Below are 48,012 nucleotides of genomic sequence, written 5' to 3'. Positions count from 1 at the left end.
AATTTTATGAAGGGTATTATCCTTGCCGGCGGGTCCGGAACGCGACTTCATCCGGCAACGCTTGCCGTCAACAAGCAGTTGATCCCGATCTACGACAAACCGATGATATACTACCCGCTGTCGGTGCTGATGCTGGCGAATATCCGCGATATCCTGATCATTTCCTCGCCGGAATATATTGAAAGCTACCGGCGCCTTTTCGAGGACGGCTCACGTTGGGGATTGAATATTTCCTATGCGGAGCAGCCAAGCCCCGATGGCCTGGCGCAAGCCTTCACGATCGGAGCAGATTTCATCGGCAGTGATCATGTCGCGCTGGTTCTTGGTGACAACATTTTCTTCGGCGCTGGCATCAGCGAGCTTTTGGCGAATGCGCGCGAGCGCAAGATCGGTGCAACCGTGTTTGCCTATGAGGTTACCGATCCGGAGCGTTACGGCGTTGTCGAACTCGACGCGACGGGAAAAGCGCTTTCGCTCGAGGAAAAGCCTGCAAAGCCGAAATCCAGCATGGCGGTGACCGGTCTCTATTTCTACGACAACAAGGTCGTAGACTATGCCCGCAACCTGAAGCCCTCAGCGCGCGGCGAATATGAGATCACCGATATCAATCGCCTCTATATGGAATCGGGAAGCCTCTTCGTCGAACGCATGTCGCGCGGCTATGCCTGGCTCGACACCGGAACACATGACAGCCTGCTCGAGGCAGCAGAATTTGTCCGCACGATCCAGCACCGCCAGGGCACCAGCGTGGCCTGTATCGAGGAAATCGCCTATCTCAACGACTGGATCTCCCGCGACAAGCTGATCGAGTATGGAAACCTGTATTCCAAGACCGCCTACGGCAAATACCTGCTGAGGCTGGCCGAGGAATGAGATAGCGTGTCATCCCTATTTCTGGCGGAACGCCGGCCCGTAATGAAGCTTTGTCGTGGAGGTAAACTAAGTGTCTTCAACATTTCGCACCGTAGCTGAGCTATGGCATCCTGCAATGTTCTGGATACCGGAGACAACGGTATTCTCGGCTTGGCCAGAGCATATCCCTTTTGCTTTCTGGCTAACGGCGGTTCACCGACCGAACAAATTTGTCGAATTGGGCACCCATGCAGGGGGCTCTTACTTTGCCTTCTGTCAAGCAATAGATCGACTTGGATTATCAACCGCCGCTTATGCTATAGATACATGGAACGGCGACGCGCATGCCGGATTCTACGACGAAACGATCTTCCAAAGTGTTAACGAAATCAGCAGCCGAAAGTATGCGTCTTTCTCAACACTAGTCAGATCAACGTTTGACGACGCCATTCAGTATTTTGAAGACGGTGGAATTGATCTTCTTCATATCGACGGCTTGCATACCTATGACGCCGTCCAACACGACTTCGAGACCTGGCTTCCACTTTTATCTGATCGCGCGATAGTGCTTTTCCACGATATCAACGTAAGGCGGGACCACTTCGGAGTATTTAGGTTCTTTGAAGAGATGGCGGAAAAACACCGGACGTTCAAGTTCAATCACGGTCACGGACTCGGTGTGCTGGCAGTGGGAGATAAGCATAACGAAAATATCGAGGCCTTTTTTGAGTTAGGAAAGAACGATGACGCGGCTCGCGATATAAGGCTAACCTTCGCTCGATTAGGATCCACCTGTTCTCAGGGGCTACACATAAAGCAGCTTGAGGAATTTCAATCACATACGCGCGCTGAGATTGTAAGCAAGGACGCAGTAAGAGGCGCACTAGACGCGCACGCAGCGGATTTGGAGGCTGAGGTCTTGTCACTGAAAGACAAGTTGAGGTCTCTTGAAATTTATAAGGTGCAACTAGTTTCTCTATTTAACGAGCGAAATTATGAGATCTCCTCATTAAGATCGCATGTAAATCAAAAGGAAATTTTGATAAAGCAGCAGCTTATTGAATTTGACGCTGCAAACAATAGCATCGCAGAGCTCGAAAATGAACTGAAAGCGAAGATTGAAATACTTAGTGATACAGAATTAAAACTCGAGATGAGGGAAAATGATCTGGTTAGACTCCGTGAAACCTCAGGCAAATTGTCTAAGGAGTTGGAGGTCTTGTCCCAGCAATCCATCTCCGATTTTAAAGTGAAACTCATCTCGAGGGTGATATCTCGTGTCCGTTATGGTAAGCAAAGTTCGATTTTCGACCGGAATTGGTATCTTTCTCATAATCAAGACGTTCGCGCGAGAAAAATGGATCCGTGGGCGCATTTTATGAAATATGGTTTAAAAGAAGGCCGACGCCCCCACCCGCTTTTCAGCGACGAGTGGTACAATGAAGCCTATCCCGACGTTGCAAACAGCGGTTTACTTCCCTTCGAACACTTTCACCGGTTTGGCGAGAGAGAAGGGCGTGCACCGTATTTCGATGGTGAGTGGTACGCTTTAGCATACCCAGATGTCGCTGATAGCGGTCTTGAACCTGCCGATCATTTCCAATACTACGGTCGTGAGGAGGGTCGAAAACCGTTTGAGAGGTTTGGTGCGTTATAAGATAGAATTTAAACTGTTAGCATGTCGTAATCATGACCAAACTCGATGATGGAAACATTAAGGCAGGCCTTTTTCTCAGAATTTGGTCCAGGATTCGTCATGGGAGAAAAAATCCGATTTTTGACGAAGACTGGTATCTCTCTACATACGAAGATGTTCGTGCCAAAAAAACTGATCCCTGGGACCATTTCATACGAGTTGGCCTCAAAGAGGGCAGGCGTCCGCATCCGCTGTTTAGTGATAGCTGGTATAAGGAATCCTATCCTGACATAGTCGCAACCGGTCTTTCGCCCTTTGAACATTACCACCGCATCGGTCAGTGGGATAAAAGGGCGCCGTATATTGACTGCGATTGGTATCTTGACGCATATCCGGACGTGAAGGATAGCGGACTTTCCCCTGCCGAGCACTATCATCTCTATGGTCGCGCTCAAGGTCGTAAGCCTTTTAACGAATATTTTCCAACATCTGATAGGCCGAGATTGGCTAGTCTCTTTTGCCAATTGGCCGCGCGGCCTCGGCTGCGTAGTAAATATAAAGTTGAATACGATACGAGAGCCTATGCAGCTCGAGATGGGAGATTTCATCAGGAATATGCCGGAATAGCTGAGGATCCAATCGGGGATGTCGATTTTAACGTCAAAACCATTGCATTCTATCTGCCGCAGATGCACCCGATTCCAGAAAATGACCGCTGGTGGGGAAAAGGCTTCACTGAATGGGTGAATGTCTCTAAGGCAATTCCGCGTTTCGCTAGCCACTACCAACCGAGACTTCCTGGAGAGCTAGGATTTTATGATCTTCGCTCTTTCGAAATTATGGAGCGACAATACGAGTTGGCTAAATTGTATGGGCTCCACGCTTTTTGCTTCTATTATTACTGGTTCAATGGAAAAAGGCTTTTGGAACGTCCTTTAGATATGTTCGCAAAGAACAAGTCTCTGGATATCGGATTCTGTATCTGCTGGGCGAACGAGAATTGGACACGTCGTTGGGACGGACTTGCGGCTGATATCCTAATTGAGCAGAATCACTCCATTGAGGATTGCAAGGCTGTCTTTAATGACTGGTTGCCGTATATTTCCGATAGACGGTATGTGCGAGTCGGCGGCAAGCCGGTTCTGCTGATCTATCGACCAGATCTCATTCCTGATTTTGAACGGATGAGCAATATATGGCGCGAGCAGGCTAATCAGTCGGGGTTTGCAGGCTTATACGTTCTTGGAGTTTCGATATTCGGTAATACCGCATCCCAAGTAGCTGGGCTTGATGGCACTTACGATTTCCCTCCACACGGAGTCCACTCACCGCAAGTTGACCCAGGCGATTGGCTAGATAAGAACGCGACCACCAAAGTCCACTCCTATAAGGCTGTAGTAGAACATATCGAGAGGCTGTATGCCGCTCCTATTAAAAACGAGCGGGTCGCTCATCCCGGCGCCCTCGTTGGTTGGGATACCGAACCGAGAAAACCGGGCCGTGGCGATGTATTCGTCGGGGCATCACCGGCTCTCTTTCGCCGTTGGCTCCGTGCTGCTTTTGAGCGGGCAGCACGGACAAAGAATGCGGATGCCCGCTTTGTTTTCATCAATGCCTGGAACGAATGGGCAGAAGGCGCTTACTTAGAACCGGACCGGCGTCATGGCTACGCATACTTGACCGCTCTGCGGAGTGTCGTACGAGAGTTCGGGATCAACGCTTCTAAAACGAGAGCTATGTGTGACGCTCACAATTCGAAAGCCCCCGCTGCCCGCGACAGAGCTATTATGCTGCACCTCTTCTACTACGATCTTGTTGATGAATTTTGCCTTCTCCTGAAGGAAGTTAAACAATATCAAGAGTTAGACCTGATCGTGAGCTTCCCTGATCTCTGGTCCGAGGCAGAGGTCACTTCTGCCTTGCGTAGGTTAAGCCCACGCAAGGCTTTCATCACAGAAAACTACGGGCGCGACGTGTTTCCTTTTTTGAGTGTTGGCCGACAAATTGAGAATGATGGTTACAAACATGCCTGCAAAATTCACTCCAAGAAATCCACTCACCGGATCGACGGCGCAGATTGGCGGAAAAGCCTTCTTGACGGGTTGCTGTCTAAGGCAGCCTTAAATCAATTGGATCAGTGCTTTTTTAACCGAAAGGGAATGGGTATTGCAGCATCTAAAGATGCATACTTAAGGCTAACGATTGATAAGTACGTAGACGGCAATATCCGCCATTTAGAGTGGCTGGCTAACAAATTCGACGTTTCTGGGGGTTACCGAAACGGTGAATTTATCGCCGGAACAATGTTCTGGTTCGATTTCGACACGTTCAAGCCTTTTTTCGGGGCTAACATAGGTGTAAATGACTTTGACGTTGATTTGGGTCAACTGGATGGATCTCTGGCGCATGCATTTGAGCGTTTTTTTGCGGTGTTTGTCCGCGCAAATGGTCAAGGCCTCTTTAGAATTGATCGAAACAATTCCAAGTTTGAGATTAACCGGGTCGAAATGGCGGAATAAATGAAATGCTAGTGCACGTGGTTAACGACAAATCACATAAATGATTCAGACTAAATTAAATATCATAGGTGCACTCATGCTCCGAGATATGAGAACTCGTTTTGGAAGTTCTCATTTAGGATATCTCATGGCTATTTTGTGGCCGTTTAGCCATTTGGTTATTATGGCTTCTTCTTTAGCCTACGGTCGCCGTTTCATAACAACTGGCGGAGACCCGGTAGTTTACGCCGTCACTGGGATACTGCCCTACATATTGTGCCTCTATCCCGCGCGGATGATGGGGCAAGCAATCGAGACCAATCGCTCCCTCCTCCTATTTCCAGTAGTACGTGCGATAGACATCATGATTTCGCGGGCCTTGATAGAGTTGTTCACCGCATCTATTGTGGTTGTACTATTGTTTTCCCTTGCGTTTATGTTGAGCATCGATTTAATGCCGACGAATAAATACGCCCTTGTCTCTGGCGTACTTGCCACCGTTCTTCTGGCGATATCGTTCGGTTTTTTTAACAATATAGCTTCATCGGTTTTCAAGATGTGGCATATAGTTTTCATTTTTTCCATCATAATCATGTATTTTTCGTCGGGTGTGATCATAAATATCTCTGTATTTCCGCATGAGATTCAAGAAATTATTTCATACAACCCTCTTTTTCAGAGCGTCGAGTGGCTACGCTCTGCTTATTATGAGGACTCGTACTCTGAATTTTTGTCGAAGGCGTACCTTGTAAAGCTATCGATGGTCCTTTTGTTCTTTGGACTAATGGGAGAGCGCTTTCTTCGAGGAAAGCTGCTGTCCTCATGATAGAGCTTTCCGAAGTTTTTAAGTACTTCAGAACAAAAGCTGGAACGAAAATAATTCTCGATCACGTCACGATGAATTTCCGGGCCGGCACATCCTATGGAATTTTAGGAATAAATGGAGCTGGCAAGTCGACTACCATGCGCATGCTCGCTGGGACCGAACTTCCCAATGCGGGCAAGATCACGCGCTCTGGCCGGGTTTCATGGCCTTTAGGATTTGCGGGTGGACTTCATCCCCTGATGACGGGGCGAGAGAACGTGCAGTTCGTAGCTCGCATTTATGGTCAAAACCCTCGAAAAACTGTGTCCTTCGTTGAGGATTTTGCTGAGATAGGCGCCTATATGGATGAGCCTTATAAAAACTACTCCTCGGGTATGGCGCAAAGAATCGCCTTCGGTCTTTCCATGGCCATCGACTTCGAATGTTATTTGATCGACGAGGTTACTGCTGTTGGTGACGCTCGATTCCAAGCGCGTTGTAATGAGGAGTTTGCAAAACGGCGCGCTCGTTCAGATATAATCATGATTTCACATTCCATGGACACAATACGGAACTATTGTAGCAGAGTGGTTGTTCTGGCTCACGGCATTCTCTACGAGTTTTCGAACGTGGATGACGCAATCGAGCTCTACAATAAACTAAATGAATAACGCGAACAAACAAGAAGACTTTTAGAGCATGGACAGTGTAACGCCATCTAAAGGCGCACCTCTCAAAAAAGTTGATGAATTGTCACGCTCGAAAGCTATTTCGATTGAGTTGCGGCGCGTGGCGCGGACTGCTCGCATACCCCGTCCTGTTCGGACTGGTGGAGGTGGATTTCGCGCACGGCGTACGGATCGAATTTATCGACGTTTTTTTGTGGGTAGCTTCATCGGTATTTTCGTCCTCCCTGTTTTGATCGGCGCTTTGTATCTCGTATTTGTGGCAACGGATCAGTATGTTTCGGAAGCCCGCTTTTCCCCTAACTCTGGCCAACAGAACGGTATGGAAGCACTCGCGGGGATTGCTTCAATGTTCAATGCGAGCCAATCGAGCGATGGGCAAATCATTGCGCAATACGTCAAAAGTAGGAGTATAGTGGAGGAGCTCGGGAAGATCTTTGACTTACGACGTGTATTCGCTCCAGGGACTTCAGATTTTATTGCTGAGGCGTCCAGCGACATGACGATCGAAGAGTTCGTCGACTACTGGAGCGATCACGTAAAGCTAAACGTTGACAGGAGCAGCGGCCTTGTGACACTGCAAGTCCGCACGTTTTCTCCTAGTGACAGTTTGGCACTTGCTAAGGCGATCGTGCAGATCTCCGAAGGAATGGTGAACAAGCTTACTCGCCGCAATGAAGAAAACGCCTTACAGGAAACATTACAGGAATTGAGTTTATCGAAGAAACGACTGGAGAGTGCCGTGACCGCTATGCGAGATGCCCGTATCGCGGCAGGGATATTGGATGTTGAACTTACCGCCGGTAGCTATTCTGAATTGCTAACCCAGCTAAACATAGAACTCTCTAAAACCGAAACGCAGATTGATACCTTTAAAAACAATGATTCATTGGGCACTCCCAAAATAGTTTCCCTTAGAGCACGCGCTGACGCTTTACGTGGTCAGATTAAAAATTATGAGAACCGAGTTGCAGGGCGTCCGACTAGAGATCAAGAGGGGGGGACTTTAGCTGACCAGGCGAGCGTGTTGGCCGATAAACAAGTTGAACTTAACATTGCAAGAAACGAGTATGCACTTGCGGTTTCCTCTTATGAGGCTGCACGGCTGACTGCCGAAAGACAACGGTCCTATCTAATGGTCTATGTACAACCTAGCTTGCCGGAGGAATCGATATACCCAAGACGTGGCCTGGCATGGTCGGCCTTGATTTTGTTATCATTTCTAGGTTGGACGCTCGTTGCCGGTACTGCAGTTCTCGTGCGCGACAATACGGCGGCGTGAGGGAAATATGCATTTTTTTGTAGACCAAGACAGCGGCGCGTCGATATCGGGCTGGGTGGTTCCTGACAATCCCAGTGATATCCCTGAATTTGTCGTCCGAGTTCCTGGGATGCAAGATATTAATTTAACTGCAAATGTTCTAAGGACGGACCTTCGTGACCTTGGATTACATGCAACTGGCATGGCCGGTTTTCATATCGATGAACAGCATGTTCGCGATCTATCGACGATAGTCGATATCACGATCTTCGAAGCGCGCAGTGGCGTGCCCATTTATCGGCGGTTCGACGCGGGTCGACATTTGGAAAAAAAGCTCTTTATCATGGATGTTTGCATCTTACCACAGATTCGCATCCTTCGCCGCCTCATGCCATTTTTCGCTCTTTCCTATCCAGTCATTGATCGCCTTCCGATTGAGACAATTGGTTCACTCATTGCGAACAAAGCGGCTTCCTCGATTTTCGTTAGTGGCCAACCTAACTGGATGAGGCATGGAAGTGTGGTGCTTGAAAAGGAATATGTAACAGCTGCATTATTGCGCGATCCGTTCGAAGATCTCGCGGAAAAACTTCTTTTCATAGCGCATCTTGCCAGACGACCGGAGCGGAAAACACTGAATCTTTCACTAGACAAGTACGAGACGGTGATCGACCCCGTCGCAGAAATGGACTTTGCCGATCGGAAGTCGGTACTCACAGGGTTCCGAAAAATGTCCCCTGAGTGTCGGCGGCTGTTCCGGTCTCCGATGACTTCAGTTTTCGGCGGCTCGGCGGAGTCTGAACTGCAGCGGCGTAACGTAAGTGTGGCGCTTGACAATCTTGCACAATTCAACGTTGTTGGCGTTCGGCCGTTATACGCTGATTTCGCCTCGATGCTCGATGCCCAAATAGAAGCGAATATATTGCGTGACAGCAATTTAGAGACATTGCCTGGCACGGCCGAGCTAACCATTGTTTTAAAAGAACTGGGTCTTGTTGCGGATCTGCTCGATGAAGATATAGCGCTTTTCTCTTTCTCATATGAGGCGGTGGAAGCCGGCTTGAGTAAAACTTCCGAACGGGAGGGCATCAGTCGTCCCGGACGCGCGGCGGACAATGGATAGATGGACACGCAGCAGGAAGACCACCGAACGCGCCTTACAAATACCACAGCTGAACGTAACGAGCGCGGCGCCTCCCCCGCGTCAGACGTGGGATTGCGTCCGATCGACAAGGGAAACAAGTCATCGTTGAGAACTTTCACGCGCCGATTGGCCGGCCTTCGCTTCAAAAAATCCAGTGGAGAATACACCTTGGGAGGTATGCCTCCCCGTAAGAATGAGTCAGGAAATGATGCCGGCGGTGGAAAATTGCTACTGCGAAGCTTTCTTCTTGTGGTCGCTTTACCACCGTTAGTCGCGTTGTTTTATTACTCTCTTGTCGCATCTGATGTTTACGTGGCTGAAACAAAACTGACTGTCCGCGCCGCCTTGGACAGCACAGCGAAGTCTTCCAGTCTTTCAGGCGGAGCAAGTTCTATCATAGGTAAGCTCGGTTTGGGATCGAGTGGCTCTCCCACGCAGGATTCACGCATTATTCTAGATTATTTGAAAAGCCGTGCGGCCATCGAGGACGTTGGCGGGAGAACAGCATTGGCCAGATATTACGAACAACCCTCTATCGATTGGATATCTCGCCTGGATTCAAAAGGCTATGCCGAGGAACTCACAGACTATTGGCAGAGCAAGGTCACTGCTTCTGTGGACAACGCTTCCAATATTCTTACTCTCCGTGTCAAGGGCTACACGCCAGACGACGCGCAGTCTTTGGCGCAAAAACTGGTCTCATCAAGCGAAGCGTTGATTAATGACATTTCCCGCCGTAGTCGCGGAGATGCTCTGCGTCGTGCTGAAGAAGAGGTGGAACGAAGCATGGCCGAATTAGCGGATACTCGGCTGAAACTCCTTACCCTGCAGCAAACCACCAGAGCTATTGACCCCGTGCAGAGCGCAAAGCAGATTGCGACAATACTCTCGACATTGACGCTTCAAAAGGTGCAATTGGAGAGTCAGTTAGCAGTATCGGACTCGACTGGCACCAAAGGTCGTCCGGGGGAAAGCTATATGCAATCCAGGCTGGATGTAATAGACAAACAAATACGAGAGTTGGAGGACATGTTAACTGGTGATAAAAGTTCTTCGATTTCGATGCAACTAAAAGACTTTGAGATATTGAAGCTTCGACAAGAATTTGCTGAGCAAGTTTACACGTTAGCGAGAGCTAGTTTCGAAGAGTCTAGGCGAAACCTCGACAAGCAGCAAATATATTTAGTAGTGGTTGTTCCACCATTTAAGCCTGAGCATGCACTTTACCCGCGTGTATTCGTCGACACGTTACTGGTTTTCTTGGGATGCCTCATTGTTTGGTCAATTTGTGCACTAATGGTAGCAAGTGTTAGGGATAGCACCGAATTGTAGCGTCGTCAGTTCCCTTCCGTTTTGGAACGGGGCTCGATTGTAGAAGTAAAAAGGCAAGGTAGACCAAAGATCGAAGTGTTCCGCCAGGGCAAAGGCCCACTGACCCGTATCCCAATTAACGGAGACCTGGCGACATCCTTCCGATACGGTTTGAGCAGATGGTCCTCTTGATCTTTTTAAAGCCCGCTTGATTGATGGATTGGCGAAAAATTTGCGGGACCATGATGACAATCGAACTTTTGCAATGTGCCCGTAGCTTATTCTATGTGTGCAAGAAATGCGCCAGCACATTGGTGTCAGTAAAATCCAAATGCTTGTTGGCGGCGATGAAGTCCTTTATCGAAAACAACGTCGTCGTTTCTCGCAACTCTCGAAATCCAAAGGATAGATAATGAGAGAGAGGCTCGACTCCGGCAAGCGCGACATCGGCGTTCGCTGAGACATAGAAGTTGACGTCAAAAAAAGGGTTAGGGTTGCGCGCCTCCCTCCACCCATTCTGAATATAGTGGGCAAGGGGATTGTGGCCGCTTTCTAGGACGTCTCTATTGTTTTTTAGGTAGTAGCGCGTGTCAAAAAGCGCATTTGGCCACCTCCCTTCGCCAAACCCATATCGAACATAGTGCGAAACGGGATCGATTCCATTTCCCGCAACATCTCGGTAATTTGCATTATACCAAGCAGCATCAAATAAATTTGAACCTCGAAGTATATTTTCGGACGTTTCGTCTGACCAAAAAACGCGCGCGCGCCCGTGAAAAAATCCGCGTAAGGAACCGACCAGGCCATTCTCTCTGCGCTTACCAGACAAAGCAGCTGATATTCTCGATTTTCTCGCAGCAATATCGACCAATTCATTAACACCGGGTTCATCGAGTGGTGTTGTGCAATTAACTAAGCTTTGCCGAGAACTAAGTTTGGTCTCGAGCTCGGCTTTTTCTCTTCTAACTTGCTGCAACGCTCGTTTCGACGCATTTGCATGTTTGCACAGGTCCTCGATGAGTTCGGCGCTGCTTTTCGACGCTTGTAAAACCATGTCATTCAGTACCATAAATCGCTCAGTCTATATTTCTGTTTCGCACTGGCTTAACTAGCTTTTGTTTTATCAATATGAAGAGATTGCCGAGGCCACTTTTTCGATTTCGTGCGCGGTTAGGTATTCGCCAATCGGAAGACTAACTGACTTCGCTGCAAGGCCTTCTGAAACAGGAAGATTTATCTTACCAAATTCAGCACTATAGCATTGCTGCTGCGAAGGAATAATCGGGTAGTGCAGCGCTGTCCCCACCCCATTCTCGTGCATGTAATCCGAAAAGTTCTTGCGATCATCAACGAGAACAACAAAATTATGCCACACACAATCGACGTCTTTCTTCAAAAGACGACTTATCCGCTCAGAATCTCCGCCGTTCAGCGCGTTCGTATAAGTTGAAGCAATCGTTTTTCTACGAGCTATAATGTCATTAAGCGACGCCAGTTTTAGAGATAAAAAGGCGGCCTGGATAGGATCCATCCTGGAATTTGTGCCCGCTTCAAGGTGCACGTATTTCTCGATAGAGCCATAGTTCGCAAGCAAACGCGCCTTTTGCGCCAAGTTAGGATCGCTGGTGACCAAAGCGCCCGCATCTCCAAGAGCACCAAGATTTTTGCTTGGATAGAAACTAAAGCAACCAAAGTGGCCGTAAGAACCCGCCCGCTTTCCGTTGTGTAAAGCTCCATGGGCTTGAGCTGCATCCTCTATAACGAATAGAGAATATTCTTCGGCAATTTCAAGGATGCTCCCCATATCTGCTATAGCCCCATACAGATGTACTGGGATGATTGCCCTAGTTCTCGAGGTCAACGCAGCTTTGATCAGTTGAGTGTCCAAATTGGCCGTGAGCCGATCAACGTCTACAGGGACAATTTTAGCTCCAACGGCAGTTACCGCCAGCCAGGTAGCGATGAATGTCTGCCCTGGTACTATAACTTCGTCACCCTTCCCAACACCCAACGCCCTTAATGCTATAACAAGCGCCTCCAAACCATTTCCGACCGACACGCAATGGTCGACCCCACAATAGGCTGCGAAACTTTTCTCGAAGTATGCGACGCTTTCGCCGCCTATATAGATCCCTGAGCGGAATGATTGCTCCGCGATTGGTGCAAAGTTCGCCAAATACGGCTCATTCAGACGGCCTAACTCTAAGAATTTCACGTCAGTCATTTAAGGTCCCCTACGTATTTCGTAAATTCAGCATACTCTCTGATGTAGTCATCTTCGCTATAAAGCTCACTAGCTAACACAGCGCAGACGGCGCCTGAAGTAAACTGGTCTACAACTCGCCAAATATTAGGTAAAACCATAAATGGTCTATTTGGCTGATCAATTCTCACCGTGCGCTTTTCATAGCCGTCATCAAGGTGAATATCGTACGCCCCGCTAAATGCAAAAAATAATTGTCGAAGTTCCCGGTGTGCATGCCCAGCTCTTTGGCCCCCGAAAGGAACGTCGAATAGAAAATACAAGCGCGCAAAATCGAAATCGACTATGCTTCTGTCATTCTGGATAAAAGAAAGCTTACCTCGATGGTCTGGGAAAACCGGTAGCTCAATGAACTTACAATCATTTACGCTGTTATGCATTTAACACCTTCTCGACGGCCGACAACTTTTCAAATATCTCTCGCACTCCACTCTGTTTGAGAAAGGAGGCAGATCTTTGACCCGTATTTACGATGTAACAGGGAATCTGCGCCGCCAGAGACGCTGAAAAATCCGATTCCGTATCTCCAATATAGCAATTGATGCCCAAATCAGAGAATTCTTTCGCTTTGGCCTGAACAGCATCCTGCGGCGACACCACCTTCACATTTGCAAAAAGCTCCGACACACCCAGACGGCCAAGCTGACGGTACAATCCTTCGGGATGTTTTCGGGCCGAGATGAGATAAAGCTGGTGGCGAGCCCGAAGAGCTTGGAGGGTCCTTAAAACACCTGGGAAAAGCTTGTCATAACCCTGGTAGTGTTCGGCCTCTATATTAGAATCCCAGAAGGTTTTGAGCTGAAGCTTAGTACCCTCATCCAACTTGTACGGCGCTAGTGCGCGATCGTTGTTATGCCCATTGCGTTTCCGGCGCCAGACCAGTGGCCAATTTACTTTCGCGTGCATATGGGGCAGGCCATCCCTTAGGCAAGCGATTTGCTTATCCCTGCAAGTGACAAGCGTTCCGTCGAAGTCAATGCCGATTTTCATCAACCACCTACAAATACTTGCTCTTGGTAGTATCGAATGACAAAGCATTCTGGCATGTTAACCGACTTACTTAGTAGCTTCAAAAAGCGAGTGTCATCTTTATTTCCGGCTGCGCGCAAAAAGTATTCCTCGTAAAGGTTTATTCCTGCAGCAGTTGTCATGGCAGTCGCTCCGCCGGTGCGCGGATTTATGTCTGTTACCGACCATTCTCCTGATTGCTTCATGGCCTGAAAACAAAACAATCCATCAAGTTCGAATGCGTCGGCAATCTTGTTAGCTATTTCAGCCAATTCCTGTGAAAACCAGACGCGGCACTTCGTAGAAACCCCAGCTTTGACCTCTAACCGCTCTCGTGCTATCGCGATAAGCCCGATCGATGTCTTTAACACGTCAACCGTAACTTCCGGGCCTTCGCAAAGATCCTGAAACACCAGATCTGCCTCTGCATCATTTTCAGTAAGATCCGAAGGGTTACCAAGCAACCTTGCGCCCCGACTGCCAACTCCCCGCCTAGGTTTAACGAAGATGGGATATACTGGATCAGCGCGGAATGACTTCCAGTCAGCCGTATTCGGCGACCTAATGCCATTTTTTGCACAGATCTTACCCAGACTCAACTTATCAGTGCATAAATCGAGCTTCTCGATAGCAAACTCGGGGCAGGCAACTCCGAGCGCGCCCCTTCTTTGCGCGGCCGCAACGACGCGAATTTCCTCATCGTGAACTGGGTAGACGAAGTCAATTTGATTGGCTTCGATAACTCTCATCATTGCGCCAAGGTAGCGCTCCTTGTCCGTAGCGAACGGCACAACTGTGTGCGCGCTTACCGGAAAAGCCGCCAAGGGTAACAGATATGTTGGATTTATGTCAGTCGTGAAAATTTCGAATTCGTGCCTGTGTGAAAGTGCCTTTATTAGTCCGATGGCCGTCGATGTACCCGCTGACGTCACTAGTATCCGAAAAACAGTCATATCCTTCATGAATCACCTAATATTCCTTGCGTCTTCGACCCAGCTCAGCATTTTGTCGAATTCACGATAACCTATGCTATTTTTGGCATTCGGTATTAAACACTGGGGCCCAAAAGACACGGCAATTTGGTTTGCTGCGAGGAAAACCCGTTTACGTTTAGCCGCAGATCGGAACGGGTCGAATCTGCACAAAGCCTTGTAATCGTCTTGGAGAGCTAAATAGAAGACGTCCCCTTGATTGAGAGAAGCGCCGTTTAGTACTCGCCCATCGCGAAACCAACCGCTTTCAATCAAAAACTGGAATAATCCTTCGTTTGCCCGGCGATTTGCCGGTAGCAATATAGGTACGCCTTGTTTCAAACAAGGTCCTAATGAGACATCAGTTTTAGAGACTAGAAGACCCTTACGCAGTGCTCCCATCGAGCAAAGAAGATTTATGCGCAAATTGGAAATTATTGCGGCATTAGGAAATTTTTCTTGGGTCTTCTCAAGGAATACGAGGCAATTTAGTTGCAGAGGTGGATAATAGCCAGAGATTATGTTGATGCTTTCAACGAGTGCCACCATGAAGTTTTCAAATACTACAAAATCGTTGTATATCTCGTCCAGGAAATCGAACATTCGGCTCGATGATAATATTTTTTGCTGCACTTCAAATAATTCTAGCTGGCTTTGCACTTGCAATGTTTTTCCCGAACTCAGATTATTATCGTGGAGCCGATAGTGCATTGTAGTTTTTTTGACGCGGACGAAATCGCCCTCCAATAAGAGGTTTAGCCAAAGCTGATAATCCTGAAGACGTTCATTGTGTAGTCCCCAAAACTCTTTTCGGTATAGGTCGCGGCGGAACATGGAGGCCGGCGCACAAATGAAATTCCCCGAAAGCATCTTGGCAAAAAGCTGGGGTCTAGTGAGGGTGCCCAAAGAGTCATGGTCAAATATATGTGAAGTTATAACATTCCCGTTGCCATCGATGTATCCAACGTCACTAAAGGCTGCGGCACTCCCTTGGCATTCGAGAATAGCAACCAATTCCAAGAGATGGTTTGGCATCCATACATCGTCATGTCCGATTTGTGCGATATATTCGCCAGTTGCAAGGGTGCACGCTTCCCGCAGCGCGTTACAAACTCCCATGTTTGTGAAATTATCGACGAAGGTTATCTCGATCTCGGTTGCATGCTGTTCAATCCATTCCAAACAAATGCGTCTGCTCTCATCGGAAGATCCATCGTTAACAATGACGACTTGCAGCGTGCGATATGTTTGGGAGGAAATGCTTGAGAGCGTTTGCTGGAGGTAACGTTCACCGTTAAAGACGGGTAGTACGACTGATACGGTTTTGAGCTGACCCATTAGATGCTCCCTGCCATGGAGATTTCGTAGAACGGAGAAGGCGATATGGCAGAATTGCATCTTCGCTTTGATTTCAAGGCTAGATAACGTCCATCACTTAGACGGTCCGCTTCTTTTAAATACGGCACATCATGAACGTGTCCGCTGTCGCGATCCAACAATCCAGCAAATGGTACGTAGATAAGACGCTCGGCGGCAATCACTGACACGTATCGCAATGGCATTTTTTTTAACAGTGCCGACAACTCCGGAGGTGTAGCTCCCATCCGGTCTAGTTGTCGTATTTCCCCTCCGGAGACGTCTACGTATTCAACGTCAAAATATTCCCCGGCATAGTCCACGCCATCCGAAAAGTTCATCCCAAACTTTCCTTGAATAACATAGGGCACATCTGTTCTGTTTAGAATTTGATATGGGTCCGCTTCAAATTTGGAGATAAAAGCATCCGCAAGATTGCGCCTCTCGTAAAGATGTTCCGTTTTTTGATGAACGGAGCTAGCCGTACTTCCCTCGTGAACTCTCCAGCCATAAGTAGTGAAAGGAAGGTGAAGCGCTCTTGGAGCCCGCTCTTGGAACGAAGAGAGATACTCATACCAAAACGCAATATCAAATGTCGTTGAAGATAATGAAAGGGCCTCTGGAAGCGAGACGATCTCTCGCCCTATGTCGGACCGAAACAATGTGATGTGATGTGGATAATAATAATAGAAAGCACTCAGTGGATCAAAATTCGGCTTGATGTAAACCTCGCCGACAACGTGATTAAATCTAATTTCGTTAGTGTAAACGATATCGAAATCCTCGTCTCCAATTACGTCAAGAGCTCTAACAAGATAACCAAAATCAACCTCATCGTCATGATCTACAATGCCAACAAACCTACCCTCAGCTTGTGAAAAACCGCTAATGTACGATTGTCGGATGCCTCTGTTTTGACTATGGCGAATGAACTTAAAATGCGGCAGCGTTTGACTAGCGCGTGCAGCAAATTCACTAACCACTGGAGAGTTTGGCGAGTCATCCACAAGCACCCACTCGACAAGATCTTTTATCTGAACAATGGATAAAAACAGGCGCTCCAAAAAATACTTGGGTGTTTGATAGCATGGCGTAACCAATGTAATCAATGCTTTACATCTCATCTCAGCTCAATTCGGTGGTTTCGACCCGGCCTCTGTATTAAAGATCGTTGACGATTGCAATGCCGCCCGGGCAGCTGAATTGGCTTTAGCCATCCGATTGCCTGATTGCTTTCAACCTATCGAAAATGGACGAAAACGAAATAGCATCGCAATCGGGGGATCAAGGACTTCTGTCCGTCAATGTTGTGGTGGGAGTCGAAGAGCTACACCAAGCTGCGGGACGCGAGCGCAATGTTTGCGACACGGATCATTTTTAGGACGGAGCTTTCGGCATTTTTGCAGCCATTTCTGGACAAGCTCGGACACAAGAAACGACGTCAGATGTGCCCCCTCTATGTGTCTGGGCTCATCGGCCCTGGTGAGCGCAAGAGTATCGAGCCCATGGCGGAGCGGCTTGCTCCCGGCCAATATGACCGCCTTCACCATTTCATTTCCGATGGCCTTTGGGATGCAGCGCCGCTTGAGACTGAACTGGCGTTGCAGGCGGATCAGATCGTTGGCGCTCCCGATGCGTTTCTGGTGATCGATGACACCGGACTGCCGAAGAAGGGCAACCACTCGGTCGGGGTCGCGCCGCAATACGCTTCGATGCTGGGCAAGAGAGCCAATTGCCAGACGCTGGTTTCGGTGACGCTTGCGCGAGACGAGGTTCCTGTTCCGGTTGGCTTGCGTCTGTTCCTGCCCGAGAGCTGGGTTGGCGATGAGGAGCGGATGGCAAAGGCCGGAGTTCCTGACGCCATGCGAACCTCTCGCACGAAGCCGGAAATTGCCCTTCACGAGATCGACCGGTTGACCGCGGTCGGTGTCCGATTCGGCACAGTGCTCGCTGACGCAGGATACGGCCTATCCGCGGCATTCCGCCAGGGACTGAGTGGACGCGGCCTCACCTGGGCGGTCGGCATCCCAAAGCACCAGAAGGTCTATCCCCACGATGTCGAATTGGTTTTTCCTATCTCGGGTCATGGACGTCCGCGCAAGCAACCGATCCCTAACATCCTGTCCGTTGCCGCCGAAATGATGTTAGCGGCTGAACGTTGGAAAAAGGTCAGTTGGCGCCGTGGCACGAAAGGTCGCCTAACAGCACGCTTTGCAGCATTGCGCATCCGGATCGCGGATGGCACGCCGCAACGCATTCTCGACAAGGGACAACAGCACATGCCGGGCGAGGAGGCCTGGTTGGTTGGCGAGTGGCGATCAAACGACGAGCGCAAATACTACCTGTCCAACTTGCCGGCCGACGCGACATTGAAAATGTTGGCCGCCGCCATCAAGGCCAGATGGGTTTGCGAGCAGGCGCATCAGCAGATGAAAGAGGAACTTGGCCTCGACCACTTCGAAGGCCGATCATGGCAAGGACTCCATCGGCACGCACTAATGACAATGATCGCCTATGCCTTCCTCCAGCACCAGAGATTGCAGACTGCAAAGCGGGGAAAAAAAGAAGCGACGAGTTCGTCGTGGGCCACCTGAGCCGACCTTGCCAGCAGTGCGAAGAGCCGTCATCAACGCACTTACTCTACCGACAGCGCAGATCCGATGTCCGCATTGTCGACGTCACTTCCACCACAAAATTTCTATTCTGCCAAAGTAGTGCTAGGCCGTAGACTCATATGTAGACGGCTCCCACTCGCAAGCATTTTTAGATATTTTGATCGGGTCGCTTGCTTCCATATGTGCAGCCTTTCGATGTGGCCTTGACGACCACCGGCCAAGATGATTTCCGCAACGTAGGTTCCAATCAAGGCTTCAATGAATCAAAATCAAACCGATTTGCAAACCCGATTTATTAGTGCGCGGCCTAGTAAATGAACGTCCAAACTTTGGTTTGGAACAGATCTGGTTTCGTTCTCTTGTCGGGTCCAAAAATGGTCTCTGTGGAAACATTTCCGAAACAGTTCCCGAACGAATTAGGGATGGCTTAAACATGCCGTTGCAGGAGTACCTCTTTGGGGGATGTAATGGCCCCATAAATATCCGGACACGATCTCCCACTTAGCAAGTGTGCGAGGAGCCGAATCAGTTATTCACCTGGCGTAAGCTTGCCACCCAAGGGGCTCTGACGGCAACTGCTGCCCAGGAAGATGTCGTTCCGGCGTCCGAATATCGTGCCCTTCAGAGCCAGGTCAAAGAGTTACAGCGCCTGCTCGGGAAGAAGACGATGGAAGGCGAGATTCTCAAGGAGGCGCTTGAGATCGCCACCGGCCCAAAAAACATCTGTCGCGCTCGCTGTCATTGCCAAAGGGAAGTTCCCGATGATGGCCGTGTGCGAGACTTTTGGTGTTGCCCGGTCATACATGGCTCAGCCTGTGAAACAGCGTCCCTCCAAAGCCCGTGGTCGTCCGCCGCTCACCAATCTGGCCGATAAAATCAAAGCGATCATCTCCGAGATGCCGACCTTTGGATATCGCTGGCTTCTTGCGATCTTACGCCTTAAACCCCGCAGAGAGAACCTCTTATGGCCGAACGCCAAACGCGTTTATCGGTTAATGAAGGTGCACTTAACCGCCGCCACGATGGTCGCGTTGCTGTCGCTCAGTCGAATGCGATGGTGCTCGGACGGTTTCGAAATCGGCTGCCATAACAAGGAGAAGGTCCGCGTTGCTTTGCGCTCGACTGCTGTGACCGCGAGGCTATTGCTTATGTCGCCACAACTGAACATTTGGGTACCAATATCGTGCGGCTTCACCACCAAGGACAGTCAGCAGCACCCTTAGCGGCTTCTATTACGCCTAGACCAAGCATCGTTCAATAGCCGGCCGGACGAACTGCTCGGGCTTCAGCTTTTGGTGAAACTTGACAGATCGCATGTCTGGCACATTTCACCCGCAGGTGATTACCCGTTCCGTCGACGACCCATCCCAGTGTGGCACCGAAAACGAAGCGCTCGCTTGCCTGCCTGGGGGGACACGCAACGTTGTCCATATGCGCCGGGGCTGCCGCGCTGTCTCTGCCTCCGACTAAGTTTACCCGTGACAAGCCACCTGACGGAACAAAATGCTGTTGAGGCGATTGTGTTTGCTCCATCCCATATACCGGAGACCTTCGATGGCCAAGAAGTCCACACCGACGTCGCCTGCCAATATCGCGACCATTCACGACCAGAAACTGCATCGAGGTGAAGGGGGCGAACTTCATCAGTTCGCCGAGGACGGCGCCCCGGTCTTGACCACTGCCCAAGGTGGACCTGTTGCAGACGATCAGAACACCTTGCGTGTCGGCGCACGCGGTCCGGCGCTGATCGACGACTTCCACTTCCGCGAAAAAATCTTCCATTTCGACCATGAGCGCATTCCCGAGCGTGTGGTCCACGCGCGGGGATATGCGGCGCATGGTTTCTTCGAAACCTACGAGTCCTTGGCGTCGTACACGCGCGCCGATCTGTTTCAGCGTCCCGGCGAGCGCACTCCTGTCTTCGTGCGGTTTTCAACGGTCGCTGGCAGCAAGGGATCGGCAGACCTTGCTCGCGATGTTCGGGGCTTTGCCGTGAAAATGTATACCAAGGAAGGAAACTGGGATCTCGTTGGCAACAATATCCCTGTCTTCTTCATTCAGGATGCCATCAAGTTCCCTGATCTTATTCACGCAGCCAAGCCAGAGCCAGACCGCGCGTTTCCCCAGGCCCAGACTGCGCACGATACCTTCTGGGACTTTATCAGCCTGACCCCCGAGAGCATGAACATGGTCATGTGGATCATGTCGGATCGAACCATTCCGCGGTCGTTCCGGTTCATGGAAGGTTTTGGCGTTCATACATTCCGCTTCGTCAACGCCAAGGACGAATCGACCTTCGTGAAATTTCACTGGAAGCCGAAGCTTGGCCTGCAGTCCGTTGCGTGGAACGAGGCTGTCAAGATTAACGGTGCGGATCCCGATTTTCACCGCCGCGACCTCTGGCAGTCGATCCAGTCCGGCAATTTTCCCGAATGGGAGCTACAGGTTCAGCTCTTTGACCAGGAGTTCGCCGACAGCTTCGATTTCGATGTGCTCGATCCGACCAAGATCATTCCGGAGGAGATTTTGCCGCCGCAGCCGATCGGCCGTCTGGTCCTCGACCGGATGCCCGATAACTTTTTTGCCGAAACCGAGCAGGTCGCCTTCATGACCCAGAACGTGCCGCCTGGGATCGATTTCAGCAATGATCCGCTGTTGCAGGGTCGCAACTTTTCCTATCTCGATACGCAGTTGAAGCGTCTCGGCGGGCCGAATTTCACCCACCTGCCGATCAATGCGCCGAAGTGTCCGTTTGCGAACTTCCAGCAGGATGGCCATATGGCCATGCGCAACCCCGTTGGCCGCGTCAACTACCAGCCGAATTCATTCGAGGAAGGCCCCAGAGAATCGCCCTTGCAGGGATATCGACATTTCCCGGCGGAGGAACAGGGTCCGAAAGTTCGCTTACGCCCGGAGAGCTTCGCCGACCACTACAGCCAGGCCCGGCAGTTCTTCATCAGCCAGACACCGCCAGAGCAACGGCATATTGCTGCCGCTCTGATTTTCGAACTGTCGAAGGTGGAAACGCCGGTCATCCGAGAACGGATGGTTTCCCATCTCATTAACATCGACGAGACGCTCGCCAGCAAAGTGGCTCATGCGCTCGGGTTCAAGTCGATGCCTAAGCCTGCAGATGCCGCTATGCCGACGCGCCAGGATCTGGAACCTTCACCGGCGCTCAGCATCGTCGAGCGTGGTCCTAAACGGTTCGAGGGACGAAAGCTCGGCATTCTCGTGACCGATGGTGCTGACGTGCAGATCTTCAAAGCTCTGCTCGACAACCTGACCAAGCAGAAGGCGGTCTTCGAAATCATTGCCCCAAAGGTTGGTGGCGTGACGATGTCGGATGGAAGCTGGGTGGAGGCTCACCAGATGATCGACGGTGGTCCGTCTGTCCTCTACGACGCGGTCAGTCTCGTTGTTTCCGCCGACGGCGTTGCCGATCTTCTCAAAGAAGCCACGGCACGGGACTTCGTCGCTGACGCGTTCACCCACTGCAAATTCATCGGTTACGTTGCCGATGCTGTGCCGCTTCTGGCGAAGGCCGGGGTTACAGAAAATCTCGACGAGGGCACGATAGAGCTCAAGGACAAAGCGACCGTTGCCGCGTTTTTTGACGAAGTTGGGAAGCTTCGCGTTTGGGCACGCGAACCATCGGTCAAGTTGAATTGATGATGGAAACGGGAGGGGCGTTGAGCCCCGCCCCAGCGCGGTAGGGGGCGCTTTCCGGCGCCGTTCGGGTTCTACGATGTCTGCACCAAGAACTCTCTTGTGCGGATATCCGGTCTCTGCAGTCCTTGTAGACAACCGCTGACATGGGGTCAGCGGCACCTCCAGCAAAAGAATGGATACACCAATGGCTCATACGAAAAAGCTCGAAGACCTCTTCCATGACACTTTGAAAGACGTCTATTTTGCCGAACAGAAAATCGTCGAAACCCTCCCAGAGATGGAAGAAGCAGCAACCAGCGTCCAGCTGAAGGACGCGTTCGCCAAGCACCTGGCAGAAACCAAGGTGCATGTCGAGCGGCTCGAGCAGGTGTTTGAAATCATCGGCAAGGAACCGGAAGCCAAGACCTGCGATGCGATCCTCGGCATCACCGACGAAGGTGCTGAGATTATGGAGGAATACGAAGGCTCGCCCGCCTTGGATGCCGGACTGTTGGCAGCCGCCCAAGCCGTGGAACATTACGAAATGTCGCGATATGGCACCTTGCGCACATGGGCACTCGAGCTTGGGCTGAATGATGCTGCCGGATTGCTGCAGACGACGCTCGACGAAGAGCAGGCAACAGATCTGGCGCTGACCTCGATTGCTACGTCGGTTGTCAATCAAAAAGCTGAAGGCTGACCGTACCCGACACCCGGATCCGTGGCAAAGCGCTGCGGATTCGGTACAGCGCCCTCTCCGGCCTGAAGATAGATCATGCCTTCAAGGCCGGCAACGATCACGCATTAGGCCTATCTCTGCAAAGGAGCGTCTTTATGTCGAACGCGACAAACGACCAAAACAATCTTGGCCCCACAAACGCAACCAGCCCGACAGAATTCGGGCAGTCTGTCGAAAGCCAGGCTCAGAGAAATGACGCCACGACAACGAGCGGAACGCAGCCCGAACGTCTAAATGTCTATCGGCTGGAACCCATCGCCGAAGCCCACGATCCCCGATGGGACAATTCGCCCTATCAAGGCGTTGTTGTCGTCGCTGCGCGCACCTCCGGAGACGCTCGGATCGTAGCTGCGGAGCGTGAGCTCGATTTTATGGAAATCGATGCTGCCCCGGCGGAAGATGTGACAACGAGCAATGCAAGCGCTTTCCGCTCGGAAAAGCTCTATACCGTGATTGAAATCGAACATGCCCGCATGGATCTGATCCGTGGAGTTATCGACGGCAACATTGCGGTATCGACGATAAAACCCGTCCAGGTATAACTTGGTGACAGGCGTATGATCATAATGCACTTCGGTGAGGCTTAAACTGCTACGAAACCGCCCGCCGTGTTGCACCAAACACCGACCAGTCGGTTTTCGATGTCAGGATTTCGAGACCGAGCGTTCCCAACCAGCTGTTGCCCATTGGATCGAGCGCGGAAGACCACACGGCGATCGACGCCTGATGGGGAGCGACCGCAAGAATGCCTCCACCGACGCCAGATTTTGCCGGCAGACCGACACGGTAGGCGAAATCGCCCGATCCGTCATACTGTCCGCATAACATCATGATCGACAAAATCCGTCGTGCCCTGCGAGCGGCCCTGAGTTTGACGCCATCGTCATCATTCGGACCGTCAAGAATTAGAAAACGTCCTGCTTTCGCAAGACCGCGGCAATCCAGTGTGATGGCGCATTGATGAATATAAGCGTCCATGACCTTTTCAACCGGGTTCTTCAGATTGCCATGATGCCTCGACATGAACATCAGCGATCTGTTGAGGTCTCCCCCGGTCCGATCGCTGTCCATCACGTCCTGGTTCAGCTCCATCTTTTCCTCATCAAGCATGCGTTCAACCAGCCTGACGACGTGTCTACTAGAACCGTGGCGGCCGCCAAGACCGACAAGGATGTCGCAGATGACGAGTGCGCCCGCGTTGATGAAGGGATTGCGTGGAATTCCTTTTGCGCGCTCCAGATCGATGATCGAATTGAACGGGTCGCCCGAGGGGTCGCGCCCGACACGCTCCCAAACTTTCTCGCCAATAGCCTCAAGTGCGACCTCGAGTGCGAATACTTTAGAGATCGACTGAATTGGAAACCCGACGCGTGAATTTCCAGCCGCTGCCTCTTGGCCGTTACGCAAGTAAACGGCGATACCGAATTGTTCAAAATCCTTTTTGAGCGGCGCCTGCTTTCCCGCCACCTCAGCTTTTACGATTGCCTCATCGAACACCGCGGGTGCTTCCTTGCGGACCCGTGAGACGACATCCGCAAGGATACCTTTGAGTTCTTTGATCTCCATACCGATTGCACAATCCTTAACTGTCGCTCGTTCGGGGTTTGTCTTGGTCAGCCGCCGGCCAGTCATTCGACGGTTCGCCCACAACATCGGCGCTTGCATCCTCTGCCGGGTCGGGATCGCGCTCGTAAGCGTCCCGAAGCACCGACGCTTGCTCTATTATAGCGTCAAGCACATCGCCTGCCTTCGCTCCCTTCACGACAAATGTATCGACGAAGTCTTCCAATCTCTCCCTGACGTCTTCGCTAAAGTTCCCGACCATATCTATCTCCACTGTTTCAAACGGACTTCAGTCGTCACTGAGCTCTAACCAGACAGGTGCGTGGTCGCTCGTATGCTCCCACCCCCAAACATGTTTATCGACGCCGGCATTAAACGTCGGGCCGGGAGCGGGATTGGATTTCGGTACATAAAAGCAACTACTCGCCATTCCGTTGATAGCAGTCTCGATGTATCGGGGATGTGTATCGTCGGAATCACCGGAAACACGCCTGCGAGTGAGAACTGGCTCCCTGCCCTTGCCATAGAATGGCGACGCCGTTCCAGAATTTTCGTCCCTGGCAGATCGCGCCGCACCCGGCCCTTTCGAGTTCTTTCGCAGAAAACTTTTGTCGTTTGCCTTCAGTTTCGGCAGGCAAACGACATCCGGTGACGCCTCTTCAACCCCGCGCAGGAACACCTTGAGGCGGCCGTTGACGCCATTCACATTGTAGGTGGCGATCTTCAAGATGTGCCCGGTGCTTGTGAGAATTGATGCTGCACGAAAAACCCGCATCGGGCGACAATGTTCCGAACGAGTTTTTGGGTTGGTAACTAATTCTCAAAGTACGCGAGAGTTTTCCTGGGGGCTTCAGTCTGCCGCCTCTCCGACGGTATCGGCGACATACGCTCCTCTGGCCCCCATTGGCAGCGGCGATCCCGTGGTAGTATCGCGGACAGTCTGGTGTTCCAGTTCCGCATTCAATACGGCTCCAACGATTACAATGATCACTGATATCCACGTCCAGATCATAAAGCCGATCAATGCCCCAAGTGCACCGTAGGTTGCTTCATAGTTGGCGAAAGTGGTCAGGTAGTAAGAAAACAGGATGGAGGCCAAAAGCCAGAGCAGCGTGCTGAACACGGCTCCCCAGGTCAACCAGCGCGCCTTCGCATGCGCCCGGCTCGGGCCAAAATGATAAATCAGCGCGACAATGCTGCCTATGACGATCAGGACAACCGGCCACCGCAAAAAACGAATTAGCGTTTCCTGCCAACCATCAAGCCAGATGTAGGAAAGAACGGCAGGAACCCCGCCGAGCGCCGCGATGAAAACCGCAGCCAGGATTAGCGCTATCCCCGTGAAGGCAAGAGACACCAGGTTGAGTCGAATTATGCCCCGCTTTTCCGCTTCGCCATACGCGACATTCATCGCGTCAAACATGGCTTTGACGGCGCTATTTGCGCTCCACAACGCGATAGCAAGGCCGACAAGGAAACTCGTGCTCAAGGACGAAGCTTTTGCCTGCACGAGAATGTTGACCTGTGTCAGGATGATGTCGAAAGCACCTGGTGGCAATACGTCCGAGATGAAGACGATGTGCTTGGCCATTGTGGCGGGATCGGCGATGAAACCATAAAATGACACTAAAGCGCCAAGAGCTGGAAACAACGATAGCAAAACATAGAATGTCACGCCGGCGGCAATCAGGGTTACCCGGTCTTCAAACACGTCCTCAAGCACCCGCCAGAAGACATCTCGAAGGCCCCTCGTCGGGATCTCATTCGGGGTCTCTGCATTGCGTCCGCGGCCCGGTTCCTCTTTTTCCAGTTCAGCTGAGGATCCCATTATCCGTTTTACTCCATGATCTGCCACATCTCTTCGGCAAGATAGCGCGACCCGGAATAATGGCTATCGGGAGGAAGCGTGAATCTCCGCGAAACCGAGATTATGCGCACATTCGGATAGTGCCAGGAAACCCCTGACTTACGTGAGTTGAATTAAATCCCCCTCGCCGGACATTGGCACCGGCCGACAAATCCGGCCTGATAACGCCCCAACATCTGTCTTCGACAGGGTGGCTGCATCGTTTGACGGATCAGCACGCGGGCGTCAGGCGTTTTAACTCCCGAGAGCCGCTGCCTTCGCGAAACCAAAGTCTCTTTTCGAATAATCCGTGGTGAGATCAGCTGGAAATGGTCCTGTGGTCAGCAGCGTAAAATCAAACGAACCGGGATTATCAGCGTGAAGCACATATTGCCGGTGAACCCTGAGAAAATCCCGTTTGATTCTCAGGTAGCGTTCCGGTTTCAAAAGATGCTTCACCTTTATAAACATCAGCTCGGCTTGCGGTGCATCAGGGTGTCCACACAGGGAAACCACGGCACACTTGTAGAAATGAATCACGTCCGTTAGGCATTGCACCTCCACAAATGACACCTCAGGAGCGCGGGCGATTTCGCCAACGCGTTGACGAAGTCTGTCTGCTGACTTCAACAACGCGCATTGCAGGATCGCCCCACCGAGCGTCGCGAACACCACGCGTTTTCCCGCGATAGCGTCAGGTTTGCGTTCCAAGACCATGCCAAGCACGTGCGCTGCGAGCGTCGATCCCATGCTGTGCGAACTGATCAGGTACTCGTCTGCTGGTTCATCCAATGCTTCGATCACTAAGTCGGACTGTCGCTCTAACCATCGGTCTAGGTCTGAATCACCCGCACCTGCGGCCGATACGGCGAGTTCCCAATCGGCCAACAGATGAAGCGTGAGAAGCCGTTCTGAGAAGGGATGGAAGAGATATCGATAGAATGAATATGCGAGTGGTAGACTCCAGAGATAATGCCAGGATTGGAAATCCAGCCATTGAGGCACGGCTGCGACTGCAAGACATGTAGCAAGACCAATACTCATGAGAACGAAGGGAAACAGAAAAAACAGACCGAACCGCCAGGCGTGCCGGAAATAGGCTGTCAGTGCCCCTTGACCGATGGCAAACCCAAAACTTGCAAACCCCGCTAGGATTCTCCGGGTCATCGGTTTGTCGCTAAATTTTTCGACAAGGGTATTATGATCACAAATGTAGATAGTGCTTGCTGTTCGCCAGCCCGGCGCTTCGCAAACGATCGCAAAATGCGACGCGCCGGGTTCTTCACTTAACGGCTCGATCGCAGTCGAAAATCCCCATATCTCCGACGAGCGGTGAGCCGACCTTTTGAAACGCCGGTAGTGAGCTGACGCGTCCATGCGTTCAAACCCTGGAAAATGGATAACCACACGTCGTTTTACGGGTTCAATCATCTTTGCCTGTGTGTCAAAACATTCGAAGGGGAGTATCCGACAGCCTTGTGAAGGCTGCGGCGCCAAGTCAAGCACGCGATCGGTGGCGCAGGCCATCTGCAATCATCGAAACGCAGAAACGCTTGGGGCCACTTCTCGGAGCCGCGCGCGGTTCCGAGCCGGAGCAGGCCAGAATGTGGCGGTCCCCCTGTAGGAACTATGGGTGAAAACTATGTCTTTATCCATCGCCGGCATGAAGGGCCATCTGCGTAGTGTTCTCTTGTGCTGTTGAAAAGACAATGGGGCGTTCGTGTTCGAAAGTGTAACATTCGGTGCTTCTGGGCCAACTTCCGTGCGAAAAATCAGCTCATCAAATCGAAAATTCTAGCTCGGCAACCAGAATGATATTCCCTGAGGGGAAAAACGCTCTCGCAAAAATATCCGGCTTGATTGTGGCGATTGCTGGAATGTCCTTAAGTTTTGGTGTCGGACACGTGGGTTCTGGTTTTTCAACGATCCACCAGTCATATTGACCGCCGTTGTAACCTCAAACCTTCCTGATGCGACGCGGCACTACGCCATCCCCACCGCAGGCTGTGATTTCAACGCGCCACCGTGCGTTTGGCAACGTGACCCTTGCCGAGTTGCAGTTCCGGTATCTTTGGCAAGGTTGCCCAGGAACCGTTTGGCTCATGCAACGTTGTTGAAAAGACTTGTCCGGGGACCCCTGCCCGGTCGCGAGAGGACGCTCAATGAAAATTCCCCTGTTCACTGCCGTCGGGCTCACTCTGATGCTTTTCTTGAAACCTGCCCTGGCGGACGAAGCAGGATTTTTAAAGTCGATGGGAGGGAAATGGTCGGGCACTGGGTCAGTGACAACAAAAATCGGATCCAGACCCTTGAACGTCACATGCAAATTTGACAGCAGAGCGCGGGGCACATCTCTTATAATGTCGGGTCAGTGCCGTGGACTGGTGGTCATCCGGCGGGCAATTTCCGCCGACATCAGGGCGAATGGCACGAAATATAGTGGGATCTATATGGGACCCTCTGGCCGCCCGTCCCGCCTTTCCGGTTCGCGCTCCGGGAATTCTATCAATTTTACTGTCCGGTGGAGCAAGGAGATCAATGGCGATCTAACGGCTCAGATGACGGTCGAAAAAATTGGTGCCAAAGGATTGAGATTGAAAACAACAGACAAAGATCCAAAAACTGGCCGCCTGATTGTCACCAGTGATATCCGGCTGATGCGGTAACGGAGATCAAAAGTCTGACCACTGACGTGCAAATGCCGGGCACCCAAATCTAATCGGACGTCGCTTTTGTTTTGCCACTGTCACTAGGTTCATGACTTTCTAAAGGTTGTTCTGCTGGTTCGTCTGATGGTTTGAAGTTGGTCATCAGGCGAAGTGTGAGAAACGTCATGATCGATAGAACAAGCGCGATGTCGTAAGCTCCCAGCCCAACAGCGGTGCCGATCGCTCCAGTAGCCCATAGGCTGGCCGCGGTTGCGGTTCCTCGCACGCTTTTGCTCACCACCAGAATCGCACCACCGCCGATGAAGCCCATACCGGTGATCAATCCTTCAACGATACGAGCGGTGGCCTCGGGGCTTCCTGCTGTCAGATTTTCAGTCGCTTGGATAAAACCACAGCTGGCGATCGCGACCAGAGGAAATGTCCGCAAACCGGCGCTTCTTTCCCTCTTTTCGCGATCCCATCCTATGGGCAGCGCCAGGAGATAAGCGACGACAAGTGCGCCAAGATGTGGCAGCACGTTGAAGGACTGGGCGATTGCAGAAATCTGGTCGATCATTGGCAATTCCAAAAATAAAAAAATGTGGCGTTCCAGGTCAATTTGTTGCGCGAGGAAAGTGCCCGGCAGGCAAGGCCTTTTACTGCGTAATTCTGCGCCCAAAAAGACAAGGGGTGAGCCCGAAAGCTCACCCCTGCCGGTTATTTCTTCATTTTTGAATAGTCGAGCTTAGGAGCGTTCGACAGATCGTCCTTCGTGGTATCGACAAAGGCCTTCCAGTTGCCATCGACGTCGGCAAGGGCAACCGACGCGGGGTCAAGAACGACGTAGCTTTCGCCGATGCTGAGGAAGCCGCCGACACTTGCGACGATACCAATGACTGACTTTCCCTCACCGATTACGATATCGGAAATTTCCCCGATTTCCTCGTTTTGCTTGTTATAGATATCGACGCCGATAAGGCTGGAGGTCATCAGATCGGTGTCTTGGATGTTCACAAACTTCAGTGGAATGGTGGCGGAAGTCCCCATTGTGATGCCCGGGCCGGTAAGTGCTGCATCCGCTCCGGTCGCTGCGGCCGTCTGCGCAACGGCGGCGCCTGAGAGAAGGGAAAAAGTGAGACCGGCAAGGATCAGACGAAGGTTCATAAAAAAGCTCCTTAAAGTGAATGTTGCCGGCGGGAGAGATACCACTTCCGGCGGCGGTAAACACTCATCAGGACAATTGGTTCCGAGACGATCGCTACAAAACCGGTAGCCGCCGCGTCGCCTCTATCGTGACCCGACGGAAGTACCAATCACCTTATGGAGCGCTCCGAGAAAATGACCAGTTTGGAGGTGGTCAATGGGGATGGAAGCTGTAGCAGAAGTTTGGCGCGGAATCAGCCAGACTCCCCTCCCCTCCTCCCCAAGAGCACTGCATTAGCGCAGTACGAGGGATAATCTCAGTAGTCTCGTCGGTTGTAACCGGTCGCCGGAGTGTCCGCTTATCATTGTGTGCGGTGCTCCAGGTAAGAGGCTCAAACAGTTGGCGACTTCCGTGACGGCTGAAATCGCCATGGTGAAAGGTTCAGTCGAGCGGGCAATTCCTCTATCCGCGGTCATGACCGTTTGCGCCGTCTCAAGGTGGGATGCAGCCGGAAAATCACTTTGCTGTCTTTGCAATCGTTCACTTGGATGAGGTCTTCAACGGGATCGGCTTTCGTTCCATACAACGCGCATCCGGAACGGATCAAAGGCAACTATGTGTGAGATCATTTGACGCTATTATTCGTAAAATACGAATGAGTGATTCTTTAGCCAGGCCGGAAGTGAACGAGTTTGCTTGATTTGGGGAATGGTCAAGTTGCTGAGAAGCGTCGTTCTGTGCCAGTTGACTGGACAAATGTTGGGTGGGTTGGCGGAACACCGACGTGAGGCGGTGACCCTTATGTACTTGTAATAAAGAGACATTCTTCACTTTTGATTGCGTACATAGTGTGTCCAATCGAAGCGGTATAACCTTGGTGGGGTCTATTATCTCCTTGTCACGCTTGTAGAATCGGAGATAAATAACGGTTAACAGGCAAAATTTGCCTATAAATCGTTATCTGGACATTTTTCTAAAATGAACGCTAACTCGATGCCTTCGACAAAGATACCAATGCACTTCGAAGATCAGATCCTCGAACAGGGAGACCTGATATCGAAAAAGCTGCATCTGCTGAGCGTGCAACGGTTTCCACCAAATGCGCGAAAGACGCTGCGTTCGTTTTCTTTGGCAGAGGTTGCAACCTATCTCAACGTGTCGCAAAGCACGCTGAAGAAGCTCCATCTCGATGGCAAAGGCCCCCTGCCCCAGACATCCAGTTCCGGTCGCCGGTCTTACACGGCCAGTCAAATGCTGGAATTGCGGCATTACCTCGATCAACATGGCCGATCCGATAGCCGCATGTATGTGCCGCACCGCCGGCCCGGCGAAAAACTCCAGGTCATTGCTGCCGTTAACTTCAAAGGCGGATCCGGCAAAACCACGAGTGCCGCTCATCTCGCGCAATACCTAGCACTGACAGGCCATCGGGTGCTAGCTATCGATCTTGACCCTCAGGCATCACTGTCATCTCTACACGGCTTTCAGCCAGAGTTTGATCAAGTGGCATCAATTTATGATGCGATCCGCTACGACGACGAAAAGAAGCCCCTGTCGGAAATTATCCAGCCTACAAATTTTCCGGGTCTGGATATCGTTCCGGCGAACCTTGAGCTGCAGGAATACGAATACGACACGCCCTTGGCGATGACAAACCGCTCGTCCAACGAAGGAAAGACATTTTTTACGCGAATATCGCGAGCGCTTCAAGAAGTTGATGACCGATATGACGTCGTTGTCGTCGATTGCCCTCCCCAGCTTGGTTATCTAACCATTACGGCGCTCACGGCTGCGACGAGCGTCTTGATTACAATTCACCCGCAGATGCTCGATGTCATGTCTATGGGACAGTTCCTGCTGATGCTCGGAGGTATCTTAAGACCGATCCGCGCGGCCGGTGCAGAGGTCAATCTCGAATGGTATCGCTACCTTATCACGCGATACGAGCCGACGGACGTACCACAGGCACAAATGGTGGGTTTCATGAACACCATGTTCCATGAGTTCATGTTGAAGAACCAAATGTTGAAATCGACTGCGATCTCCGACGCCGGGATTACAAAGCAATCCCTCTACGAAGTGGAGAAATCCGCGATAACGCGCTCAACATATGAGCGCGCGATCGATTCCATGGATTCAGTTAATGGCGAAATCGCATCGCTGATCCATGCTTCATGGGGGCGATGATATGTCAGCTGACAAAAACGCGATTTTCTCGCGGAAATACAACGGTCTATGCCGAAATTGGAGCAGGTAGATGGCTCGTAAGAACTTTTTAGCAGGCTTAGTCGATGTCGATGTCCCGTCGGAACAAGCGCCGACATCCTATCCAATGCGCGGCGCTTCGAAGACAATGATACGGTCAATCGATGAAATGGCCAAACAGGCCGACCGGTTTCTCGAAGGCGAGGCAATTGTTGAGCTTGAGCCGGAACAGATCGACGGCTCATTCATCTCTGATCGGCTCGATGATGATCCGGCGGAGTTTGATGCCCTAGTTGAGGCCATCAAGGTTCAGGGGCAGAATACCCCTATTCTTGTAAGGCCTCATGTTGGAGATAGAGATCGCTATCAGGTCGTATACGGCCATCGGCGGTTACGCGTTGCCAAGGCGCTCGGACGCAAGGTCCGTGCTGTCGTCAAACAGATGGACGATCGAACGCACGTCATCACGCAGGGCCAAGAGAACTCGGCGCGCGCAAACTTGACGTTTATCGAGCGCGCCCTGTTTGCGAGACGGCTTGATGAGAGAGGATACGACAGAGAGGTCATCTCGGCAGCACTCGCTACCAATGCGGCCTCGCTGTCAAAGATGATGTCGGTAACGGAGCGCATCCCAGCGGCCCTGATCAGCACGATCGGAGCTGCCCCGGCAGTTGGCCGGGAGCGTTGGATAGAGCTCTCGCTTCTCGCCGGGAGAGCATCCAGCATCGAAAAAATCGACGTCCTCACGCGAGCCGCGACATTTCTGGAATTGCGATCGGACGATCGGTTTACGGCAGTGCTGAACGCGTTGAACAAGACTGCGCGGCCGGTGAAAAAGACAGAGTTGTCTTCAAGCGTCGCGAAGTGGCAAACCGTTGACAAGACAGTCGCAGCGGAGATCAAGAACAGCGGTAAATCGTTTTCTCTGACAATGAAGGCGAAAAACGCCAGCCGCTTCGGAAACTACCTCTCGTCGAAACTGGACACACTCTACGCCCAATTCCTGGACGAGGAACAGAAACACGGAGACTAAACCGCAAAAAGAAAAAGGCCCCCAAACGACCTAAATCGTGGAAGCCTCTCTCGTATTCCTAGCAGATCGAGAATCGCATTTCCCCGAATCATAGTCAAGAGTCTTGGGCACCGTTTTGGTGGTTGTGTTCTTTTTGCCTAAAAAAGGTGAAGGAAAATGCAGACGGGATTTGTGACGACGCCCTTTGGGCGGCGGCCGGTGACTCTTGCCTTGATAAAAAGCCAGATTGAGTCGGCTGAGATCAATCCAGGCAAATCAATCGACAAGTGGAAGATCTATCGAGACGTGTGTGATGCGCGTTCGCTTTTAGGGCTGCGAGACCGCGCCTTGTCAGTGCTCAATGCGCTACTTTCGTTCTATCCGGAAACCCATCTCTCAGACGGTAACAAGCTGGTGGTGTTTCCTTCAAACGCCCAGTTGGCCACACGCGCGAATGGCATCGCCGGCACCACGCTTCGCGAGAACCTTGCTATTCTGGTTAATGCCGGAATCATCCATCGTAAAGACAGCCCCAACGGCAAGAGATACGCGCGCAAGGATAGGGCAGGCGAGGTTGAGGACGCTTTCGGCTTCAGCTTGGCGCCCCTTCTCGCACGATCCGAGGAATGGGCCCGCTTAGCGCAGCAGGTTGCCCTCGATCGCAAACAGTTGAGGATCGTCAAGGAGAAGATCTCACTGTGCCGTCGCGATATTCGCAAGATACTCACCGCGGCGATGGAAGAGGGCGCATCTGGGGACTGGGGCAAGATCGAATCCCATTACATCGGGCTGGTTTCGCAGATAGCAAAGGCCAAAACGCACAGCGCATTGAACGGCATTCTTGACGAACTGTCGATGCTGCTGGAAGAAACACTCAACATACTGGAAAACCAGCTAGTTTTTAAAAAATCCGACAGCAATGATGACGAAGAGCGTCGGCACATACAGAATTCAAATACCGAATCTATAGTTGAATCTGAACCTGTCTCGAGAAAAGAGACGGGCAAAAACTCGATTCCCACCAGCAAGCCCCCTGCTGAACCCGTAAAGGCCTTTCCGTTGGGATTAGTGCTACGGGCGTGCCCCGACGTGGCGATGTACGGGCCAAATGGGGCGATTGGCAGTTGGCGTGAACTCATGACGGCCGCCGTCACCGTCCGATCGATGCTCGGGGTCAGTCCGACTGCCTACCAGGATGCCTGCGACGTGTTGGGACCGGAAATGGCGGCCGCAGCGATTGCCTGTATCCTTGAGCGGGGAGGGCATATCAACTCGGCAGGCGGTTATCTGCGTGATCTAACCCGAAGGGCGGAGAAGGGCGAGTTCTCGCTCGGTCCGATGCTGATGGCACTGGTACGCGCCAACGCTCGCAGCGAGCGCAAAACAGGATGAAAATGGGGATAAATGCACAAATACGTGTTCACACCTCATTAACTCCGGCGTCGCGGGGACTGATAGCTTCTGACTGTGGGATGGCGGAGGCCGGGCTGACGATGCATTTCAAACCACGCACAAGACTGATCCGGACGCCTGTAAGAGAAGCCGGGCCGGAACGTTGATTCGCAGCTGTCGCGAACTAGTGGTCGTGTTCTGCTGATCTATCGCTGAGCGAGGCTGGCCGGCAGTGTTTCGCATTGCTCGACGATAGGGGAGGGGGCGCCGGAAAGCCGCCTGGCCGTTGCCGGCAGGTGGCGCAGTCGGACTGCAATGCAACAGGGACTTCCCTGCGGAAAAGCGGCACGCCTACGCATGCAGGTTTGCGAAAGTCGTATATCAAAGGTCGGTTTACCACTCGGCGAAATGTCGGTGGGATTACTCGGGTCAGACGGCAGGCTTTCGAAGTGGGTTTTGGAAGTGAAAATGAGGGCCTTACGTTTTCTCGTAGAAGGTTCCTTCATCGGCTCCTTTGGCCGAAGCTGCGAAGCGCGTATTTGGACAGGTTCTTGCTGGCGGGAAATTTGACTGAAAAGTCTTTGTCGCCGCATTTGCGCCCAACGCACGTCCCCAAGCTGCTCGGCTGTTTCGGATCCGGTGACACCTAGGGCTTTTTTCCTTGTCTTCGTGCATCTTTTTGCCGTCGCCTGCGTTGTGACGACAAGTCAGGGAGAAGATGATGATGCAACGTGGTTCAAATAGGATGGGCAAACGGAACCGTTCTACCGGTGGAAATGAGCTTGAGGAATATTTCGCGGAGCTAGGCGACGGAGAAACGGATAATTACGGCTCTCAATTGAGCCCGCGCGGCACCAGTTCGTCTGGCCTGTCCGTTCCCGAGGAGATCCGCCGGCTTACCGCCTACGTCGCTCACCTCGACGGCATCATCTCAAGCCGTCTGGGTTCTCAGCAAGTAGCATTGCCGCGGGCTATGTCGGGTTTTCTTGGGCCAGCTGTTGGCCTTGTCATTGCTATCAGCATAGCCGTCGCTTTAAGGGCGGCTGCGCGCCGCTGACCAAGCCCCGGGCGCTTCCCAAAACATTGATTTCACTCCGGTAACCAGTGCGTGAAAAGCGTGCCGGGATAAACTTACATGAACAGGAAGTTCACATCGAGTTCGTACCGAAGGGCGCAATGTCCGACATCAACTCGAAAGGATGAAAATGAAAAATACAATCCAGACTATGGGCGCCGCTGCAATAGCGATGGTGGTAGGCTTCACCACCTTTACGGCGGCATCTGCGGCCCCGATCGCGCCCGCGCGGCTGGAAATGAAGTCGGAGATACAGGTAACTCAGTATCGCCACCGCGACGATCACAAGCCTCGCTGGAACAGGCAGCAGGAACGGCGGCATGATCGCCGTGCGGAACGTAGCGAAGATCGGCGCGGATACTGGAAGGGCCACCGAGGGTATAAGGAACACCGCCGCGGTTACCGGCGCCATAGTGACGGATTCTACTACTCCCCTGACGTCTTCCGGATAGTCATCCGTTAATGTTGATGGGGCGCCATCCGTATCGGGGTGGCGCTTGTTTCTTATTTACCGGCGACTGAGGGGGTTCTCCCGAAGGTCGTTTATTGGCCGATGCCGGTTATGAATACGAGCCCGCCAACCAAGCCAACTGGAATGGTTATTGCGTGTCTGCTAATATATGCACGCAAGAGGAGGGAACAGTGCCATGGATTCGGACAGGTTGTGCCAATTTCCCGCAATTTGGCTGCTTACGGGTGTCGGAGAACGATACAAACCAGTCGATACGGTGGCCGCGGCAGCTGAAGTACTGCTGAACGAGTGGCCGCAGAGCGGGGGAACTGAGTATCGGTTTGCTCTTGAAGCATGCTTATACGCACTTCAGGACCGCGGCCCCGCAGATGCTGTCCCAAGAGCGCTGATGCGGGCTGCGGATGAGGCCTTCATCTGTTATATCCGCGTCGTCAAAGACGGAAAGCAAGAAGCGCTGCAATCGTCCATGTCACCCCAACAACACGCCATCCGAACGATATCCAGGCTGATCGGCTCCTCGCCGTAGAGCGCATCAACCCAGCACGGTCTTATACCGGAACTGCCTGATATCTGGGTCAAAAGTACGGAATTAATGCAGAGTTTCATGCCCGGAGAGGGGGAACTTCTTTATTTGTCGGCGTTCACAATTTGGAAGGCTGCTGTGTGATGGCGCAGCGTGTCAGAAACGCTATTTTTAGGCTTTTGCTCGATGATACAGCCATTCTTGCCAGTAACAACTGATAATGCAACATTATCGGTCGTTATTTGGCAAAGACGGTCCGTGCGGTTATTCCCTCACGAGGCTTTTAAACTGCGCACAGCAAAATCATCCCAACCAAGGGTCAGCGATGATCGCGCCGGTCCCTTCGAAGTCCTTGACGTTGCGGGTGACCACTGTCAGCCCGTGAACAAGCGCGGTCGCGGCAATCAAAGCATCAACTTCATTGCGCCGATCGAGAATGTGCAGATGGGCGCAGCGCGTCGCAACCGCATCGTCGATGGCAATGATCCGGCCGGCAAATTCAGGCCGGACGTGGCTGTCGAGCCAGGTCCGCAACCGGGCGCCTTGGCGTGCATCGCGCCGCTGTACCCCAAGGATACCACGCTCCAATTCCAGGATGGTGATCGCCGAGAGGAAGAAGGAGGCCGCATCTTCCCGACCGACCCAGGCGACGACATTGGCGTCGGCCTTGCCGTCACCGATCTTGCGCAGTTCTGAGACGACATTGGTGTCGAGCAGATAGGTCAAGACAAATCCACCGGGCGCGAAACAATCTCGGCAGGCTCGGGCGAGAAATCGATCTCGGAAAGCCCCGGCATGGACAAGATCTCGACCAGGTTGCGGCGCTTGCCGGATAGACGATTGAAGTCGTCATAGGTCATCAGCACGTGCGACGGCTTGCCCCGGTCGGTGATGATCACTGGTCCATGTTGCGCGGCCTTCTTGGCACCGCTGACGTCGTGATTGAGTTCGCGGCTCGTGAGGGTAGACATGTCACTGCACTCCGATGTAGGTATGTACCTACATATAATACCAATCGTCGCCGACACAAGGTTAGACGTCATAGGATGAGGACGCGTCAGGGAATGGAGTGGCGCACCGCTCCATTCAAAGCCATGCCGGTCGTTACGCGGCTTCCCAGACCTGGTTCAATATCTTGGCAGCCAAAGCCGCCTTATCCTGTGGCAAGTAGCGGCCATAGTGCCAGGAAATCCCGGACGTTATGAGGGCCGTGTGGCAGCAGACCCTTGATGGCACCGCGGCCGGTATAGGGATTGTAGATCCATAGCGCTGAATCAGGGGCCTCATAGAACTTGGTAGTCGTAGGCCGCGTCCAAACTGGTTGTCTTCACCGTCTTGCCGAACAGAGTGCCTAGATCCTTTGCCGACCCTAGCAAGACACCGCGATGGCGATCGATATAGGCCTCGATATTTATAGAGATCAAGCAGGTCCGGCAGGTGAGCCGAAACGGTTTCTGTCCAAAGAAGGACGAGCTCGAGCTCTTGAAGGCTGCCGACGGGATAAGCACCTCCCGATCGCTCCAGCGCACCTCACCGCATTTCATGTCTTCCCGCCGTCGATCGGAACTCGGGAAGTGGCACCACGGGCAGAGACGGAGCTGGCGAAGTAACAGGTTCACGCTCTTCGCCTAGCCCGCCGTGCCCGACACAGCCGCGGCCAGCGCCCTGATCGCCGAGGCATGGGCCGGCGTTCGTGCCCGTGAAAGAAGGACGATGTCTGAAGGCGGCAGCGGTGGCAGCCCCAATTCGGCGCCGCGGTCGGGCAGGCCACGGGCGCAGATGTCGCCCATCGGTGCAACACCCGCGTCTGCAAGAATTCCGTCATGGAGGGCCGCGCAGCTTCCGGCGGTGAAGGCGTCGCGCCAGTCCACGCCGGCCCTTCGAAGCTGCGCGACCGCGATTTCTCGGACGCCGCACTCGGATCCCAGCGACACTAGCGGGATGGCGCTGTTCGAGCGCGGTCGCCAGCCCGGAGCCGTTCGCCACCCCAGCCTATCGGTGCGCAGGATCTCGCCTTCGGAGCCGCCGCCGTTACGCCGGATGATGGCGGCGTCCGCCTGGCCGGATGCGAAAGTCTCCTTCACATTCCGGGAGAAGCCGATGTTCACTTCGATGACTGCATTGGAGGGAAGCGCCACGCGAATCGCCCGTATGGCCGCCGATAGGCGACCCCCGATCGCATGATCACTGGCAGCGAGCGAGAAGTTCAGCGGTGTTTCGTTGCCGAATGTCAACGCTTCCTCGTGCTTGGCGAGCAGCTCCCGTGCCTTTGGCAGGAAGACCTGGCCGTCTTCCGTCAGGCGCAGGTGCCTCGGCGTGCGGTCGATCAGACGCCTGCCCAGCCGCTGCTCCAGCGTCTTCAGTTTCAGGCTGACGACAGGTTGCACGGTTCCCGCCGCCTCGGCCGCCTTCGTCAGGCTGCCGAGCTCCACGGAGAGAATGAACAGGCGGACGCTCTCGAGATCAATCATATAAAATCACTATGGTTGAAGTATCAGGGTTTATCTTCTCATTATGGTGAGATTAGCGCAAGGTCCTCCGGCAACAAGGAGATGCCCCATGCCCATGATCAAAGCCCGCTACACGAAACCCCAGGACGGACGCGATCCGAAACAGGAAATTGCGGCTCTGCTGTCTCGCCTGACGGCCGAAATCCTACACAAGGACCCGGGTGTCACCGCGGTCCTCGTCGAGAGCGCCGAACCCGGTGATTGGATCGTTGCCGGATCGAGTGTCGCCGACCAGAAGGTTGGAACCTTCTATGTCGAGGTCTCGATCACTGAGCAGACGAACACCAAGGACGAGACGACCGAATGGGTCCGGCGCGTCTATGACGAGATGAACGCACTTGTCGGCCCGGTGCACGAGGCGAGCTATGTTCTGGTCCACGCAGTCGATGGCGATGCCTACGGTTATGGCGGGCTGACCCAGAACCTGAGATGGGCGCGCAAGCACAGATAGTGTCGGCGACCGGATGAAGCCTGTCGCGGAATAAGGAGGACGAGATGCCGATATATGAGCTGGCAGCCGTCGGCGCCGCGACCTGTTGGGCGCTGACAGGGCTCCTGTCCGCGGGCCCCGCAGGATATCTCGGAGCCTTGGTCTTCAACAGGACGCGGCAGCTCTTTGTCGCCTTCCTGCTCGGCCTCTACGTGCTCGCGTCGGGGACATGGCGGGAACTGCAGCCCGAGGTACTATGGCCCCTCCTCCTGTCGGGCTTCATCGGCATCTTTGTTGGCGACACGCTTCTGTTCACCTGCCTGAACCGGCTGGGGCCCCGCCGCTCGGGAATCCTGTTCGCCCTCAACGCCCCGATCGCCGCGCTGCTCGGATGGGCGGTGCTTGGCGAGCAGCTTTCCGGTATCGCCATGACTGGCGCAGGCCTGACGCTCTGCGGGGTTCTGCTCGCACTCCTCTTCGGCAAGCGCAAGGCGCAGATGCACCAATGGGAGACCGTGAAGGGACCGCTTTGGCTTGGCGTCCTCGTCGGCGTACTAGCCGCGCTCAGCCAGGCGATCGGCTCCCTGATCGCGAGGCCCGTCATGGCGACCGGGATCGATCCTCTGGCCGCCTCCATGCTGCGTGTTGCGGTCGGCGCCCTCTGCCTGACCGCGCTTACCCAGCTGCCCATCGAGGCGGTCGGGCCGAAGGGGCCGCTGACCAAGAGCGTGTTCTTCCAAACGGCCATGACGGGCATCATCGCCCTGGCCTTCGGCATGACGCTCCTTCTCTTCGCGCTTTCGGGCGGAAAAGTCGGCATCGTCTCGACGCTGTCTGCGACTACACCTGTGATTATCCTGCCGATGCTCTGGCTGAAGACCAGGGAACTACCTGCGCCCGCTGCGTGGGCCGGAGGCGCACTTGTCGTGGCCGGGATGGCGCTAATCTTCTGGAGGTAGGCGTGGGCCTCAGAAGTACCGAAGTGTCTCTGACTCGAGCTGACAATCCAATTGCTGCCGTCATCGCCCGTGCATCCAGGCCTCAAGTCATGGCGCCTGTGTCTGATATGGCGGGCCAGTGGTTCGAAATCAAATCGTGTCGGGGCAGACGGCGGTGAGTTATTACGGCATTATACTTTCCATGTTCCGCGCATCCACGCTCTCCCCCTTTGTGTATGTGTCTCCCGCGCTTCATTAGGGCGAACTGACAGCTAGCCCACTTGCCACCAATGGCATGAAGCTTCTCCGCTATGTCAAGCAAAACGGCGGCATATCGCTGACGCAATCCTTAGACGCTTTTCACAGGAAATGTGTCGAATGGGCGGCACGTGAATTTCAGTGGCCCGGGTATGAACCGGAAATCCTCTATTCGGTGAATAAGGTTCTCAACGAGCCGGATCTCCCTCCGCTCTCCATACTGCATTGGGCGCTCCAGGACCTTCGTATCATCCGCCACTGCAAAGGCAGGGCCCTGTTTGCGAAGCATGGCGATAAATTCTTCAGGATCGGCCTTCCGATCGGGATCGAGGCGATCATCCTCCACTGATAAGCGCCAAGGAAAAAGTAGCCCGTGGTGCGGGTCGAAGCGCGGGCTGCGCGACGGCGAAGATGTCTCGTGCCCACGAAGTGGGGATTTTGCATGCACGCTTTTCGATCTTCGCTCACGACGGATAGTGCATCAAGGTCATCGCAGGTGTGGATCGCTGCCGTGCCGGCGGCGGGCTACCGCGATGACGGCAAGATCGGGTGCAAGTAGGTCGTGTTTATCTGCGAAGGCGACAAAAATGCTGCGCGCTGTCTCCGGCTCAACCTCGCCATCGATTGCGGCTTTGCAGGCTTTCAATGACACAGCGTGTGCAGCATCATGGTTTGTTTTTGGCCATTCCAGCAGAAATCGATAGGCCTGCAGCACCGATCGTATTTGTGTTGGCATACCTAGGCCGGTTAAAATCGTTACCGGGATTTCGAACATATCGGGTTTCATGGCGCACTCCTTTCAAAGAGCCCGATTGTTGAAAGTAAAGGGGCACCGATAACAGGCGCCCCTTGTATTCGAGCTGGTTAGGCGGCTTTCTGAGCCTCGATCTGGGGCGTGGTCACCTGTTTTGGGATGGACGTGTTCGTCTGGATCTCGATTTTGCGGGGCTTGAGGGCCTCGGGGATTTCACGGACGAGGTCAACTGACAACAGTCCGTTCGTCAGATCGGCACCAGAGACCCGAACGTGATCAGCGAGTTCAAAACGGTGCTCGAAAGGCCGACCGGCGATGCCACGGTGCAGATAGCCTTCGCCCTGCGTTTCGCCCCTGTTTCCGGTGATGGTGAGCAGGTTCGACTGGAATGTCAGGTTCAGATCGTCCTGTGAGAAGCCGGCAACCGCCACTGAAATGCGATAGGTGTCATCACCCGTCTTGACGATGTCATAGGGCGGCCAGTCGCTGATCGAGCGGGCACGCTGGGCATTTTCGAGGAGATTGAAGACACGATCGAAGCCAACGCTCGAACGGAAAAGCGGTGCATAGTCATAAGATGTTGCCATAGCCATATCCTCCTTGAAGCAACATGGGTAAGAAGGTGCCGAGCTCGCGGCACCTCAGCGATCACTGGCCCTTTCGGCATCCAGTGAGAAAATATCTGGTTTTCCAAAAATTCAGTTTCAAGATCACGGCTAGGGAAAATGACGAAAATTTTCGCGGTGGGTTCTGGTGTGTCACCGGCGTCGCAGACTTCTGTCGGAACAGCGGCACTCCTCCTCTTAAGCCGTTGTTCCTTCTTTTCGAAAAGCCTGCCGCACTTCCTCCCGCGGCAGGCTTTTTCGTTTTCGGACGAGACCGCGGACGCCCACGTCAAAGCCCATCAATTCTAGTATAAAGGCTGAACTGCCAAGCTGTTCCAGTTGGCGCCGTGGCGATTCGCATCAGCGAGCTTGGCCAAACATGGCGGAGGTTTCGTGCTGCCACGGACCACCCAAATACCGCCACAGATCGAGGCCGATAATCTCGATTGTATGCGGTCGGAATTTCTCCATAAGAGCTGCGTGCAAGGTATCCGCCGCCAATTTTGAGACTTTGTTCTGGATCGTAATATGGGGCTGCCACTTCTGCATGTCCTGGCCACCCAGCCACGGCATGAAGGCTCCCCTCAGTCTGGCGTGGATGGCCCGAAGCTCCGGGCTGGCAATCGTGAACGCGACACCAGCGCCGATATGACGAAGGTCACTGACGTCAGCTGTGATTGGAGCATACCTTGCCGCAACCTCGATAAGATGCTGGACAATTTGCTCCCTGCATTCGCCGGGCAGACGGTGAAACATCGTCAGATGCGCTGACAGAAAATTTCGATCCGGTGGAAAGTACTCCTGACGAAGACGATTAAATGGCTCGAGGTCGCCGTCGGAAATGCGCGCCGTCAGGATCAGGGGCTGAAGAGTTTTCAAGATACCAGACCGTCCATGTGAGTTTCAGAAATCCAGATCGAGCGGCGGTTGTTCCGCACCATTAGCGTCCTGGTCGTTGGTCAGCGATGACAGCGTAACTCCGAGTAGCCGCGCCGATAGCTTGAATGGATAGACGGTCGCAAGCACGGCGGAAGCGATATCGATAATCTCAGCGACATTCGCTCGGCTGCGCGGCAGTACGGCTTCGGGTCGCCTGGGTAAATCCGAATACTTGATCTTGACGGTCACCGTCTTGCCGCTGATGCCCTGTGCCTCGCAATATCTCCAGACTTTTCGGACAGCGGTTTGAGCCTAGGAATTGCGCGTTCGAGATCATCAATGTCCTTGACGAATAGCAACAGACTTTCCTCGTCCGGCTTTGGTTTGGTCTGTGGCGGCACGATCACCAGCATGTTGGCGAGGAGCGGGCGTTGCAGATGGCGGGCCTCGTCCCAAGGCGCCATCAGCCAAGTGTCGACCTCTTCCGGCGTGGTAAGAATTGCCAGCATGGCCTTTTCATGGATGGGAGAGACGATCTCGTTTGGCGATGTCGAACATCAGTGGCCGATGTTCATTGCCGGCAAACCAGGCGTTCGGCACACGCCCGCCCTCCACCTTGCTGGCCGGATCCGGTTCGGCAAAGGAGGTGAACGGCACGCCAGCGGCGCCAGTGCGGGGAACCCACATTAAGGATATTGGTGACGCCGGGGTCGTAATTCTTCACATAGGCAGGCGGTGACGGCATGCCCCACGTTGCCCGTGCGATCTCCCGCTGACCGTCCTCTGCGATGCGGGCAATCGGTGCCTGATAGCCCGGGTAAACGTCGAAGCTCGCTTCGTTCCAGCCAGCTTGATCCCGGAAGGCTTTCGTGAACTGCAGAACCGCGTCGCGGGTGGTCGTCACATTATAGAGATTGCACATTCGATCCTCTCCCTATTTCCACATGGCCCGCATGCGCGCACCGACATCGATGCGGATCTGCTGGGCGCTGCGCTCGGACGCAACTGCTGAGACCTTCGGCCAGGTCGTCGTCTCGAAGAATTGCAGCAGGGTCGTCGGAATGAACCGCGTCCTTGCGGCGTAAACGTGCCGATCACCCTGCGCGGCCTGCCCATGGGTGAAAAACCGCTGCGGCATAATCAAAGCGAGGTGATCCCGGGCGCGGGTCATGGCGACATAAAGCAGCCGGCGCTCCTCCTCCAGTTCCTGGGTCGTGCCGGTTCCAAGATCTGAGGGTATGCAACCGTCGACCACATTGAGCATGAAGACAGCGCGCCATTCCTGGCCTTTGGCCGAATGGATGGTCGACAGGATCAGATAGTCTTCGTCGAGCAGCGGCACCCCGGCCTGGTCGCTGGTGGCGTCAGGCGGATCGAGCGTCAGTTCGGTCAGGAAGCGTTCGCGCGAGGGGTATCCACTGGCGATCTGCTCGAGCTGCAGCAGGTCGGCCTTGCGGGTGTCGGCATCCTCATGGATGCGATCGAGATGCGGTTCATACCAGAGGCGTGCCTGACCGATATCCGAGGGCCAGCCATCTTCGGTCTTGCGCAGGTTTGCGAGCAACTGAACGAAGGATGTCCAGTCTTCGCCGGTCTTGGGCGGAGGCGGGATTTCAGCCAGGGCCAGCAGCGGCTCCGGGTCGGTCGCGATCGTCTCGAGAATATTGCCGGCCGTCTTTGGCCCGATCCCCGGCAGCATCTGCAGCAGGCGAAAGCCGGCGACGCGGTCGCGCGGGTTCTGGGCAAACCGCAGAACGGCCAGCATGTCCTTCACATGGGCGCTGTCGAGAAACTTCAGGCCGCCGAATTTGACGAAGGGAATGTTGCGGCGGGTCAGCTCAACCTCGAGCGGACCGCTATGACTGGACGTGCGGAACAACACGGCCTGGTTCTTCAGCGTCATGCCGGTCTCGCGATTGGCCAGCACCTGGTCGACGATGAAGTTTGCCTGCTCGGTTTCATCCTTGACGGTGACGAGTTTCGGTCGCTCCAGCGATTGCCGGTCGGTCCACAGGTTCTTGGTGAAGCGCTCGCGCGCCAGATCGATGACGCCGTTTGCCGCAGCCAGGATCGGCTGCGTCGAGCGGTAATTGCGGTCGAGGGTGATGATATCGGCGGCCGGACTGAAGGATGATGGGAAATTGAGGATGTTGCGAACGGTTGCTGCCCGAAACGAATAGATCGATTGCGCATCGTCGCCAACCACGGTCAGACCACGACCGCCGGGTTTAAGCGCCATCAGCACCGAGGCCTGAAGCCTGTTGGTATCCTGGTATTCGTCAACCATCACATGGTCAAAGCGGTTGCCAATATCGTCGGCAAGATCAGGATCGCTGACCATCTGGGCCCAGTATAGCAGCAGGTCGTCGTAATCGAGGACGTTCTGGACCTGCTTGGCTTCGACATAAGCAGCAAACAGCTGCTTTAGTTGTTCTTCCCAGGTCACCACCCATGGAAAGTGCTGGCGCAGGATTTCATTCAGCGGTGTCTGCGAGTTGACCACTCGCGAATAGATTGACAGGCAGGTGCCCTTGGTCGGAAATCGGCTCTCGGTCTTGGACAACCCGAGTTCGTGACGGGCAAGGTTCATCAGGTCGGCACTGTCCTCGCGATCATGGATGGTGAAATCTACGTTCAGTCCAATCTGCTCGGCATAGATCCGCAGCAACCGTGCCCCGATCCCGTGAAACGTGCCAGACCAGGCCAGCGCGTCGGCGAGAATGCCGGAATTGGCGCCAAGCACATGTTTGCAGATCCGCTCCACACGGCGCGCCATTTCGGACGCCGCTCGACGGGAAAATGTCATCAGCAGCATGCGCCGCGGATCGGCGCCGTTGACGATCAGATGCGCCACCCGATGCGCCAAGGTATTGGTCTTGCCGGATCCGGCGCCGGCGATGATTAGTAGCGGTCCCGCCACTTGTCCGTCTGCCAGTCCAACGCCGAATTGCACAGCCTGCCTCTGCTGCTCGTTCAGTTTTCCCAAATAGGAAACCGTCATGCCGTGATCCCCGATAGTTGCCAGTCTGTCCCGGCCGTTTTGGTTTGGATGCCCGTCGCATGTGCGTCGCGTTCCTAACTCACCGCCATGCCTACCGTCCGAATCAGAACTGACTCGTCGGGATAACAAGAACAAATAATGAACATATCAGCTGCGATCGCCGCTGGAAAGCCCAGAGCAAGGGTCTGCGTTTGACGGGCTTGGCGCCGTTGTCGCAGAGTTAGTTCGTCTTCCGATGACGGCTTCCAGATGGCTGCAGGTTGCGGCGGAAACGTCCGGCACCATCGGCATCGCGCTGCGCCGATGCCGGCGCCCGATAGAGGGAATAGACTTCGGTCAACCAATGGCCGCCACGACACGGTGGCGCATCAGCGTTCTTCCCTCTGAGCCGCTCCCTTTGCTGGGCATCGGCCGAGCGAAACGATGCAGATCATTTCAGCCTTTGCAATGAATTGGTCCAGTGTCATACGTTCGAGAGCCATAGCTTCGTCCCAGAGACTCTCTATCAACACCCCCTCGCGTGTGAGTTTCACGCTGAACGCATTGCCGGTAATGGCTAATTCGTGATGCCCCGCACGGACATTCTTGGCATAGCCAAGGTATTGCTCGCGATCGGCTAAAGTGCGTATGTCACTATCCACGAGTTCTTCAATCAGCGTTCTCACCGATACGTCATTCATCTTTCAAGGAAATTCCGTAGAATTCGAGTAGCAATCTGCCATCCTAGATTCGTAAATCGGCATTTGCCCCACCAGCAACCAACAGTTTTACCATCTCGAGATATCCGTCCCTTCTGTCGCTCGCCGCATAGGCCAATGGCGTGCTGCCGCCTTGATCCTGTGCGTCTACAAAGGCGCCGGCATTGATCAATGCCCGAGCCACATCGATGTGCTTGTAAAGCGCCGCATAGTGGAGCGGTGTCATCTTTCGACGGTCCGACTTATTTGAATCGGCATGCTTTTCAAGCAGCAGATCGACCGTGCTCTTATCATTTTCGATGACGGCGCGAAGCAGAATCGAGCTTCCATCCCTGGCATCGACCGAGTTCACGTCGATGCCTTGCTTGACGAGGACTTTAATCGTCTCGAAATCGTCGATGACGAAAGCCTTTTATAGTTCTTGATCCAATTTTTCAGCCATGGGTCAGTGGATTTGGGGGCAGGGGGCCTGTCGGGACTTAGAAGATGGGGGTAGTCCTAGCCGGCAACGTCGAGGGAGCCAGACTGGAGCTTTTCGACAATCAGCGCAAGCCTGAATGTCGATTTGCACTCGTCATGCGGGGTGCTCAATGCGGACGAGGGCGGCCCTTCCGGCTCTGGGAAATCCACGCTGATCCGCTGCTTCAACCGGCGCCAGCAACAGCGCGTCGCGATCGCCCGCAGCCTCTGCATGGAGCCGGCCGTCATGCTATTTGACGAGCCGACTTCAGCACTGGATCCGGAAATGGTCTCGGAAGTTCTTGATACGATGTCGAGCCTTGCTCGTGACGGCATGACGATGGTCTGCGTCACCCACGAGATGGGTTTTTGCGCGAGCGGTTGCCGATCGGGTGATTTTCATGAATTCCGGCCAGATCATCGAAGAGGGGAGTCCGGAGGAATTCTTCACCAACCCGCAGCATGAGCGTACGAAACTGTTCCTCAGCCAAATTCTCATGCATTGAGAACAAATTCCTAAGTCGAACAGGTAAATCGAGGCCAGTTGTTCGAATCTAATCAAGGCGGTGGAGTTGGACAAGCTTCCAGGCCATGACCTTGTAGCAGGCGAATGGGAGCGGCTATAAGACGAGAGCTGTGCCGTCTCCACCGGAATCCAAAGCAATGAGCAATAGGGCGTTGCCATGTAAGTTTCGGCCGCAATTCGGATACGCCGGGTTGGGTGGTGACGAAACGAACGCCATTCGACGACGGTCCTCATGAGGTCCAGAAGGTCATTCCTTACCTGGAGCGCGCCTTCTTGCA

44 protein-coding genes and 6 pseudogenes are annotated in these 48,012 nt (G+C 53.3%); 23 read left to right on the top strand and 27 right to left on the bottom strand.

Annotated features, from left to right (window positions below):
* Positions 1–6 precede the first annotated feature (6 nt).
* From rfbA to ACP7BS_RS28195, 8 genes are all read left to right on the top strand, one after another.
* On the top strand, positions 7–873 hold the full coding sequence (rfbA, locus tag ACP7BS_RS28230; RefSeq protein ID WP_426240748.1) for a glucose-1-phosphate thymidylyltransferase RfbA: 867 nt from the start codon (positions 7–9) through the stop codon (positions 871–873).
* Between the two features lie 70 nt (positions 874–943).
* The gene (locus ACP7BS_RS28225; RefSeq protein ID WP_426240746.1) at positions 944–2,509 is read left to right on the top strand and encodes a class I SAM-dependent methyltransferase; all 1,566 of its coding nucleotides are present in this window, start codon (positions 944–946) and stop codon (positions 2,507–2,509) included.
* A 32-nt stretch (positions 2,510–2,541) separates the two neighbouring features.
* Positions 2,542–5,007: a glycoside hydrolase family 99-like domain-containing protein gene (locus ACP7BS_RS28220; RefSeq protein WP_426240745.1), complete on the top strand. Its 2,466-nt coding sequence runs from the start codon at positions 2,542–2,544 to the stop codon at positions 5,005–5,007.
* Positions 5,008–5,047: 40 nt separating this feature from the next.
* The gene (locus tag ACP7BS_RS28215) at positions 5,048–5,812 is read left to right on the top strand and encodes an ABC transporter permease (RefSeq protein WP_426240744.1); all 765 of its coding nucleotides are present in this window, start codon (positions 5,048–5,050) and stop codon (positions 5,810–5,812) included.
* Positions 5,809–6,462, top strand: a complete 654-nt coding sequence (locus ACP7BS_RS28210; RefSeq protein ID WP_426240743.1) for an ABC transporter ATP-binding protein — start codon at positions 5,809–5,811, stop codon at positions 6,460–6,462. The genes ACP7BS_RS28215 and ACP7BS_RS28210 overlap by 4 nt, the downstream gene beginning before the upstream one ends.
* Positions 6,463–6,490: 28 nt before the next feature.
* On the top strand, positions 6,491–7,759 hold the full coding sequence (locus ACP7BS_RS28205) for a hypothetical protein (protein ID WP_426240742.1): 1,269 nt from the start codon (positions 6,491–6,493) through the stop codon (positions 7,757–7,759).
* 7 nt (positions 7,760–7,766) lie between these two features.
* Complete coding sequence (locus tag ACP7BS_RS28200) at positions 7,767–8,861, top strand: hypothetical protein (RefSeq protein WP_426240741.1); 1,095 nt, start codon at positions 7,767–7,769, stop codon at positions 8,859–8,861.
* Positions 8,862–10,214 (top strand): hypothetical protein, encoded by a 1,353-nt coding sequence (locus tag ACP7BS_RS28195; RefSeq protein WP_426240740.1) that lies wholly within the window; start codon positions 8,862–8,864, stop codon positions 10,212–10,214.
* A 262-nt stretch (positions 10,215–10,476) separates the two neighbouring features.
* Here ACP7BS_RS28195 and ACP7BS_RS28190 read toward each other — a convergent pair whose 3' ends face one another.
* The 7 genes from ACP7BS_RS28190 to ACP7BS_RS28160 are packed head-to-tail and all read right to left on the bottom strand — an operon-like array spanning position 10,477 to position 16,900.
* Positions 10,477–11,262 (bottom strand): hypothetical protein, encoded by a 786-nt coding sequence (locus ACP7BS_RS28190; protein ID WP_426240739.1) that lies wholly within the window; start codon positions 11,260–11,262, stop codon positions 10,477–10,479.
* Between the two features lie 54 nt (positions 11,263–11,316).
* Positions 11,317–12,417, bottom strand: a complete 1,101-nt coding sequence (locus ACP7BS_RS28185) for a DegT/DnrJ/EryC1/StrS family aminotransferase (RefSeq protein WP_426240738.1) — start codon at positions 12,415–12,417, stop codon at positions 11,317–11,319.
* Complete coding sequence (locus tag ACP7BS_RS28180) at positions 12,414–12,836, bottom strand: sugar 3,4-ketoisomerase (protein WP_426240737.1); 423 nt, start codon at positions 12,834–12,836, stop codon at positions 12,414–12,416. The genes ACP7BS_RS28185 and ACP7BS_RS28180 overlap by 4 nt, the downstream gene beginning before the upstream one ends.
* Positions 12,829–13,446, bottom strand: a complete 618-nt coding sequence (locus ACP7BS_RS28175; protein WP_426240736.1) for an HAD family hydrolase — start codon at positions 13,444–13,446, stop codon at positions 12,829–12,831. Before ACP7BS_RS28175 ends, ACP7BS_RS28180 begins: the two co-directional genes overlap by 8 nt.
* Positions 13,446–14,426: an ATP-grasp domain-containing protein gene (locus ACP7BS_RS28170; protein WP_426240735.1), complete on the bottom strand. Its 981-nt coding sequence runs from the start codon at positions 14,424–14,426 to the stop codon at positions 13,446–13,448. The genes ACP7BS_RS28175 and ACP7BS_RS28170 overlap by 1 nt, the downstream gene beginning before the upstream one ends.
* A 3-nt stretch (positions 14,427–14,429) precedes the next feature.
* A complete protein-coding gene (locus ACP7BS_RS28165) occupies positions 14,430–15,773 on the bottom strand; it encodes a glycosyltransferase family 2 protein (protein ID WP_426240734.1) in 1,344 nt (447 codons plus the stop codon).
* Positions 15,773–16,900 carry a glycosyltransferase gene (locus tag ACP7BS_RS28160; RefSeq protein WP_426240733.1) on the bottom strand — a complete coding sequence of 376 codons (1,128 nt, stop codon included), beginning with the start codon at positions 16,898–16,900 and terminating at the stop codon, positions 15,773–15,775. The genes ACP7BS_RS28165 and ACP7BS_RS28160 overlap by 1 nt, the downstream gene beginning before the upstream one ends.
* Positions 16,901–17,146: 246 nt before the next feature.
* Between ACP7BS_RS28160 and ACP7BS_RS28155 the strand changes: the two are divergent.
* The 5 genes and pseudogenes from ACP7BS_RS28155 to ACP7BS_RS28135 form a co-directional block, all read left to right on the top strand.
* Positions 17,147–18,373, top strand: a pseudogene (locus ACP7BS_RS28155) (IS701 family transposase); the annotation flags it as partial.
* A gap of 550 nt (positions 18,374–18,923) precedes the next feature.
* Positions 18,924–19,595 (top strand): annotated as a pseudogene (locus ACP7BS_RS28150) (IS3 family transposase); the annotation flags it as partial.
* A 365-nt stretch (positions 19,596–19,960) separates the two neighbouring features.
* Entirely contained in the window at positions 19,961–22,078 is a 2,118-nt protein-coding gene (gene catE, locus ACP7BS_RS28145) for a catalase C (protein WP_426240732.1), read from the top strand.
* 184 nt (positions 22,079–22,262) lie between these two features.
* Complete coding sequence (locus ACP7BS_RS28140) at positions 22,263–22,757, top strand: ferritin-like domain-containing protein (protein ID WP_426232326.1); 495 nt, start codon at positions 22,263–22,265, stop codon at positions 22,755–22,757.
* A 134-nt stretch (positions 22,758–22,891) separates the two neighbouring features.
* The gene (locus ACP7BS_RS28135) at positions 22,892–23,338 is read left to right on the top strand and encodes a hypothetical protein (RefSeq protein WP_426232327.1); all 447 of its coding nucleotides are present in this window, start codon (positions 22,892–22,894) and stop codon (positions 23,336–23,338) included.
* A gap of 49 nt (positions 23,339–23,387) precedes the next feature.
* Here ACP7BS_RS28135 and glsA read toward each other — a convergent pair whose 3' ends face one another.
* The 5 genes from glsA to ACP7BS_RS28110 form a co-directional block, all read right to left on the bottom strand.
* Positions 23,388–24,362, bottom strand: a complete 975-nt coding sequence (gene glsA, locus ACP7BS_RS28130) for a glutaminase A (protein WP_426240731.1) — start codon at positions 24,360–24,362, stop codon at positions 23,388–23,390.
* A gap of 16 nt (positions 24,363–24,378) precedes the next feature.
* Positions 24,379–24,621: a hypothetical protein gene (locus tag ACP7BS_RS28125; protein ID WP_426240730.1), complete on the bottom strand. Its 243-nt coding sequence runs from the start codon at positions 24,619–24,621 to the stop codon at positions 24,379–24,381.
* A 27-nt stretch (positions 24,622–24,648) separates the two neighbouring features.
* Complete coding sequence (locus ACP7BS_RS28120; protein ID WP_426240729.1) at positions 24,649–25,086, bottom strand: hypothetical protein; 438 nt, start codon at positions 25,084–25,086, stop codon at positions 24,649–24,651.
* 123 nt (positions 25,087–25,209) lie between these two features.
* Positions 25,210–26,187, bottom strand: a complete 978-nt coding sequence (locus tag ACP7BS_RS28115; RefSeq protein WP_426232331.1) for a YihY/virulence factor BrkB family protein — start codon at positions 26,185–26,187, stop codon at positions 25,210–25,212.
* 273 nt (positions 26,188–26,460) lie between these two features.
* Positions 26,461–27,636, bottom strand: coding sequence for a hypothetical protein (locus ACP7BS_RS28110; protein WP_426240728.1), 1,176 nt, complete (start codon positions 27,634–27,636; stop codon positions 26,461–26,463).
* A gap of 731 nt (positions 27,637–28,367) precedes the next feature.
* On the opposite strand from ACP7BS_RS28110, the gene ACP7BS_RS28105 reads away from it, so the two are divergent.
* Positions 28,368–28,871, top strand: coding sequence for a hypothetical protein (locus ACP7BS_RS28105; protein ID WP_426240727.1), 504 nt, complete (start codon positions 28,368–28,370; stop codon positions 28,869–28,871).
* A gap of 49 nt (positions 28,872–28,920) precedes the next feature.
* On the opposite strand, the gene ACP7BS_RS28100 is transcribed toward ACP7BS_RS28105, so the two are convergent.
* Together ACP7BS_RS28100 and ACP7BS_RS28095 are read right to left on the bottom strand one after the other, a co-directional pair.
* A complete protein-coding gene (locus ACP7BS_RS28100; protein WP_426240726.1) occupies positions 28,921–29,430 on the bottom strand; it encodes an MgtC/SapB family protein in 510 nt (169 codons plus the stop codon).
* A 140-nt stretch (positions 29,431–29,570) separates the two neighbouring features.
* Entirely contained in the window at positions 29,571–30,017 is a 447-nt protein-coding gene (locus ACP7BS_RS28095; protein ID WP_426232335.1) for a PRC-barrel domain-containing protein, read from the bottom strand.
* Between the two features lie 958 nt (positions 30,018–30,975).
* Here ACP7BS_RS28095 and repA point away from each other — a divergent pair.
* The 4 genes from repA to ACP7BS_RS28075 all read left to right on the top strand — a co-directional run bounded on the left by repA (position 30,976) and on the right by ACP7BS_RS28075 (position 35,663).
* Positions 30,976–32,184, top strand: coding sequence for a plasmid partitioning protein RepA (gene repA / locus ACP7BS_RS28090; RefSeq protein ID WP_426232336.1), 1,209 nt, complete (start codon positions 30,976–30,978; stop codon positions 32,182–32,184).
* 70 nt (positions 32,185–32,254) lie between these two features.
* Positions 32,255–33,235 (top strand): plasmid partitioning protein RepB, encoded by a 981-nt coding sequence (gene repB / locus ACP7BS_RS28085; RefSeq protein ID WP_426240725.1) that lies wholly within the window; start codon positions 32,255–32,257, stop codon positions 33,233–33,235.
* Positions 33,236–33,391: 156 nt separating this feature from the next.
* Positions 33,392–34,606, top strand: coding sequence for a plasmid replication protein RepC (gene repC, locus ACP7BS_RS28080; RefSeq protein WP_426240724.1), 1,215 nt, complete (start codon positions 33,392–33,394; stop codon positions 34,604–34,606).
* Positions 34,607–35,327: 721 nt separating this feature from the next.
* Positions 35,328–35,663 (top strand): hypothetical protein, encoded by a 336-nt coding sequence (locus tag ACP7BS_RS28075; protein ID WP_426240723.1) that lies wholly within the window; start codon positions 35,328–35,330, stop codon positions 35,661–35,663.
* A 91-nt stretch (positions 35,664–35,754) separates the two neighbouring features.
* Here ACP7BS_RS28075 and ACP7BS_RS28070 read toward each other — a convergent pair whose 3' ends face one another.
* Positions 35,755–36,093 carry a hypothetical protein gene (locus ACP7BS_RS28070; protein WP_426240722.1) on the bottom strand — a complete coding sequence of 113 codons (339 nt, stop codon included), beginning with the start codon at positions 36,091–36,093 and terminating at the stop codon, positions 35,755–35,757.
* A 208-nt stretch (positions 36,094–36,301) separates the two neighbouring features.
* Here ACP7BS_RS28070 and ACP7BS_RS28065 point away from each other — a divergent pair, with 208 nt between their 5' ends.
* Positions 36,302–36,679 (top strand): DUF982 domain-containing protein, encoded by a 378-nt coding sequence (locus ACP7BS_RS28065; protein WP_426240721.1) that lies wholly within the window; start codon positions 36,302–36,304, stop codon positions 36,677–36,679.
* A 300-nt stretch (positions 36,680–36,979) separates the two neighbouring features.
* On the opposite strand, the gene ACP7BS_RS28060 is transcribed toward ACP7BS_RS28065, so the two are convergent.
* From ACP7BS_RS28060 to ACP7BS_RS28045, 4 genes and pseudogenes are all read right to left on the bottom strand, one after another.
* Complete coding sequence (locus tag ACP7BS_RS28060) at positions 36,980–37,402, bottom strand: type II toxin-antitoxin system VapC family toxin (protein ID WP_426233525.1); 423 nt, start codon at positions 37,400–37,402, stop codon at positions 36,980–36,982.
* Complete coding sequence (locus tag ACP7BS_RS28055) at positions 37,399–37,647, bottom strand: type II toxin-antitoxin system Phd/YefM family antitoxin (RefSeq protein ID WP_426233524.1); 249 nt, start codon at positions 37,645–37,647, stop codon at positions 37,399–37,401. Before ACP7BS_RS28055 ends, ACP7BS_RS28060 begins: the two co-directional genes overlap by 4 nt.
* A gap of 133 nt (positions 37,648–37,780) precedes the next feature.
* Positions 37,781–38,283, bottom strand: a pseudogene (locus ACP7BS_RS28050) (hypothetical protein); the annotation flags it as partial.
* A 21-nt stretch (positions 38,284–38,304) separates the two neighbouring features.
* Positions 38,305–39,147: a LysR family transcriptional regulator gene (locus ACP7BS_RS28045; protein ID WP_426240720.1), complete on the bottom strand. Its 843-nt coding sequence runs from the start codon at positions 39,145–39,147 to the stop codon at positions 38,305–38,307.
* Between the two features lie 88 nt (positions 39,148–39,235).
* Between ACP7BS_RS28045 and ACP7BS_RS28040 the strand changes: the two genes are divergently transcribed.
* Positions 39,236–39,637 (top strand): tautomerase family protein, encoded by a 402-nt coding sequence (locus ACP7BS_RS28040; RefSeq protein ID WP_426233522.1) that lies wholly within the window; start codon positions 39,236–39,238, stop codon positions 39,635–39,637.
* Positions 39,638–39,681: 44 nt separating this feature from the next.
* Complete coding sequence (locus tag ACP7BS_RS28035; protein ID WP_426240719.1) at positions 39,682–40,575, top strand: DMT family transporter; 894 nt, start codon at positions 39,682–39,684, stop codon at positions 40,573–40,575.
* A 724-nt stretch (positions 40,576–41,299) separates the two neighbouring features.
* Here the strand turns inward: ACP7BS_RS28035 and ACP7BS_RS28030 are convergent.
* The 6 genes and pseudogenes from ACP7BS_RS28030 to ACP7BS_RS28005 all read right to left on the bottom strand — a co-directional run bounded on the left by ACP7BS_RS28030 (position 41,300) and on the right by ACP7BS_RS28005 (position 46,051).
* A complete protein-coding gene (locus ACP7BS_RS28030) occupies positions 41,300–41,599 on the bottom strand; it encodes a DUF982 domain-containing protein (protein WP_426233516.1) in 300 nt (99 codons plus the stop codon).
* Positions 41,600–41,676: 77 nt separating this feature from the next.
* Positions 41,677–42,153 carry an Hsp20 family protein gene (locus ACP7BS_RS28025; RefSeq protein ID WP_426240718.1) on the bottom strand — a complete coding sequence of 159 codons (477 nt, stop codon included), beginning with the start codon at positions 42,151–42,153 and terminating at the stop codon, positions 41,677–41,679.
* 378 nt (positions 42,154–42,531) lie between these two features.
* Positions 42,532–43,050: a 2'-5' RNA ligase family protein gene (locus ACP7BS_RS28020; RefSeq protein ID WP_426233513.1), complete on the bottom strand. Its 519-nt coding sequence runs from the start codon at positions 43,048–43,050 to the stop codon at positions 42,532–42,534.
* Between the two features lie 24 nt (positions 43,051–43,074).
* On the bottom strand, positions 43,075–43,299 hold the full coding sequence (locus ACP7BS_RS28015) for a hypothetical protein (RefSeq protein ID WP_426233511.1): 225 nt from the start codon (positions 43,297–43,299) through the stop codon (positions 43,075–43,077).
* Between the two features lie 104 nt (positions 43,300–43,403).
* Positions 43,404–43,972 (bottom strand): annotated as a pseudogene (locus tag ACP7BS_RS28010) (SOS response-associated peptidase); the annotation flags it as partial.
* 12 nt (positions 43,973–43,984) lie between these two features.
* Entirely contained in the window at positions 43,985–46,051 is a 2,067-nt protein-coding gene (locus ACP7BS_RS28005) for an ATP-dependent helicase (protein WP_426233509.1), read from the bottom strand.
* Between the two features lie 163 nt (positions 46,052–46,214).
* Here ACP7BS_RS28005 and ACP7BS_RS28000 point away from each other — a divergent pair.
* Positions 46,215–46,472, top strand: a pseudogene (locus ACP7BS_RS28000) (damage-inducible mutagenesis protein); the annotation flags it as partial.
* Here the strand turns inward: ACP7BS_RS28000 and ACP7BS_RS27995 are convergent.
* The gene (locus ACP7BS_RS27995) at positions 46,420–46,731 is read right to left on the bottom strand and encodes a hypothetical protein (RefSeq protein WP_426233507.1); all 312 of its coding nucleotides are present in this window, start codon (positions 46,729–46,731) and stop codon (positions 46,420–46,422) included. The pseudogene ACP7BS_RS28000 and the gene ACP7BS_RS27995 sit on opposite strands and share 53 nt — an antisense overlap.
* A gap of 43 nt (positions 46,732–46,774) precedes the next feature.
* The gene (locus ACP7BS_RS27990; RefSeq protein WP_426240747.1) at positions 46,775–47,131 is read right to left on the bottom strand and encodes an ankyrin repeat domain-containing protein; all 357 of its coding nucleotides are present in this window, start codon (positions 47,129–47,131) and stop codon (positions 46,775–46,777) included.
* A 273-nt stretch (positions 47,132–47,404) separates the two neighbouring features.
* Here ACP7BS_RS27990 and glnQ point away from each other — a divergent pair.
* Positions 47,405–47,714: pseudogene (gene glnQ, locus ACP7BS_RS27985) on the top strand (glutamine ABC transporter ATP-binding protein GlnQ); the annotation flags it as partial.
* Between the last annotated feature and the right edge of the window lie 298 nt (positions 47,715–48,012).

It is taken from the genome of Pararhizobium sp. DWP1-1-3 (genome assembly GCF_049896125.1).
GTDB lineage: Bacteria > Pseudomonadota > Alphaproteobacteria > Rhizobiales > Rhizobiaceae > Pararhizobium.
The sequence above is the reverse complement of the archived record's forward strand: the minus strand, read 5'-3'. Positions and strand labels throughout refer to the sequence as shown.

Excerpts from the sequence above, each read along its gene's own strand:
- repA (WP_426232336.1), top strand. The coding sequence starts at position 30,976 with ATGAACGCTAACTCGATGCCTTCGACAAAGATACCAATGCACTTCGAA.
- ACP7BS_RS28100 (WP_426240726.1), bottom strand. The coding sequence starts at position 29,430 with ATGATCGACCAGATTTCTGCAATCGCCCAGTCCTTCAACGTGCTGCCA.
- ACP7BS_RS28025 (WP_426240718.1), bottom strand. The coding sequence starts at position 42,153 with ATGGCAACATCTTATGACTATGCACCGCTTTTCCGTTCGAGCGTTGGC.
- ACP7BS_RS28200 (WP_426240741.1), top strand. The coding sequence starts at position 7,767 with ATGCATTTTTTTGTAGACCAAGACAGCGGCGCGTCGATATCGGGCTGG.
- ACP7BS_RS28210 (WP_426240743.1), top strand. The coding sequence starts at position 5,809 with ATGATAGAGCTTTCCGAAGTTTTTAAGTACTTCAGAACAAAAGCTGGA.
- rfbA (WP_426240748.1), top strand. The coding sequence starts at position 7 with ATGAAGGGTATTATCCTTGCCGGCGGGTCCGGAACGCGACTTCATCCG.
- repB (WP_426240725.1), top strand. The coding sequence starts at position 32,255 with ATGGCTCGTAAGAACTTTTTAGCAGGCTTAGTCGATGTCGATGTCCCG.
- ACP7BS_RS28170 (WP_426240735.1), bottom strand. The coding sequence starts at position 14,426 with ATGAAGGATATGACTGTTTTTCGGATACTAGTGACGTCAGCGGGTACA.
- ACP7BS_RS28070 (WP_426240722.1), bottom strand. The coding sequence starts at position 36,093 with ATGGCGCCGGTAACCGCGGCGGTGTTCCTTATACCCTCGGTGGCCCTT.
- ACP7BS_RS28135 (WP_426232327.1), top strand. The coding sequence starts at position 22,892 with ATGTCGAACGCGACAAACGACCAAAACAATCTTGGCCCCACAAACGCA.
- ACP7BS_RS28105 (WP_426240727.1), top strand. The coding sequence starts at position 28,368 with ATGAAAATTCCCCTGTTCACTGCCGTCGGGCTCACTCTGATGCTTTTC.
- ACP7BS_RS28055 (WP_426233524.1), bottom strand. The coding sequence starts at position 37,647 with ATGTCTACCCTCACGAGCCGCGAACTCAATCACGACGTCAGCGGTGCC.
- ACP7BS_RS28045 (WP_426240720.1), bottom strand. The coding sequence starts at position 39,147 with ATGATTGATCTCGAGAGCGTCCGCCTGTTCATTCTCTCCGTGGAGCTC.
- ACP7BS_RS27995 (WP_426233507.1), bottom strand. The coding sequence starts at position 46,731 with ATGAATGACGTATCGGTGAGAACGCTGATTGAAGAACTCGTGGATAGT.
- ACP7BS_RS28125 (WP_426240730.1), bottom strand. The coding sequence starts at position 24,621 with ATGGTCGGGAACTTTAGCGAAGACGTCAGGGAGAGATTGGAAGACTTC.
- ACP7BS_RS28035 (WP_426240719.1), top strand. The coding sequence starts at position 39,682 with ATGCCGATATATGAGCTGGCAGCCGTCGGCGCCGCGACCTGTTGGGCG.
- ACP7BS_RS28220 (WP_426240745.1), top strand. The coding sequence starts at position 2,542 with ATGACCAAACTCGATGATGGAAACATTAAGGCAGGCCTTTTTCTCAGA.
- ACP7BS_RS28030 (WP_426233516.1), bottom strand. The coding sequence starts at position 41,599 with ATGAAACCCGATATGTTCGAAATCCCGGTAACGATTTTAACCGGCCTA.
- ACP7BS_RS28205 (WP_426240742.1), top strand. The coding sequence starts at position 6,491 with ATGGACAGTGTAACGCCATCTAAAGGCGCACCTCTCAAAAAAGTTGAT.
- glsA (WP_426240731.1), bottom strand. The coding sequence starts at position 24,362 with ATGGAGATCAAAGAACTCAAAGGTATCCTTGCGGATGTCGTCTCACGG.
- ACP7BS_RS28110 (WP_426240728.1), bottom strand. The coding sequence starts at position 27,636 with ATGATTGAACCCGTAAAACGACGTGTGGTTATCCATTTTCCAGGGTTT.
- ACP7BS_RS28165 (WP_426240734.1), bottom strand. The coding sequence starts at position 15,773 with ATGGGTCAGCTCAAAACCGTATCAGTCGTACTACCCGTCTTTAACGGT.
- ACP7BS_RS28005 (WP_426233509.1), bottom strand. The coding sequence starts at position 46,051 with ATGACGGTTTCCTATTTGGGAAAACTGAACGAGCAGCAGAGGCAGGCT.
- ACP7BS_RS28190 (WP_426240739.1), bottom strand. The coding sequence starts at position 11,262 with ATGGTACTGAATGACATGGTTTTACAAGCGTCGAAAAGCAGCGCCGAA.
- ACP7BS_RS28175 (WP_426240736.1), bottom strand. The coding sequence starts at position 13,446 with ATGAAAATCGGCATTGACTTCGACGGAACGCTTGTCACTTGCAGGGAT.
- ACP7BS_RS28215 (WP_426240744.1), top strand. The coding sequence starts at position 5,048 with ATGATTCAGACTAAATTAAATATCATAGGTGCACTCATGCTCCGAGAT.
- ACP7BS_RS28185 (WP_426240738.1), bottom strand. The coding sequence starts at position 12,417 with ATGACTGACGTGAAATTCTTAGAGTTAGGCCGTCTGAATGAGCCGTAT.
- ACP7BS_RS28065 (WP_426240721.1), top strand. The coding sequence starts at position 36,302 with ATGCACGCAAGAGGAGGGAACAGTGCCATGGATTCGGACAGGTTGTGC.
- repC (WP_426240724.1), top strand. The coding sequence starts at position 33,392 with ATGCAGACGGGATTTGTGACGACGCCCTTTGGGCGGCGGCCGGTGACT.
- ACP7BS_RS28075 (WP_426240723.1), top strand. The coding sequence starts at position 35,328 with ATGATGCAACGTGGTTCAAATAGGATGGGCAAACGGAACCGTTCTACC.
- ACP7BS_RS28095 (WP_426232335.1), bottom strand. The coding sequence starts at position 30,017 with ATGAACCTTCGTCTGATCCTTGCCGGTCTCACTTTTTCCCTTCTCTCA.
- ACP7BS_RS28040 (WP_426233522.1), top strand. The coding sequence starts at position 39,236 with ATGCCCATGATCAAAGCCCGCTACACGAAACCCCAGGACGGACGCGAT.
- ACP7BS_RS28140 (WP_426232326.1), top strand. The coding sequence starts at position 22,263 with ATGGCTCATACGAAAAAGCTCGAAGACCTCTTCCATGACACTTTGAAA.
- catE (WP_426240732.1), top strand. The coding sequence starts at position 19,961 with ATGGCCAAGAAGTCCACACCGACGTCGCCTGCCAATATCGCGACCATT.
- ACP7BS_RS28195 (WP_426240740.1), top strand. The coding sequence starts at position 8,862 with ATGGACACGCAGCAGGAAGACCACCGAACGCGCCTTACAAATACCACA.
- ACP7BS_RS28180 (WP_426240737.1), bottom strand. The coding sequence starts at position 12,836 with ATGCATAACAGCGTAAATGATTGTAAGTTCATTGAGCTACCGGTTTTC.
- ACP7BS_RS28115 (WP_426232331.1), bottom strand. The coding sequence starts at position 26,187 with ATGGGATCCTCAGCTGAACTGGAAAAAGAGGAACCGGGCCGCGGACGC.